A 57,671-nucleotide genomic window follows, 5' to 3' on the forward strand; every position below is an offset into this window, starting at 1 on the left:
AGACCGACTTCATGGCCAAGGACTTCGTCGGCAAGCTGGTGGTGGTGCCGGACGCCGTGGCGACCGCGAACGCATAACGGCTGATAGCGACAGCCGAGGCTCGATCGTCGCTATCAGCCCTTGCGCTCCTGCAAGATGTTGCCGCCGTCAACGACGAGGACGGCGCCGTTGACATAGCTCGCGCCGTCGGACGCCAAGAACAGCACGGCGGCGGCGACTTCTTGCGGAGTGCCGGCGCGCCCAAGCGGCGTGTTTTGCGCGGCGACGAGTTCTTCCGGCGTCGAGGCGCCGGTCGCGACCCAGCCCGGCGCCACGGCATTCACCGTGACGCCGCTGCGGCCGACCTCGAGTGCAAGCGCATGCGTCAGCCCGACCATGCCTGCCTTGGCGGCGGAGTAGGCGGCCTCTCCTTCGTTGGAGACGTAGGGTCCAGTGACCGAAGCCATATTCACCACGCGTCCATGGCCGCGCCGAACCATGCCGGCCAGAAACGCGCGTGTGGCAAGAAATGTTGTCTTCAAACTGACATCGATGCCGCGGTCCCAGTCGCTCTCGCTGAGATCGAGAAAGCGGCGCTGCAGCGCCGGCTGGGCGACCGTCCCCATGCCGGCATTGTTGACGAGGATATCGACCTCGCCGACCTCCGAGCGTAGCCGCTCGACATCCGCCGCGCGTGTCAGGTCGGCCACCACGGCGCGGACGTCGAGCCCCTCGGCCCGCAGCTCTTCGGCGCGCTGCTCGACACGCTGCGACGAGGCGGTAATGGCGACCGAAAGCCCAGCTTCGCCGAGCGCACGCGCGACCGCGACGCCGATGCCGTCGACGGCGCCCGCGCCGGTCACCAGCACCCTGCGAGATTTGCGAAACACGGTCATGAACCCTCCAGGCGATCAAGCTGACGCCGCCGCAATTCAGTATCCCGCACTGATGCCGAAATCGATCGAGAGCGCGGCCCCGGTGATCGGGGCCGCGCCGGGCTGGCAAAGATAGTGGATGAAGGAGGCGATCTCTTCCACGGCGATGAACCGTGCTCTTTCCGCCTGCGGATAGTGCCCCAGGAGCTTTCGCTTGTAACCGTCGGGGTCATCTCCGCCATAGGTCCTCGCCTGGTACTCGATCATCGGCGTCGCCGTGTCGCCGGGACAGACGGCGTTGACCCTGATGCCATGTGGGGCAAGCTCCAGGGCGAGCGCCTTGGTCAAAAGCACCAGCCCGCCCTTCGAGGCGCAATAGACCGCCGCGCCGTTGTTGCCGACGATGCCCGCGTCGGAGGCGATGTTGATGATCACGCCTTGCGTCGCCGACAGATGCGGAATGGCGGCCGAGATCAGGAAGAACGCACCTTTCAGATTGACGCCCAGCACAAGGTCCCATTGCTCTTCACGGACCTCGCCTGCCGCTCCCTCCAGCCAGACGCCTGCGGCGTTGACCAGAATGTCCAGGCCGCCGCCCCACTCGCGTGCCTTGTCCACCACTTCCCGGCAAGCGGCGACGGAGCGGATGTCGAGCGACAAGCCGATCGCGTTTGCGCCGGTCGCGGCGATCTTCGCCACGGCCTCGTCGAGTTTCGCACCTGGAAGGTCGGCGAGCGCGATCCGCTCGCCGTCAGCCGCAAGGCGAAGACCGGTCGCCAGGCCCATTCCCCCGGCGCCGCCTGCGATCAGGACCGTCCTGCCAGCCATTCGGAAATCTCCACCAAACACCGTCCCCGTCCATGCGAACCACGTCCCGCAGACATGTCGCATGCGCCACGCCGGACAAACAATGATCACAGGAGACGACGCGGCCCACGATCACCCCAGTTCCAGCGTCGTGATGCCGAAAACCTTCGACGGGGCGTTGCCGGGCTTGCCGCCCTTGTACATGCGGGTGGTCGTGAAGCCCGCAACCATGCCGGCGGCCTGAAGCATGGCGGTGAAGCCGACCTGGGTGGCCGGCACGTCGATATGCAGCGCTTCGCCCGCCGCTCTGCCCGCCAGTTCGACCGCCAACGCCACGGCGATATCCATATCGTCGGCGAACAGCGGTCCGACCTTGAAACCCTCCCGGCACCGGCGCGCCACGCCGTAGCCGGAAATACCGGCTGAACCCGCGGACATGAGCGCAATCCGGGGCGGCTGCAGCCATTCCCGCAGGAAGGCCTCGCGCGGCGCCGGAAAGCACTGGTGGTCATAAGCCAGCACGTCGCCAACAGCTGCGGCCGCCACAGGCAGGATGTCGCTGCCGCCGGCCAGGCCGAGGGCTCCGCTGAAGCGTACGGTCTCGTAGGCAGGCACGAAGCCCTTGCGCTGGTAGTTGGCCCGCTGCTCGGCCACGCCGTCGAGGCCGATGATGCGATTGCCGAGCCGGGTCATGCCGGCATCCCAGACTGCCTTGCCGTGGCCCTCGCCACGCCGATCGGGCCGGCAGATGTATAGGCCGATGAAACCGAAACCCGCGCCGTAGGCGACGGCCGAAATGCCGGCCACCATCTCGCCGCCGACAAAGGCGCCGATGAACCCTTCCGGATCGGCCGCGCGCAACGCGGCGGCATCGCCGATACCCGGATTCCAACCCTCCCCGGCCGCCCAGTCGACGAGCGTTTCCACGTTATTGGCGGTCAGCGTCCTTATCGTTCTCGGCATCGTTTCACTCGGCGGCGGCCTGAGGCGATGGTTTTCAAGCCGCCACGATAGGGCGTCGCCAACAACGTTGCAAAGGCCACGCTTCGGCGACGGGCCGCCCGCGCTGCGAAAGGCACGTGCGTGAGGTTGCGGGCCAGACTATTATCGGGACGGATTTCCAAACCAATGCAACGGGTTAACTAGGAACGCGCCGAAACATCTGCCGTTGTTCCAATAAGGCAACTGGACACAACCGGCGAAGGCTATAAATCTTCATTGCCGTTGCTTGGAATCGAATGGAGTGCCACAGGAAATGTCGCTGAGCGCCGAAGAGATCGCCAGTCATCCTGAAGCACTTCGCAGCGTGCAGGAACAGTCGCGCGCGCTCATCCATGTCTATGAAACCAGCCCGCGCCTTGCCGCCGTCTTTGCCACCCAGCAGCGCTGGCTGCTCGGCCATGTCGGGCTCGCTCTGCATTTCAGGCGCGACCCCAACGACCGCCGCACCGAGATGACGGTAGCGCGTTTCATCGAGGTCGTACGCCGGAACTCGGTCGCCAGCCGCAACACCGCCGAAGCGTTCGTCAAGGAAATGCTGCACTACAACATCGCCGAATATGTTTCGCCGAGCGGTGATGGCCGCGCCCACCCCTTGCGGGTGACCGAGGCCACCATCGAGACCTTCACCAACTGGATTTATGCCCATTTGAGGACGCTCGATCGCATCGATGGTGGAAACCGGCTGGCGACCTTCCTCGAGCGACCCGACATGCTGGCAAAGCTGCAGCCGTTGATCTGCGACGGCTTGCTGACATCCGTCCCGGTGCGGGAACCTGAACGAACCTTCTCCCTGTTTATCTGGCTGAACAACGGCGGCATCGTCATGGACTGGCTGATGTCGGGCATCGATCCGGAGGACGCCAACCTCGACAAGATTCCGACCAGCGTCGTTTCGATCAGCGAGTTCGCGCATTGGCTGAAGCTGTCGCGCACCCATCTGGCGCGCAAGCTCCACGACGCCGAAGCGCTCGGCAGCATCGGCTGGGTCGGCCAGCGCGGACATTCCGTGATGTGGGTCTCGCGGCAGTTCTTCGATGAATACATGGCCGTCCAGGCAGCCAAGCTCGCCATTATCGACGCGGCCTTCGCTGCCTGCTTTTCCGCCGCGGGCGAAGGCTGAGCGCAGCAGCGCTTGCATCTCAGCCTCAGCCAGCGATGGCACCCTCAGTCGATATCGAACGACACGCCCTGCGCCAGCGGCAGCGCCTTGGAGAAGTTCACCGTGTTGGTGGCGCGCCGCATATAGGCCTTCCAGGCGTCCGAGCCGCTCTCGCGACCGCCGCCGGTTTCCTTCTCGCCGCCGAACGCGCCGCCGATCTCGGCGCCCGACGTGCCGATGTTGACGTTGGCGATGCCGCAGTCCGAACCGTCGACGCCGAGGAAGCGTTCCGATTCCTGCAGGTCACGCGTGAAGATCGACGACGACAGGCCGGCGCCCACCGCATTGTGCGCCTCGAGCGCCTCGTCGAAGTCGGAATATTTCATCACATAGAGGATCGGCGCGAAGGTCTCTTCCGTCACCGGCGAGACTTGGGCAGGCATCTCGACCAGCGCAGGGTGGACGTAGTAGGCGTCCGGGTGGCCGTTCTCGAACCGCGTGCCGCCGGTCACCTTGCCGCCATGCGCCTGCGCCTCCTTGAGCGCCTTCTGCATGTTGTCGAAAGCCGCCTTGTCGATCAGCGGACCGACCAGCGCCGATGTCTCCAGCGGATTGCCGACCGATACGCTCTGATAGGCCTTCTTCAGGCGCGGCAGCAGCGCGTCGTAGACGCTCTCATGCACGAACAGGCGCCTGAGCGTCGTGCAGCGCTGCCCGGCCGTGCCCATGGCGCCGAACGCAATGGCGCGCAGCGCCATGTCGAGATCGGCGGTCGGGCAGACGATGCCGGCATTGTTGCCGCCGAGTTCCAGCACCGCGCGCGCAAAGCGCTTCGCCAGCCGCGGACCGACCTCGCGGCCCATGCGGGTCGAGCCGGTGGCCGAAACCAGCGGCACCTTCGGATGGTCGACCAGTACCTCGCCGACGGCGCGGTCGCCGATCAGCACCTGGAGCAGGCCCTCCGGCGCATCGGCGCCGAAACGCTTGGCGGCACGCTTGAAGATCGCCTCGCAGGCAAGCGCCGTCAGCGGCGTCTTTTCCGACGGCTTCCACACCACCGCGTCGCCGCAGACGAGCGCAAGCGCCGCGTTCCACGACCACACCGCGACCGGGAAGTTGAAGGCCGAAATCACGCCGACGATGCCGAGCGGATGCCAGGTCTCCATCATGCGGTGTCCGGGACGCTCGGTGGCGATGGTCAGGCCGTAGAGCTGGCGGGAAAGGCCGACGGCGAAATCGCAGATGTCGATCATCTCCTGCACTTCGCCGAGGCCCTCGGACGGGATCTTGCCGACCTCGATCGACACCAGCCGGCCAAGCTCCGCCTTGTGCGCGCGCAATTCCTCGCCGAGCAGGCGCACCAGCTCGCCGCGCTTCGGCCCCGGCACCAGCCGCCAGGCCTGGAAGGCCTTGTGCGCGGCATCGATGGCCTTGCCGGCATCGGCCGCCGAAATCGACTTCAGCGCCGCGATCTGCTCGCCCGTAACCGGGCTGCGCACGATGAGGTCGCCGCCGGCAAGCGCGTCCTTGGCAACACCCAGTCTCTCCAAAAGTGAGGACGTTTCCTTCGCTATCGTCATTTTTATCCCTTTCAGATCCCGCCTTGGATATGGCGAGCGTCGAAGACTTGCGCCACGTCTTGACGTGCCATGGGCACGTCCGGCGCCTTTGATGCGTGGCATTACTCGTTTCAGGGAAAAACCGCCACCCCGGCATGGTCCAAGCCCGGCGCGCAAAATTGGGCCAGGCGGCGAATCAGCGGATCAGTGCGCTTTTTTGGCGGAGGTCCGCTCGCCGCTTTCCTTGATCAGCCGGTCGATGTGCATGCGGATATGAGCGGCCTCGGCGGCGGTGTTGGCTAGCGCGATGGCGCGGTCGAAGGCGACGCGCGCCTCCTCATCACGGCCAAGCTGCATCAACAGGCCGCCCTTCAGGCCGAAGAAGTGGAAATAGCCGGACAGCCGGTCCTCCAGCGGCTCGATCATGGCGAGCGCCGCCTCCGGCCCGCGCACCTTGCTTACCGCAACGGCACGGTTGAGCGTCACCACCGGCGACGGCTGCATCTGCTCGAGCAGGCCGTAAAGCAGGTCGATCTCTGTCCAGTCCGTTTCTTCGGGCGTTGCCGCACGGGCATGCAGCGCCGCGATCGCCGCCTGCACCTGGTAGGGACCGGGCTTGCGGTGGCGGAGCGCCTTGTCGACCAAGGCCAGTCCCTCGTCGATCATCTTGCGGCTCCAGAGCGACCGGTCCTGGTCCTCGAGCAGCACGATCTCGCCATTCTCGTCGAAACGCGCCGGCGCGCGCGCATGCTGCAGCAAAAGCAGCGCGGTCAGCCCCATGATCTCCGGTTCCTGCTGAAACAGCCTGAGCAGCAGCCGGGCGAGCCTGATCGCTTCCTCGCAAAGCGGCGCGCGGGCCGGCGCCTCGCCGCCATTGGTCGAATAGCCCTCGTTGAAGATGAGATAGACCATGGCCGCAACCGCAGCGAGACGCTCGGAGCGCTCGACCGCGCCGGGCGTCTCGAACGGCACGCCGGCGCCCGCAATGCGCGCCTTGGCGCGGGTGATACGCTGCTCCATGGCGCTCTCGCTGACGAGAAAGGCGCGCGCGATCTGCTTGACGGTCAGGCCGGAGACGATGCGCAGCGCGACCGCGATCTGCTGCGTCGCCGGCAGGTCGGGATGGCAGCAGATGAACAGGAGGCGCAGGATATCGTCGCGATAATGCGCACCGTCCAGCCGCTCGGCCATATCGCCTTCGGCATCCTCGAGATCGGAAATCTGGTCCTCTTCCGGCATTGGCGCCTGCTTGGCGCGCTTGCGCACCGCGTCGATGCCGCTGTTGCGGCCGACGAAGATCAGCCAGGCCGCCGGATCGCGCGGCGGACCGTTCTTCGGCCAATTCTTCAATGCCCTCAGGCAAGCATCCTGGAAAGCTTCTTCCGCGGCGTCGAGGTCGCGGAAATAGCGCAGCAGCGCGCCCATCGCCTGCGGACGGGCGGTGCTGATCGCGTTGCTGATCCAGGTCAGGTCGGTCATGCGGGAACCTTGGTCGGGTTGAAGACGGAGATCGGCCTGATCTCGTAGGAGCCGCCGCTCGGATTGACCTCGGAGAGCTCACGGGCGAACTCGACAGCCTCATCCAAGTCTTGGCATTCGAGCGTGTAGAAGCCGAGGAACTGCTCCTTGGTCTCGGCGAAAGGCCCATCGAGCACCATCGATTCGCCCTTGACCTTGCGGAGCGTCGTCGCAGCGGTGGTCGGCAAGAGACGCGCCACCGGTCCCAGCCGGCCCGCCTTGGCGTATTTGTCCTGTACGTTGAGTAGCTTTGCCATCACCTCGTCGTCCTGTTCCTTGCTCCAGGAGCAGACGACGTCTTCGGAGGCGTAGCAGAGGATGGCATAGAGCATGTGCTGGTCCTTTCGGTATCAAAGGACGCGACAGTAGGACCCTTCCCGACACAACGTCGATAAAAAAATTTGTAGGGCGATCACGGGCTTACCATCGGCCGCCTACCGTTCGTCAGGCTCCGCGCGCCTCCAGCCATCTGAGCACCAGCGTCTCCTCCTCATCAAGGCCCGGTATGAGACGCTTTCGCTTGTTGGCCTCGGTCATTTCGCTGAGCAGCGTGCCTTGCGCCCACGCCTCGAAGACGAGCGGGTGAATGTAGCACTGGCGGCAGACGGCTCTCGTGTTGCCGAGCTGTTCGGCAACCTTGTCGACGATGCCGTTCATCACCCGCTTTCGCTGGGTCATCCTTTCTGGAAGCTCGGCTTGCGCAAACAGCGCCGCCGCATGAATGGTGCCACCCCAGGTGCGGAAATGCTTGGAGCTGAACTCGGAGCCTAATGCTTCGCGGATGTAGCGGTTGACGTCCTCCGACCGCAGCGGCCGCCGATCGCCGTCTTCGTCGAGATACTGGAACAGTTTCTGACCCGGCAGGTCCTGGGCTCCGCGCACGATCTTTGCTATGCGGCGATCGACCAGCCTCAGCTTCCATTCCTTGCCGGATTTGCCCTTGAAGGCGAAGCGCAGGCTGGAGCCGGTGATTTCGACATGGCGGTCGCGCAGAGTGGTTAGGCCGAAACTCTTGTTGTCGCGGGCATAGGCGGCATTGCCGATGCGGATCATGGTGTTGTCGAGCAGCCAAACGATCGCAGCGACCACACGTTCCAGCGGCAGCCCGTGCCGCCGCAGGTCGACATCGATCCGGCGCCGGAGGTCAGGCAACGCCTCGGCAAAAGCGACAAGACTGGAAAATTTGACGCCGTCCCGTTCCTCCGTCCATTGCGGGTGATAGCGGTACTGCTTGCGTCCGCGTTGATCCCGGCCGGTCGCCTGGATATGGCCGTTCGGATCGGGCGAGATCCACACATCGGTCCACGCCGGCGGGATGACGATCGCCTTGATGCGGTCAAGCGTCGGTGCGGTCACCGGTTTCCCGTTCGGGTCGACGTAACGAAATCCTTTGCCTTTTCTCAATCGGCGAATGCCGGGATCGGCATCGCTGACATAGCTGAGCGACGCGCGCTCGGCCGAATTTTGCGCACCGTTCCCGCGGGCTTCGTCCGCGCCCATTGAACGATCTAGGGACGAGTGTGATCGCTGCAGCATGATGGCTCCACGGAACTTGTCCGTGGATAAGCCGCGCAGCAGGCTGCTGGTTCCCCTCTCGTAAGTCCTTCGGCCTTACTGCGAAGTTCCGGCCGTCGGCCATCAGGCGCTTTGCAGCTGGATTTGATGGCCAGAGAATCGGCGCCACGCCGCGATTTTCAGCCGGTAGCGCATGCAGCGCCAGATATCGACGGAGACCTTGGGAGCGGCGTTGGCAATCGCCAGGAATTTTGCCGCCGTTTCGAGATCGCCCCGAGCGTAGTGGACACGGGCGATCTTGAGCGCGACAAGACCCTCCCGCGCCTTCAGCGATGATTTGGGGATGCCGCATTCGAGGAGTTCGCGCAGCGCCAGGCGCCATTCGAGGAAGCGTCGCTCAGGCTTGATGGTGAAGCGGTCGTCCGAGCGCCCCGACGATACGAAATAGACCATGATGGGCTGGGTCACGACCTCGAGCGATGCCTTGCTCATCACCCGCGCCCAGAACAAGGTGTCCTCATCATAGGCAAGCCCGGTCGGAAAGCGCGTATCGCCGACCGCGCGCCGCGAGACCAGCGCGCTGCCGACGGCGATCGACCGCACCCTGCCCGCCAGATAGGCGGATGCGTTGGCGAGCCCCGCGGCCGTATAGCCGCACGGCATTTTGAACTGTCGGTTCTGACCGTCGGTTCGTCGGCGGTAGGCGCCGACCACCATATCCGAACCTGGCTTTGTCCTGGTCTTGGACAGCAGCGCCCGCAATCCACCATCGAGATGCAAATCGTCCGCGTCGATCATGTAGATCCAGGGAAAGCGTGCCGCGGCCAGCGCAAGGTTGCGGGAGCCGCCCGCGTCCCGACAGCTCGATTGGATGATGCGGAGCGGCAAGGCCAGCCGCGAGGCTGCATCCGCGGCAACCGCCGCCGTGTTGTCCGTCGAGGAATCGTCGACCAGTATCACTTCGCCGATGACCTCGGCTTCCGGACGCAACGCCGTCAGCGTGTCGGCGACGGTCGCCGACGCGTTATGTGCTGGAATGATGACACTGACCGCAGTCAACAATTGAACTCCACGCCAGTGCCCGACCGGCGACACCCGGTCGGCAAGATAGCGACGGGATCGTGATTTGAGAAGCAGCCCGCGCGACCGACGGCATGCCTTCAGGCAGCGACCGGGATGACGTCGACGGCTTGCTCGCCGACTTGGCCGCCGGTGGTTTTCAGGACGCCGACGATCGGCGCGACATCGGAATAGTCGCGGCCGTAACCGACCGTGATATGGTCGTTGCTCGCCCGCATGCCGTTGGTCGGATCGAATTCCTGCCAGCCGGCATCGCGGCCGCACCAGGCCTTCACCCAGGCATGCATGGCGTCGGCGCCTTCGAGCCTCGGCTTGCCCTTGGGCGGAATGGTGCGCAGGAAGCCGCTGACATAACCGGCGGGGATGCCAAGCCCACGCAGGCCGGCGATCATGATGTGGGAAAAATCCTGGCAGACCCCGCGTTTCAACGCGAAGGCGTCGCTGGCCCGCGTCTGCACGGTCGTCGCCTTGCCGTCATAGGTGAAATCACGGTGGATGCGGTTGCAGAGACCGACGGCCGTGGCGACCGCCGAACCGGCAAGGCTCTCCCGCGCATAGGCTGTGATCGCCGTGTCGATGCCGACATGATCGCTGGCGGCAAGGAAATGATGCGGCGCGTTTGGCGACAGCGAACGCACCGCGTCGAGTTCCGCCCTCAAGCCATGGATGTCAGGCGAGACATCGAGGCCGGGTTCCGGCCGCGAGACCGACACCCTTGCGCTCATCCTGACGTCGAGCTCCTCATGCGCGTCGCGAAAGGCAATCGCGGTGACGCTGTTGCCGAAGAAATCGGAAAAATCCGCCCGTTCGGCCGGATTGGGCTGAAAGGACAACGAGGCGGCGATCACTCGCTGCACGCCGGCGATCGTCTGCGGCAGCACCCGCACCTGATGCCGGCCGCCACCAGCTGCTGCCGCGTAGTCGTAGTGCAGATGGAGTCTGATGTCATAAAGCATTGCCGCCTACCCGAAATAGGCCTTGGCGAGGCTGCTGTAGAGATCGCCGATCTGGTTGGCGAGTTCGTCGAGCACCTTCGCGGTCATGTCCTGGGGCTCCATCACGGCGATCGCCGTGTTGAGCTGCAAGATCTCTTTCGCTGCGGCCGACATGTGCCCCTCGCCGCCGACCGACGGCAGCATGCCGATTTCGGCCTTCAACCGCTCGAGCTGGAACAGGATGGAGCGCGGGTTGAGCGGATCGAGCGCCAGAAGGTCGATCACCGTTCGCCGCCCGGCCTGCACCGGATATTGCCGGCGGTGGGTCATAACGCTGTCGCCGATCTCCAGCATCATGTCGAGCGAGCCTTCCGGCGCACCGTTTCTGGTCAGCCGCGCCAGCGTGCGTGCGATCTGGATGCCGCGCTCCAGCCGCCGGCCGATCTCCAGGAAGCGCCAGCCGGTGAAGCGGTACATGTTCTCGTGCAGCAGGCCCGAGAACCCGGCAAGCTTGCGCAGCATCACCGTCATCGCCCGCGTCGCGTCGTCGCCGGGCGCCACCCTGTCGGCAAATTTGTGGATCGTCTTCGACAGGTCCTTCAGCGCCAGCCAGCCGTCCGGCGAGAAGCGGTCGCGGATCTGGCCGGCGCTGTAGACGGCGCTGTCCAAGGTGCTGATCAACCCAGGCGGGATCGCCGTTTCGACCTCGATGCCGAACGGTTCGAGATAGTCCCTGATGTCGGCGAGCAGCGGCATCTCGGGGTCGGATGTCTCGGCAAGTCGCACGTGATAGGCGCGAAGCACGCGCACCGTGTCTTCGGAGCGCTCTATGTAGCGGCCGAGCCAGGTCAGGTTCTCCGCCGCGCGGCTTGGCAGGCTGCCGGGCATGGTGCGGGTGAAGCCGTCAGTCTCCTGCGGCAGCAGCGTCTCGCGCTCGACCGGCCTGTCGCTGACCACCCAGACATCTGCCGCCTGGCCGCCGCGCTGCATGGCGATCGCCGTCGGGTCGAGCGAGAAGCCGATGCGGGCAAAACCGCCGGGCATCACCGTCCAGCCTTCCGGCGTCCGCGCCAGATAGACGCGCAGGCTGGCGGGCCGTGGCTCCAACCGGCCGCCGACGAAGACCGGCGTCGTCGAAAGCGTCACGGCTTCCTGGCCGACAAAGCCGGCGCCATCGGCTTCGATCCGCGCGATCAGCCCCGCCCGCTCTCCCGCCGTCAGCGCCGAGCCTAGACGCGTCGCGCCGTCGTCCTCGAAGGCGAGTCGCGTCGACAGCGCAGGACCGATCACCATGCGGTCGACATTGGCCAGCACATGGTCGCGTTCGGTCTGCTGCCCACACCACCAGGTGGCGATGCTCGGCAGCTTGAGCTCCTCGCCATGCAATTCCCGCGCAATTCGCGGCAGGAAGGAAAGCAGCGCCCGCGTTTCCACCAGGCCTGAGCCCAGCGCGTTGACGGCCGAGACGGTGCCGCGCCGAACCGCCTCGACCAGCCCGGGCGTGCCGATCTGCGAGTCCGGCTTGAGCTCGAGCGGATCGGCAAACGCTGCATCGAGCCGCCGCCATAGCACGCCGACCGGCATCAGGCCGGAAACGGTACGCACCATCAACCGGCCGCCGGACACCGTCACGTCCTCGCCTTCGAGCAGCATGATGCCGAGATAGCGCGCGATATAGGCGTGCTCGTAATAGGTTTCGTTGAGTGGCCCCGGCGTCATGATGGCGACGCGGCCGCCGGAGTCCTTCGCCATGCCGTTCAGCGCGTCGCGGAAGCGGCGGAAGAAGCTGGCGAGCCTGTGCACATGCAGCTCGCCATAGATGTCCGACAGCGCGCGCGTGGTGGCGACGCGGTTCTCCAGCGCGAAGCCGGCGCCCGACGGCGCCTGCGTGCGATCGCCCAGCACCCACCAGCGGCCGTCTGGTCCGCGGCCGAGCTCGAAGGCGACCATATGCAGGAAATGGCCGCTGGCCGGCCGGATTCCGACGACAGGCCGCAGATATTCGGGGCTCGCCGCGATCAGCCCGGCCGGCAGGATGCCGGTCTCGATCAAACGGTTCGGCCCGTAGATATCGGCCAGGATCGCTTCGAACAGGTCGGCGCGCTGGACAAGCCCGGCGCTGATCTCGGCCCATTCCTTTTCATCGATCAGCAGAGGGACATGCGCCAGCGGCCATTCGCGCTCGTTGGCGCCTGCCTTGTCGTAGACGCGATAATAGACCCCGGCATCGCGCAGATACTGGTCGGCGCGGGTAAAACGCTGTCCGAGCGTTTCAGCCCCCAGACCATCCAGCGCCTCGATGAAGGACCGCCAGGCCGGGCGCGGATTGCCAGCCGCGTCGACCATCTCGTCGACGACGCCGTCGATCGGCCGATAGTGCTCCAGCAGGTTCCGCGCCCGCGGCCTTCCGCCCGCCCGTTTCTGATTCCCCTTGGCCATGGTCGATCAGAATCTCGCCGGCCGCCTCAGGTCAAGGGTCATCGGGAAGTCTTCAGAGCCTTCTTCGTCGCGCAGCACATAGCCGCCCGGCGTATGGCCGCGCGGCTCGAAGCGGGCGAGCCGTCGCGCCTCGGCCTCGTTGCCGTTGACGGGAAAGGTGTCGTAGTTGCGGCCGCCCGGATGCGCGACATGATAGACGCAGCCGCCGACCGAGCGGTCCGACCAGCGGTCGTAGACGTCGAAGACCAGCGGCGTGTTGACCGGCAGGGCGGGATGCAGGCCGGATGCCGGCTGCCAGGCCTTGAAGCGAACGCCCGCCACCGCGATTTCTCTGCTGTCGGTCACCTTCATCGGCACGGTGCGGCCGTTGCAGACGATGGCGTGACGCTCCGGATTGAGGCCTTCGGTCCTCACCTGCAGCCGCTCGACCGAGGAATCGACGAAGCGAACCGTGCCGCCGATGGCGCCCTGCTCGCCCATCACGTGCCAGGGCTCCAGCGCCTGCCTGAGCTCCAGCTTGACGCCGGCATGCTGCACTTCGCCGCAGAACGGGAAGCGGAATTCGAGTTGGGCAGCGAACCATTCCGGGCGGAAGTCGAAGCCGTTGAGCTTCAGATCCTCGAGCACGTCCAGAAAATCCGCCCAGACATAATGCGGCAGCATGAAGCGGTCGTGCAGCGAAGTGCCCCAGCGCGCGAAGCGGCCGTCGAGCGGGTTCTTCCACGCGCGGGTGATGATTGCTCTAACCAGCAATTGCTGCGCCAGGCTCATGCGCGCATTGGGCGGCATCTCGAAACCGCGGAACTCGACCAGGCCGAGCCGGCCGGTCGGACCGTCGGGCGAGAACAATTTGTCGATGCAGATTTCCGAGCGATGCGTGTTGCCGGTCACGTCGGTGAGCAGATTGCGGAACAGCCGGTCGACCAGCCACGGCAAAGGCGCCTCGCCCTTGTCCGGGTGTGGCACCTGCGCCAGCGCGATCTCGAGCTCGTAGAGCGAATCGTGCCGCGCCTCGTCGATGCGCGGCGCCTGGCTGGTCGGGCCGATGAACAGACCCGAAAAAAGGTAAGACAGAGACGGATGACGCTGCCATTGCAGCACCAGGCTCTTCAACAGGTCCGGCCGGCGCAGGAACGGGCTGTCATTGGGCGTCGCGCCGCCGACCACGACGTGATTGCCGCCACCGGTGCCGGTATGGCGGCCGTCGATCATGAACTTGTCGGTGCCGAGCCGCGACTGCCTGGCTTCCTCGTAGATAGCGGTCGTCGTGGCGACGCATTCCTGCCAGTTGGCGGCCGGATGAATGTTCACCTCGATGACGCCGGGATCGGGCGCGACGCGGATGACGTTGAGGCGCGGGTCGTGCGGCGGAGCATAGCCCTCGATATGCACCGGCAGGCCGATCGCCTTGGCCGCGTTCTCGGCCGCCGCCACCAATTCGAGATAGTCTTCCAGCGCCTCGACCGGCGGCATGAACACGCTGAGGCGCCCGTCGCGCGGCTCGACGGTGAGCGCGGTGCGCACCGCGCCGCCGATTTCGGTCAGCTGCTGCTCGACGCGGTCCTGTTGCGCGGTAGCCGCCGTGAACGAGGCCTCCGCCTGCTGCCGAGCGATGTCGTCCGCGCCGCCGGTCGGCGATTCCGGCAGGATCGCATCCCGCGCCGGCAAGGCGCCGCGCGGCACCGACGGATCGACCGGGACGATGTAAGGAAATTGCGCCGGCGGCACGTATGGCAGCGCCCCGAGCGGCAGCCGGTAGCCGACCGGGGAATCGCCCGGCACGAGGAACAGGCGGCCGCGGCGCGTCTTCCATTTCTCCGAACGCCAGCGTTGCCCGGCAGCCTGGCTGTTCCAGCGCTGCACGGGCAGCACGTAGCCCGATGGCTTGGTCAGCCCGCGCTCGAAGACGCGCGCCATGCGGCTGCGTTCTTCCGGATCCTCCAGTTTGGAATTGGATGGATCGACATTGTCCGGCAGCTTGCCTTCCTTGAGCAGCCATTCGGCCGGATCTTCATAAGCCTCGCTGACCATCGACTTGTCGATGCCGAGTTCGCCGGCGATCGCCGTGAGAAGCCTTTCGGCCTGCTCCGGCCCGACCTTCACGTTGCCCGTCTCCCGCGCGATCAGCGACGGATCGCGCCAGACCGGCTCGCCGTCGGTGCGCCAGTAGAGCGAAAAGGTCCAGCGCGGCAGGCTCTCGCCCGGATACCACTTGCCTTGGCCGTAGTGAAGAAAACCGCCCGGCGCGAAGCGTTCGCGCAGCCGGCGGATCAGCTGGTCCGCCTTGTCACGCTTGGTCGGACCGACGGCGGCCGTGTTCCATTCGGCGGACTCGAAATCGTCGATCGACACGAAGGTCGGCTCGCCGCCCATGGTGAGCCGCACGTCCTGCTCTTGCAGAACCGCATCGACCTTGTTGCCCAACGCGTCGAGCGCCTCCCAGCTCTCGTCCGAGAACGGTTTGGTGATACGTGGATGCTCGGCGATGCGATTCACCCGTATGTCGAAGCTGAAATCGACGTTGGCGAAGCTTGCCATGCCGGAGATCGGCGCGGCATTGCGGAAATGCGGCGTCGCCGCCAGCGGCACATGGCTCTCACCGGTGAGCAGGCCCGAGGTTGCGTCGAAGCCGATCCAGCCGGCGCCCGGAATATAGACCTCGCACCAGGCGTGCAGATCGGTGAAATCGACCGAGGTTCCCGGCGGCCCGTCGAGCGAGACGAGGTCCGGCTTCAACTGGATCAGGTAACCGGAGACGAAGCGGGCGGCGATGCCGAGGTTGCGCAGGATCTGGACCAGAAGCCAACTCGAATCCCGGCACGAGCCCTTGCCGGCCGCAAGCGTCTCTTCGGGCGAGTAGACGCCCGTCTCCATGCGCACGATATAGGCGATTTCGCGCTGCAGCCGCGCGTTGAGGCCGACGAGGAAATTGATGGTGTTCGTCGGACTGCGGTCGACGCTTTCCAGGAATTTCGACAGCAGCGGCCCGGCCGGCTCAGGCGCCCGATAGATGGCGAGGTCTTGCCTGATCTCTTCCGGATACTCGAAGGGAAAATTTTCGGCCGATTCCTCGACGAAGAAATCGAACGGATTGTAGACCGTCATGTCGGCGACGAGGTCGACCTCGATCTTCAGTTCCGTTACCGGCTCCGGGAAAACGAAGCGAGCGAGGAAGTTGCCGTAGGGGTCCTGCTGCAGGTTGACGAAGTGGTTCTTCGGCTCGACCTTCAACGAGTGGCTGAGCACCTTGGTACGCGAATGCGGCGCCGGCTGCAGCCTGATCACCTGGGGACCGAGCACCACAGGCCGGTCATATTTGTAGTGGGTCAGATGATGGACGGCTGCCAGTATCGCCATGGTGCCCCGGAGTTCGGCGTTTCAATTCGCCGAACCTGACACAAGTCCTGGCCATTCTCCAAGCAGAGATGTTGCGCTGCACCTAATTTAAGCAGCTAACAGACGCACGATGGCCCCAGGGAACAGGCCAAACGTCCGCGATTGGCGATACCCTACGCCTTCGTCATCCTATGGCGAAGCAAGGAGCGAAGCGACGCGCGCAGACCATAGGATCCATTCCGTTACGTCAGCCGAAGAACACAGCGGTGCAAACAAACCCCATCGCGCTTCCGCGCCGAAATTTCCGCACCGCAGAGACGCCTCCACGTCACGGCATGGATACTCGGGTCAAGGCCGAGTATGACGAAAGTGCTGGCTTAGAAAAACGCTTGAATGCCCGTCTGCGCCCTTCCCAGGATCAGCGCGTGCACGTCATGCGTGCCCTCATAGGTGTTCACCGTCTCCAGGTTCTGGGCGTGGCGCATGACGTGGTAGCCGATCTGGATGCCGTTGCCGCCATGCATGTCGCGGGCCTGGCGGGCGATGTCGAGCGCCTTGCCGCAATTGTTGCGCTTGACGATGGAGATCATCTCCGGCGCCATCTTGCCCTCGTCCATCAACCGCCCGACCCTGAGTGAGCCCTGCAGCCCGAGCGTGATCTCCGTCTGCATGTCGGCGAGCTTCTTCTGGAACAGCTGCGTGCCGGCGAGCGGCTTGCCGAACTGTTTTCTGTCGAGGCCGTATTGCCGCGCCCGGTGCCAGCAATCCTCGGCCGCGCCCATCGCGCCCCAGGAAATGCCGTAGCGCGCCCGATTGAGGCAGCCGAACGGTCCCTTCAGGCCCGAGACGTTGGGCAGCAATGCCTCTTCGCCCACTTCGACGCCCTCCATCACCACCTCGCCGGTGATCGACGCGCGGAGGCTGAGTTTTCCGCCGATCTTCGGCGCCGAGAGCCCCTTCATGCCCTTTTCCAGCACGAAGCCGCGGATCTGGTTGTCATGCGCAGCCGACTTTGCCCAGACGACGAAGACGTCGGCGATCGGCGCATTGGAAATCCACATTTTTGAGCCCGAAAGCCTGTAGCCGTTCGCCGTCTTCTCGGCGCGCGTCTTCATGCCGCCCGGATCGGAGCCGGCATCCGGTTCGGTCAAGCCGAAGCAGCCGATCCATTCGCCGGAGGCCAGCTTCGGCAGGTATTTTTTGCGCTGCTCTTCCGAGCCGTAGGCATGGATCGGATACATGACCAGCGACGACTGCACGCTCATCATCGAACGATATCCGGAATCGATCCGCTCGACTTCACGCGCGACCAGCCCGTAGGTCACGTAGTTGGCGCCAAGCCCGCCATATTCCTCCGGAATGGTGATGCCGAGCAGGCCGGCTTCGCCCATCTCGCGAAAAATCGACGGATCGGTCTTCTCGTCGGCATAGGCTTCCTCGATCCGCGGCGCGAGCTTGTCGGCGGCGAACGCGGCCGCGCCGTCGCGCACCATGCGCTCGTCCTCGGAAAGCTGGTCCTCGATCAGGAAAGGATCGTTCCACACGAAGGCATTCTTCTCGGCGGCCATGACCTTGGACTCCCGGCATATTCTTGAGATGCCCGGCTTATCCGCCTCCACATCGAAAAAATCAAACAAAATTGCATCATAGATCAATGAGCGTTAGTAATAGATCATGAACCTCCAACGCCGTCTCCTGCCAAACACCGCCGCACTTGCCGCCTTCGAGGCGGTGGCGCGCCTCGGCTCCTTCACCGCAGCCGCCCGCGAGCTCGATCTGACCCAAGGTGCCGTCAGCCGGCAGATCGCTCTTCTGGAGGAACAGTTCGGCCGCCGGCTGTTCGAGCGCGACAGCCGTAACGTCCGACTGTCGACGGCAGGAGAGATCTACGCCGAGGCGGTTCGCTCGGCGCTCGGTCTGTTACGCGATGCAGCGCTTGGATTGATGAGCAATCGGCATAGCGGCGTCCTCAACCTTGCCATCCTGCCGACCTTCGGCACGCGCTGGCTGATGCCGCTGATCCCGGATTTCGTCGCCCGCCACCCGGATATCACCATCAACTTCGCCACGCGCATCAGCCGCTTCGACTTCGCCCGCGAGCGGCTCGACGCTGCGATCCACCACGGCATGCCCGACTGGCCGGACGCCGATTGCACGCTTTTGATGCGCGAGACGGTGATGCCCGTCGTTTCGCCCGAATTCCTGGCCAGCCGCAAGATCGCCACGCCGGCCGATATCAGCCGCTTGCCGCTGCTGCACATGGCGACGCGCCCGGGCGCCTGGAGCGAATGGTTCGAAGCGCAGAGCCTCAGCGCACCGACCGGACCAGGCATGCAGTTCGAGCAGTTCGGCACTGTCGCTCAAGCCTGCATGGCCGGGCTCGGCGTGGCGCTGCTGCCGGAAATCCTGATTGCCGGAGAATTGCAGCGCGGCCAGCTCGTGCCGGCGCCCGGCCTGCCGATGCAGAGCCGCAGCGCCTATTATCTCGTCGTGCCGCACGACAAACGCGGTCATCCGCCGGTCGCAAGCTTTCGCAACTGGCTGCTAGGTCAAGTCGAGAAGGAACCGGCTGTTCTGGCGTGGTAGCTATTTGCGCTTTATCGCCTCCGCCAAAGCAGCACCGAAGGCGCCCTGCTGCGCCGGTCGTTCCTGTTGCCAACGCGGTGCCGACGAGCGCGGCGCCGGTTTGCCGCCCTGATCGCGCTGACCGCCGCGTGACGCGCCCTCGCCGCCATCCTTGCGCATCGACAGCCCGATGCGCTTGCGCTTGATGTCGACATCGACGACCCGCACCTTGACGACGTCGCCCGCCTTCACCACCTCGTGCGCGTCTTTCACGAAGCGGTCGGCCAGTTGCGAGACATGCACCAGCCCGTCCTGGTGCACGCCGATGTCGACGAAGGCGCCGAAGGCCGCGACATTGGTGACCGTGCCTTCGAGCTGCATGCCGGGTTTCAAATCCTCGATGTCGTCGACGCCTTCGGCAAAGGTCGCCGTCTTGAAGCCGGGGCGTGGATCGCGTCCAGGCTTTTCCAATTCCGCAATGATGTCGCGCACCGTCGGCAGGCCGAAGCGCTCGTCGACGAAGACGCGCGGGTCGAGCGCCTTGAGCGCGGCACTGTCACCCATCAACGAACGCACGTCGCGGCCGCAGGCGGCGACGATCTTCTTCGCCACGCCATAGGCTTCCGGGTGAACCGAGGAAGCGTCGAGCGGTTCGGTGCCGTTTGGAATGCGCAGGAAGCCGGCGCATTGCTCGAACGCGCGTGGCCCGAGGCGGGCCACGTTCAACAGATCGCGGCGCGTCGCGAAGGGACCGCCGGCGTCACGATGCGCAACGATCGCTTCGGCAAGCGACGGTCCCAATCCCGAAACGCGCGCCAGCAACGGCGCCGACGCCGTGTTGAGGTCGACGCCGACGGCATTGACCGCATCCTCCACAACCGCTTCCAGCGAGCGGCCGAGCCGGTACTGGTCGACATCGTGCTGGTACTGGCCGACGCCGATCGACTTCGGTTCGATCTTGACCAGCTCGGCCAGCGGATCCTGCAGGCGTCTCGCGATCGACACCGCGCCGCGCAGCGACACGTCGAGACCGGGGAATTCGGCTGCCGCCGTGGCCGAAGCGGAATAGACCGAGGCGCCCGCCTCGCTGACGATCACCTTGAGCGGCTTCGGTCCGGAAGCGGCGGGCAGGTCCGACAGCATGTCGGCCACCAGCTTCTCGGTCTCGCGGCTGCCGGTGCCGTTGCCGATCGAGATCAGTTCCACCTTGTGCTGGCGGATGAGCGCGGCGAGTTCGGCTTGCGTGCCGCGCACATCGTTCCTCGGCGGAAACGGATAGACCGTCATCGTCGCCACCAGCTTGCCGGTGCCGTCGACCACCGCCACCTTGACGCCGGTGCGGATGCCCGGATCGAGACCCATGGTTGGCCGCGAGCCGGCGGGAGCGGCAAGCAGCAGGTCCTTCAGATTGCGGGCGAAGACATGGATCGCCTCTTCCTCGGCCCGTTCGCGCAAGTCGCGCATCAAATCGAGCGTCAGGTGCAGCGACAGCTTTATCCGCCAGGTCCAGCCGGCCACCTCCATCAGCCATTTGTCGCCCGGCAGGCTGGCGCCGATCGCATAGGCGTTGGCGATCATACGCTCGACGGGCTTCACCGGCGAGGCGTCGTCGGCATCGACCTCGATGTCGAGCGACAGCACCTCTTCGTTGCGGCCACGCAGCATTGCCAAGGCGCGGTGGCTGGGAACGCCCGCCCAACGCTCGACATGGTCGAAATAGTCCGAGAATTTGGCGCCGGCTTCCCGCTTGCCGTCGACGACCTTGGCACGCAGGAAGGCGCGTTCCTTCATATAGCCTCGCAGCTTGCCGACCAGGTCGGCATTCTCGGCGAACTGCTCCGACAGGATGTCGCGCGCCCCTTCGAGCGCCGCCTTGGCGTCCGGCACCTCCTCCGTGAGGTAGGCGAGCGCGAGTTCTGCCGGCACCGCCGAACGGTCGGCAAGGATCGCCTCGGCGAGCGGCCCGAGCCCACGTTCCTTGGCGATCTCCGCCTTGGTGCGGCGCTTGGGTTTATAGGGCAGGTAGATGTCCTCCAGCTCGGCCTTGGTCGCCGCCGCCGCGATCTTTGCCTCGAGTTCCTCGGTCAGCTTGCCCTGCTCGCGGATCGAGCCGAGGATCGTCTCGCGGCGCGCATCGAGCTCGCGCAGATAGGCAAGCCGCTCGGAAAGATCGCGCAACTGCGTGTCGTCGAGCCCGCCGGTGACCTCCTTGCGGTAACGCGCCACGAACGGCACTGTGGCGCCTTCGTCGAGCAGCCCGATCGCCGCTGCCGCCTGCTCCGGCCGCGAGCCGATCTCGGCCGCGATGATTGCTGCGATGCGCTTGATATCCGATGCCATGCTGGTCCCTGTCGAAAAAGAGCGGTGACCATAGGCCGGGACACTCCGCCCGCCAACCGCGCTGTTCTCAGCCGGCGGAAAGGTCCACAAGAAACAGCCGTGAGCACGAACCGTCGGAGCGGCTCAAACCATGCCGCTCAGCGCCTCGAAAAACGCGACGATATCGAGGTCGAGCTTGTCGTCCACCGGCTCCGGCTGCGACGACATCTTGGCGACCACCACCTCGTCCCGGGGGTTGACGTAGATCCATTGGCCGTGGATGCCGATGCCGCAGAAGGCGCCGCTTGCCGTGCCCATCTGGTACCACTTGTTGCGATAGCGGCCTTCGGGGAAGAGGAACGCCATCGTGCCACGCCGCCACGCCTCATAGCTGCCGCCGGCGGCAACCGTATCGCGCACCCAGGCCTCCGGCACGATGCGGCGGCCATTGGCCACCCCGCCCTGCCGCATCATCTCGCCGATCCGGGCAAGGTCGCGCGGCGTCATCGACATGCCGCCGGCGGTGCGCGCCGTGCCTTCCATGTCGACCGTCACCGACATTTCGCTCGCGGCCCCCAGCGGCAGCCACAGTTTCTCGCCGAGCAGGTCGCTGACGCGCTTGTCGGATGCCCGCTCCACCAGGATGCCGAGCATATCCGAATTGGGCGAGCGGTAGCGGTAGGTCTGGCCATGCGGCTCGGCCAGACGCTGGAGCGTCAACAGGAAGGTCGTGAGACTTTCAGCTCCACCGCCGGGATTCCACAGCGTCGCGCGACGGTAGCGGGCAAAGGCGCTTTCCGGATCGAGATAGGCCTCCTCGAAATCCAGGCTGACCGTCATGTCGAGCACGTTGCGCACGCTGGCATCGCCATAGGCCGACCCCTTGGCCTCCGGGATGTACCGCGTTACCGGCGCTTCAGGATCGAATACCCCCTCGCCTTCCAGAATGCCGGCAAGAATGGCGGTCACCGACTTGCTGATCGAGAAGATGATGTGCCGCGCTCCGAACGCCATCTGCGGTGCCGACCAGTCGCCGACCAGCTTGCCGCCTTTCATGATCGCCAGCCCGTCGGTGTCGGAGCGTTTGAGGAAAGCCTCGACGGTTTCGGGCCCGCCGGCAAGCGAGACCTTTTCTTCGAGCAGCGCACCGAGAGGCTTCGCCTGCGCCTCTCCGCCGGGCGCCGCGGCAACATGCACCGACGGGACAAGCTCGCCGACGTTCTGGAACGACCATTGGCTGAACGGCCTCAGCCGCCAGTTGTCGAGCCGCACATCCTTGCGGGCAAAGCCGTATTTGGTCTCGAACGCAGTCTTGCCGGTCACGATTGTCTCCGGGTGTTTTGTCGCAGATTTTCAGGCGAGCGCCGCCGCGATGGCGTGCACGGCCTTCAGCGTCGCCACCGAATAGGCGATGTTGGTGAAATCCGGATAGGTCGAGAGCTTGACCACGACCATCCGTTTGTCCCAGTCGATGTGGATCAGCTGCCCGAATACGCCGCAGCACATCAGCGAGCGCGAGTGCGGATCCTCGACCCAGAACTGGTTGCGGTAGCTGCCTTGCGGCAGGCTGGGGCTGAAATCCGGCCCGTGCCTGCCGGTGCGCGTCGTCTCGATCCAGTCGGCTGGGATCACCCCGCCGCCATTGTCGAGGATCAGCTGGCCGAAACGGCCGTAGTCGCGCAGCGTCGCGTTGAAGCCGCCCTCGGCCAGCGCATAGCCGGCGCTGTCGACGGTGAAGCAGGCGCTCTCGTCGGCGCCCAGCTTCTGCCACAGCTCTTCCGAGACCAGCTGCGCCAACCGCTTGCCGGTCACCCGCTCCATGATGAAGGCAAGCACATCGGTTTCGATCGAGCGGTATTCGAAGGCCGCGCCATGTTCACGCACCTTGTCCTTCAGCCGCAGGATCAGCTCGAACATATGCGTCGGCCATTGAAAATCGGGGGCGCTGCCCGGCGGCACCGGTTTCCAGCCGCTGGCGACATCGACCTGGCCGATCTCGGAATAGCGATCGCTATACTCCTCGGAGAAACGAACGCCTGTCGTCATGTCGAGCACTTGCTGCACGGTGGCGCCGGCCCAGGCGGTCGCGCCGAGCTCCGGAAGATAATCGGTCACCAGTTTGGCCGGGTCGATCAGGCCGCGCCCGACCAGGATGCCGAACACCGATCCGGTGACCGACTTCGCCATCGACTGCGACAGATGCAGCGTGCGCTCGTCCATGCCGTTGAAGTAACGCTCATAGGCTATCCTGCCGTCCTTGAGCACCAGGAAGCCGTCCGTATAGGTCTCGTCGAGCAGGCTGGCGAGCGTCGTCGTAGCACCTGCGCTGTCCTTCACCGGCAGATCGTCGAGATCGACCTCGGCACGGTCGAGGCGATGGCGGTGGCCGTGGCCGCGCCAGACCTCGACGGTCGGCAGGACCTCGCGGATGTTCTGAAAGGCCCAGCGATTCCAAGGGCCTCTGTCCCAATCGAGCTTCGGAGGGATCAGCTTCGGCGGCGAGCCCTGCATGATCGGCGGCCGCGGATCGGAGTTGCGATAAGAGGTCATCAAATCCTCCCGATGCATGTCGCTCAAAAGGGCAGCGGTTTTGCGGAAACTACATGCGCAGAAACAGTCAAAAGAAAGGGAGGCCGGAGCCTCCCCTCCTTCATGCTTCATGCCGGAGCTATTTGCGCAGGTTGGTCCAGATCTTGTTGTAGATCTCCACCACGTCCGGCGGGCATGGCGGCACGAATTCCGGCGTCGGCGAACCGGCCGGCGGACTGATCTCCGGCGAGTTGGCGAACTCCGCCGGCAGGAATTTGTGGCTGCCGGCGATGCCGTTGTCATAGCCGGCGAACTCCGAGATGAGCGCTGCGTTCTCAGGCGCCATGACGAAATCCTGGAAGAGCTTGGCGTTCTCGAGATTCTTGGCGCCTTTCAGCACCGCGACATTGTCCATCCAGCCTTCGACGCCTTCCTTCGGATAGGCATATTTGATCGCCGGGATCTTCTGGCGCGAGCGGTAGGCTGCACCGTTCCACTGTTCGGTCACGATCACGTCGCCGGAGGTGATCTTGGTGATGGTGTCGTAGCTGAAGGTCTTCCATGACAGTTTGGCGGCCATCAGTAAGTCGTTGACCTTCTTCAGATTGGTCTTATCGGCGCCGCAGCGCGGCACGCCGGCATAGCGCTCGGCCGCGTGCATGACGCTGTTGACATCATCGAGCACGTTGATCTGGCCTTTCAACTCATTCGGCGGATCGAACAGGATGGCCAGCGTATTGATGTCGCCCTTGAACTTGTCCATGTTCACGGAGAAGGTCGTCGTGCCGAACTGCCACGGCGCGGTGTAGTGGCGACCCTTGTCCCAATAGACATCGACGAAGCGCGGATCGATGTTCTTGCCGTTCGGCATCGCGTTGGGCTCGGTCTTTTCCAGCAGGCCCTCTTCGATCATGATCTTCACGGTGTAGTCGGACGGCACCACGATGTCGTAGCCGGAATTGCCGGCGCGCACCTTGGACAACATGGTTTCGTTGGAATCATAGTCGTCCAACGTCACCTTGATGTTGTACTGCTTCTCGAACTTCTCGACCAGCTTCGGGTTGGTGTAGTCGCCCCAGTTGTAGATGTGCAGTTCGCCGTCGGCGAGCGCCGGCACGGCCCATAGCAGCACGGCCGCGGAAACGGCCGCCATCAGTTTTCCAGACATTTTATGTTCTCCTTGCCTTCCCATTGTTGTGTTGGAGCTCATGGTCATTTTGCACGTCGGCGCGCGATCAGGAACGAGACGGAGACGAACAGGATCGACACCAAAAGCAGGATGGTGGAGATGGCGTTGATCTCCGGCGTCATCGGCCGCCGAATCTGGTTCCAGATGTAGAGGGGTAGCGTCGTCTGGCCGGGGCCGGCGACAAGTTGCGTGATGGTGAAATCGTCGAAGGAGACGATGAAGGCGAGTGCCGCGCCCGACATGATACCGGGAACCAGGAGCGGCAACGTGATGCGCTTGAAGGCATTCCAAGGTGTCGCGTAGAGGTCGGCCGCGGCATATTCCAGTGTCAGGTCCATGTCCTCCAACCGCGCCCGGATCGGCATATAGGCGAAGGGAATGCAGAACACGGTGTGGGCGAGGATCAGATTGCCGATACCGAAATTCAGCCCGAACGTGCCTGCGATCAACGCGAAGAAGGAGAGCGTCGCCACCGCAGTGATGATTTCCGGCACCATCAGCGGCAGGTTGATCACCATGAAGGCCGCGGCGAGCCCACGCCATGGCTTCACCCTTGTCATGCCGATTGCCGCGAGCGTCGCGCAGATGGTCGAGACGATCGTCGCGGTAATCGAGATGATCAGCGTATTGCGAGCCGCTCTGTGGAATTCCTCGTTGAGCAGCGCGCTGCCGTACCAGCCGAGGGTGACGCCTTCCCAATGCGTGACCAGCGAGCCGCTGTTCAGCGAGAAGACCATCAGGATCAGCACCGGCACGTAAAGCACCAGCAGACAGATGAGGGCGATGGAGCGGAAGCCGGGCTGGTCCTTGATGTCGATGGTGCGGGGCTCAGCCATGCTGCACCTTCCCCGACGTGTTGCGGACGTAGAAGTAGAGCGCCACCAGGACCGCGGCCATCAGGATCAGCGCCTGCGCGCAGCCGAGCGGCCAGTTGCGCCCCGATCCGAATTGCTGGGCAATCAGGTCGCCGATCATCAGGTGCACGCCGCCGCCCAGGATCAGCGGCGTCACATAGGCGCCGAGGGCGGGAATGAAGACGAGCAGGCAGCCGGCGATGATGCCGGGCTTGGACAACGGGATGATCACCCGCCACAGCACCTGCCGGCGCGTCGCGTAGAGATCGTAGGCCGCCTCGATCAGCCGGAAGTCGAGCTTCTCCAGGCTCGAGTAGAGCGGCAGCACCATGAACGGCAGGAAGGCATAGAGCAGGCCGAGCTGGATGGCGAAATTGGTGTAGAGCATGGTGATCGGCTTATCGATCACGCCCAAGGCCAGCAGTGCGTTGTTGATCAGTCCTTCGTCGCGGATGATGAACATGATCGCCAACGTGCGCACCAGGAGGTTCGACCAGAACGGGATGGTGATCAGAAGCACCCACCAGTTGCGCTGCGCCGGCGGCCGCGTCGCCATGAAATAAGCCGTCGGAAAGCCGAGCAGCAGGCAGATGACCGTCGTCACCACGGCGAACAGGAACGAGCGCAGATAGATGATCAGGAAGTCCGGCGTGAACTGCAGCGTGTCGTCGAATATGTCGCGCTGGAACAAGAAGTTCAGATAGGCGTCCGTCGAGAGCTGCCACTGCACGCCGCCATAGGGCGCGGCGACCAGGAACGAATAGACGCAGATGATGAGAAGCGGCAGCACGCCGAAAATGCCGATGATGATCAGCGCCGGCAGGGACAGCAGCCGATTGCGCCGCGCGCCGGCTTTCACCGCCTGGGCTTCGAACAATGCGGCCCTGGAGAGTGTGGTTGTGGAGAGTGTGGCTGTCGTCATCAGTCTTTTAGGACGCGGGCCGCGTCCTCCTCGAACTGGATGCCGACTTTCGCGCCGGTCTCGTAGGTGACCGGGCTCGAACGGCTGTTCTGGTGACGCACGATGAAGTTTTCGCCGCCGTCGAGCTTCACGTGATAATGCGTGTCGGTGCCGAAATAGACGATGTTGAAGAGCGTGCCGGCGATCGTGCCCTTGGCCGGATCGGCTACCAAGTCGGCATGCTCGGGACGCACCACCAGCGTGACTTCGCCAGACGGCTCGAAGCCTTCCGGATAGCCAGCGGCGATCGTGGCACTATTCGCGAATTTGACCGTCGCCACGCCGGGCTTCTTCGACACCACCGTGCCAGCCAAGAAATTCGTCTCGCCGATGAAGTCGGCGACAAAACGCTCGGCCGGCCGGTCGTAGATGTCGCGAGGCATGCCGACCTGCAGGATCTTGCCTGCCGACATCACCGCGATGCGGTCGGACATGGTCAGCGCTTCTTCCTGGTCGTGCGTGACGAAGATGAAGGTGATGCCGGTCTCGTGCTGCAAGCGCTTCAATTCGATCTGCATTTCCTTGCGCAGCTTGTAGTCGAGCGCTGACAGTGGCTCGTCGAGCAAAAGCACTTTCGGCTGCGGCGCCAGCGCCCGGGCGAGCGCCACACGCTGCTGCTGGCCGCCGGAAATCTGGCTGGTGCGGCGTGCCTTCAGCGCCTCCATCTTGACCAGCTTCAGCATCTGGGTGACGCGCGCCTCGATCTCGGCCTTCGGCTTGCCCAGCATCTCCAGCCCGAAGCCGATATTCTGCGCCACCGTCATATGCGGGAACAGCGCATAGCTCTGGAAGACCGTGTTGACCGGGCGCTTGAAGGGCGGCAGCGGCGCGATGTCCTGGCCGTGCAGCAGAATTTCGCCGGCGCTTGGAAAATCGAAGCCCGCAATCAGTCTCAGCAGCGTCGTCTTTCCACAGCCGGACGGGCCGAGCAGGGTGAAAAACTCGTTCTCGCGGATCGACACCGAGACCGTGTCGAGAGCGGCTACCTGATTTTCACCGGTTCCAAATACTTTGCGTACACCGCGAACTTCGATCGCGTTCTTACCCGGCTGTTCCGGCACGATTACCCCATTGAGAGAGCCTACTCTTGGCGGCAGGTGTGTTCCTGTTTGATTGTCACCATAAGCCAGCCGGCTTGGCAACTGCGGAGCTGCTACTCGACTTTTTGACGCAATTCCCATGCCACAACCTCGGGTTCGGCCATGCTTAGACTTGGTAAGTGACCTTTCCGCCGCAGATCGTGGTGACTGGCTGCACCGCGTGCAGCGCTTCCGGCGCTGTCGCCTCGATGTCGGCCGACAAAACCACGATGTCGGCGAGATATCCGGTCTTCAGCCGACCCTTGCGATGTTCCATGAACTCGGCATAGGCGCCCTCGACCGTGTAGCCTGCAATCGATTCATGCAGGGAGAAGCTCTGGTCCGGCAGGCCTTCTGCCCAAGGTTTGCGCATCACCGCCGCCTGGATGCCCAGCATCGGGTCAACCGGCGATACCGGCCAGTCGGATGCGAAGACGACCCGCGCGCCGGCGTTCTTCAACGTGCGCCAGGCATAGCTCAGCGGCCACTTGTAGCGACCGATGCGCGAGACCGTCGGCTCCAGCGGGAAATTCATCGCACCAGGAGGATGCGGCGGCTGCATTGACGCCAGCACGCCGAGCTCGGCAAACCTTGGCACGTCCGACGGCGTGATCACCTCGATATGCTCGATGCGGTGCCGGCTGTCGCGCCTGCCGTTCTTCTTCTGCGCCGCCTGATAGCCGTCAAGCACCGCGCGCACGGCGCCGTCGCCGATCGAGTGCACGGCGATCTGCAGGCCGCGCCTGTCGGCCTCCACAGCCACCTCGGCGAAATGCCCGGGCGAAAAAAGCGGCTCGCCGCGCCAGCCCGGCCGGTCGGCATAATCGTCGACCATCACCGCGGTCCAGGAGTCCAGCACGCCGTCATAGAAGACCTTGACCATACCGGACGACAGCCATTCGGAATTGTAGGCCGACGCCATGCGCGAGGCTTTTTCGAGCATGTCCAGCGGCATGAAATTCTTGAAGTGGAACGGGATTTTCGTGCGGCAAAGCAACCGGCCCTCTTCCTGCAGCCCGGCCAGCAGCTCGAGCTGGTAGAGATTGCCGTCCATGTTCTGGATCGAAGTGATCCCGTGCCTGGCGCACCACTCGAGCCCGCGATGCATGAGGTCGCGGTCGGCGGCCAGTTCGTCGGCCGACGGATAGGGGTCCGGCTCCCCGCCGGTCAGGCCGAGCCGTGTGCGGTTTGCCCCGAAATGCTCGAGGATCGGTCCGAATGCTTCGCCCTCGCGCAGCTCGCCGGCGGCAAGCCCGTCCGCGCCCATGACGACCTCGTTGCCGGGCCCCACCTGCTTGCCGTTGAGCAGGCCGGCCTCTTCGAGCGCCTTGGTATTGGCCCACATCGTGTGGTGATCGGAAGCCGACATCGCGAAGGGGCGGTCGGAAATGATGCGGTCGAGATGATGGCGTGTCACCGGCTCGGGCAGGATCGCGTAATGGACGCCGGCGCCGATCAACAGCCTGGCGTTTGGACGTTTCGCTGCGAAACCCTGGATCGCGTCGCGCAGCGCGTCGAATCCATGGACACCCGCCAGGTGCAGATTGTCGAGCTCGGCCGCGCCGCCGAACAGGTGCATGTGCGCTTCGATGAAGCCCGGCAGGACGGAGCCGCCCTGGGCATCGATGACCTTGGTGGCGGATCGCTTGAGTTCCTCGATGGAGGCGCGGCTGCCGATGGCAATGATGGCGCCGTCCTTGACGGCAACAGCCTCGGCGGCGGGATTGTCATCGTCCATGGTCAGCACTCGGCCGTTGACGACCACCAGATCCGCGCCACCATCTGCAACCGACATCGCGACTCCACACTTTGCTGGGGGATCGACAGCGCCAAGTCCAGCGGGCTGCCGCTCCACCAAGGGCGGCGCCGTGGGACAAAAGTCGATGCCGATGCGCCGTCTTCGAAATTCCCCTTGTTATCGTGGAAGACAGCGTGGATAAAGAATGCGACTGTTTATTCGCGTTTGTCAACAGCCGGAATTTGGAATGTATAGTGGACAGCACCCCACGTCTGTGTTGAGGCCTGGCGGGGAACAAGGGCACCGAAAAGTGAAGCGCAGTCTCGACCGCAAGACCAGGATAGCGCTCGAACCGCGCAAGCAGCCGCGGCAGCAACGGTCGAGCAAGGTGGTCGACAGGATTCTCGACGCGGCGCTGATCCTGACGCGGGAACAGGGAACCAGGACACCGACGACGCTTGCCATCGCGCAGCGCGCGGGGCTGTCGGTCGGTTCGGTCTATCAATACTTTCCCAACAAGGAAGCCATTCTTCTGGACTTGGCCCGGCGCTGGCTGTCGTCTTTTCCTGAGGTCATCCGGAAGCGCATCAACGTCCCCCGGCCAACTAACCGTGACGAGTTTCGGCGCGAAGTGCGCAAGCTCTTCATCGACACGTCGAGGCTGTATCTGGACAACGTCACGCTGATGCCGGTGATCGAGGCCATATCCGGCAACGCCGACCTCAGGCCGATCCAGGACGAATATGACAAAGAGATCATCGCGCTCTACGCAGCCTGGTTGCAGCATGTGAACCCGGCCCTTGAAGAAAAGACCGCCAAACGGTTAGGCCTTGTGATGATGGAGGTCGGGCACGCCTGCAGGCTTGTCGGACTGAAGAGAGATCGCAAGACATTCGACCTCATCGAGGACGATGTGGAAGCCATGTGGCTGGCTCTCGTGACCCCCTATCTCAATCTCGACTGATTTTCACACGTCCAACTGATTTCGCGCTCCAGGGGAATTCCTATGAAGACTGTCTATTCGCCGCTTCATGCCGGTCACGCTGACCAGATGGAACTGGTCACCTCGGCCATCGTGCCGGGTTTCGAGAAGCCGTCGCGGGCCGAATTCATCAAGGCGCGGGTGGAAAGCGAGAAGCTTGGGCCGATCATCGGGCCGGTCGAGCACGACCTCGCCGCAGCCAAGCGGGTCCATGACGCGCGATACATCGATTTCCTGCCTACCGTGTGGCCGGAATGGGTCGCCGCCGGTTTCACCGGCTCGGCCATGGGCTTCACCTGGCCGACGCGCGGCTTGCGCGGCGACGTGCCGCCTAAGCGCATCGACGCCCTGCTCGGCTACTATTCCTTCGATGCCGGCGCCACCTTCGTAGAAGGCACCTGGGCGGCGATAAAGTCGTCCTACGACGTCGCGCTGACGGCGGCGGCACTGGTCAAGGGCGGCGAGCGGACGGCCTTCGCGCTCTGCCGTCCGCCCGGCCACCACGCCGGCGCCGCCTTCATGGGCGGCTACTGCTTCATCAACAACGCCGCCGTCGTCGCGCAATGGTTCCGCGACCAGGGCGCAAGCCGTGTCTCCATCCTCGATGTCGACTACCATCACGGCAACGGCACGCAGGAGATCTTCTATCGGCGCGGCGACGTCCAGGTGCTCAACCTCCATGGCGACCCGATGGTCGAATACCCCTTCTTCCTCGGCCATGCCGACGAGCGCGGCGAGGGCGAGGGCGAAGGTTTCAACGTCAACTATCCGATGCCCTTCGGCACCGACTGGAACGGCTGGAGCGCCTCACTGGCAGACGCCTGCGCCAGGCTTGCCGCCTATGCCCCGGACGTCGTCGTGGTGTCGCTCGGCGTCGACACCTTCGAGAAGGACCCGATCAGCCAGTTCAAGCTGAAGAGCGTCGATTACCCCAAGATCGGCCGCCGCATCGCCAAGCTCGGCCTGCCGACGCTGTTCGTCATGGAAGGCGGCTACGCGGTGGAAGAGATCGGCATCAATGCCGTGGGCGTGCTGACCGGCTTCGAGGGTCGCTGAGCCGCATCCAGCCGAACGGACGTACCCCCCGGAGGCGACCGGGGGCGTATTTTTGCGACCTTACCGGGAAATCATCGGCTCAATTCAACTCACAAAGTAACGCGAAGAGCGGCCACTGAGTCGCAACACGAGTCCACCAGATTCGATTTTGTCAAATCGCGTTTGATGTCGGATTCATCTGCGGGTAGATTAGACCCGAATCAGCCGGTCCACGGGGGGCGCGGCGATCACCCAAAGTCTCGAGTTCCGGCATCCGGCCGGTACCTGACGCGGATGGCTGCGCGTTCCCTGAAAGGATTCGGCTCGATTGGGTGCTGTGCGCGCCATCGAGTGTGTCTTCGTAAACGTGACGCGTTTCGGGTCCGGCCGTTGGCTTTGCCAGCACCGGGCAGAGGGATCGATTCCGGCCAGAATATCAAGATGAGCAATCCCGCCGCGCTTCTTCAATCCGACGCATCAGGCTCGCGCCCGGCGTCCCGCGGCGATCTCACCAGCTTCTTCATGCAGCTTGCCGCCGACATCGGCGCCGACAGCTACATGCTGGTCGCCATCGTGCACGACCAGGACCGCAACGACGCGCGCATCGTATCGTCGAACTGGATCTTCGACGCCATCGAGTTGATCGGCAAGAGGCTGATCGCCAATCTTGCGCTGGGACCGCTGACGGCGCCACCGGGCGTGCGCCCCAGGCCATTGGTCGCCGCCCACGCGCCCGATGCCGGCGCGCTGCTGACCGGCGAGGAAGCCAAGCTGCTCGATGTGCTCGGTCATGCCGAAATCTACTCGCTGAGGTTGAATGTCGGCCGTCAGCGCCTGTTCGTGCTGTTTTCCGCCGCCGAGCCCGGCAAGATCGACTTGACCGCCCTGATGAAGGCGCAGCTCAAATGCTGCTACGCGCTGTCCGGCATCCCGCAATTGATCGCTGCGGCATCGATGCAGGATCCGCTCTCGGATCGTGAGCGCGAATGCCTGTTCTGGGTGTCGGAAGGCAAGACCACCGACGAGGTGGCCCTGATCCTTGGCGTCTCGTCGAACACCGTCAACAGCTACATCACGCATGCCATCCAGAAGTTCGCGGCCAGCAACCGCGCGATGGCGATTGCGACCGCGATCAGGAGCGGCATCATTTGAAACACGCACAAGCCAGAGAGGCCGCTGCGGCCCTTTTCAACGATCAGCGCAATCCGTTCGGCGCCTTCTCGCTCGGATCGGAGACGCATCACGCGGCGACCATTCCGGACGCCGTGCGGCGCTGCCGCTGGATCGCCGTCGACATCAACGCTTCCGGCTTCGGGCTGTTCTTGGTCAGCCCCTCGCTGGAGCGCGCGCGCCTGGTCGCCTGCTTCGATTCCGACTATCCGTCGACCTCCGTCGCGACCAAATTCATCTCGGGCGCCAGCGGCGAGGAGATGGTGCGCCACAGTCGCATCTCGACGACGCCGCGCTGGTGGACCGATGACGACATCGCCGGCTCGCGGCAGACGCTGGAGAGCCTGGCATGGGCCGAGCCGGCCGCGCCGCTCGCGCCCGGCACCAACGGCATCGCCTTTCCGGTGCATGCCGATCGCGGCCAATGCGGGCTGGTGGTCTTCCTGGGTCCGGATATCGCGCTGTCGGACGATACGCTTTGTGAAATCCACGCGCGCTGCTTTGCGCTGTTCGCGGCGGTCGCCCGCATTCGTCCGGGCGAGACCGGCAGGACCCGCGCGATCTCCAAGCGCGAGCTCGAATGCCTGAAGCTGACCGCCAATGGCAACACCAGCGAAGAGATCGCGAAACTCCTGAAACTGTCGGTGCACACGGCCAACCAGTATCTCACCCAATCGACGCAGAAGCTCAATGCGGTCAACCGCAACCAGGCGGTCGCCAAGGCGCTGCGTCTCGGCCTGATCGAGTAGCCCGCCGGGGCCAGGCGTCCACGCTCTTCGATCTATTCTCAAGGATAAGCGAGCGGCTCGGTCCGGCGGATGCGCGCCTGGTCGATCGCGTCCTCGAGCAGGGCGGTGTTGTGCTCCGGCGTCTCGCCCGGCTTCTCGAAGGACACGTAGTTGACGACCACGGACGCCCCGTGCCCGGTCAGCGTCAGCTGGAAATAGACGGTGACGCCGCGTGGCCGGAGCTCGAGATCCAGCACGATACGCGGGCTGCCGCTCCAGTCGACATGCGCTTCGCCGCCATGGCCAAGCCGCAGCGTGCCCGCCTGGAAGTAGAGCTCAGCGGCCGAGTCCACCAGGTCCGACAGGCAGGCGAAATGCTCCAGCCGGATGAAGGCGATGTAGTCGGCGACCTCGATCAGACGCAACTCGCCGACCACGTCCTGGATGGCGCTGGCGACGATCTGCTCGCGTGAATTGGCGTGTGGTTGCCGGTTCATGGATTACAGGCAGCGTCCGTTCATTGGGTTGCTTTTCGCTCGGCCTTCTTCGAGTAGACGATCCGCACCAGCTCGGCGACGGCCTGGTAGAATTGCGATGGGATCACGCTATCAACCGAAACTTGCTTGTACATGGAGCGGGCAAGCGCAACGTCCTCGAAGATCGGGATGTTGTGTTCCCTGGCGATCTCGCGAATCTTCAGCGCCACCAGATCCTGACCCTTGGCGAGCACGACCGGGGCGGAATCCTCCTCGCGGACATATTTCAGCGCGATGGAATAGTGCGTCGGATTGGCGATGACGAGCGTCGCGCGCGGCACCGCCGTCATCATGCGCCGCCGCGCCCGGTCGCGCGCCAGCGAGCGCAGGCGCGACTTCACGATCGGATCGCCCTCCGACTGCTTCAGCTCGTCCTTCACTTCCTGCTTGGTCATGCGCAGATCGCGCCGCCAATGAAAGCGCGACCAGACGATGTCGGCGACCGCGATCAGTCCCATGACGAAGACGATCGCCACCAGTATGTCGACGAAGATGCCGCGGATGACCATGCCGAACGACACCGGGTTGGTGATCATGCCGGCGAGCAGCCTGCGGTGATCCTCCGACAGCGTGAAGGTGAGCACGGCGATGGCGAAGGCGAGCTTGGCCAGCGACTTGGCGAATTCGACGAAGCCCTGCGCGCCGAACAGGCGGCTCCAGCCCTTGGCGATCGAAATGCGCGACAGTTGCGGCCTGATCCGCTCGCCGACGAATTGCGGTATGTTCTGGAACACCGAAGCGCCGACGCCGGCGACCACCAGGAGCACCAGCAGGCTGACGACGGCGCGGCCGATCTCGACCAGGACCTGTCGGTAGAGCGTGATGACATCGGTCTCGGTATCCATCGGCCACGCCTCCGGCTTTTCCAGGAACATCGCGAGGAACATGCCGAGGTTTACGATGGCGTCCTTGGCGTAGAACACGGTGAACACCAGTATCGCAAGAAAGGAAGCAAAGATCGCCGTCTCGCGCGAGTGGGGCAGCTTGCCTTGCTCGATCGTGTCGCGGATCTTCTTTTCTGTGGCTTCCTCGGTTTTGGAATCCTTGTCGACCGCTTCAGCCATGGTGCCCTGACCGGATTGTTATCGTCAGGCGGCTTCGGCGGCGGTCTGCGTGGCAGGTAGTTCGAACGCTCCCTGCCGCGACAGCCGGATCGTCGCCACTGCGATCGTCTTGCGCGCGCCCATGATGTCGGTGAGCGCGATGCCTTCCGATCCCTGTCCGAGCTCGGATTCGATCATGCGGCGCGAGCGCGCGCCGATCGCCGACAACACGGATTCGGTAAGCTCCGCCGACGCGCCGCGCAGCGCGAGCGTGACCAGCTCGGTCGAGAGCCCGTCGAACAGAAGCACGCGCGCCTTCTGGGTGAGCAGCGGCAGGTCGTCGAAGGCGAACAGCCGCGACTTGACGCCGGCGAGGTCGGGCGTGCCGGCCTCTTCCAGATCCAGCATCAGCTCGTCGAGCTCTGGCTTGGCCATTTCGTTGAGCACGCTGGCGACGCGCTCCTGGCCGACCGACGTGTCCCTGCTCGCCTTTTGCGAAAGCACGCTGACGCGCAGCTGGTTCTCGACGATCCTGGTTGCCGCGTCGGGAATGTTGGCCATCGTCACCATGCGCTTGATGATCTGGCTGCGTATCGGCTTTTCCATCGTCAGCAGCACATTGGCCGCGGTCTGCGGCGCAAGCTTCGACAGCACCATGGCGGACGTCTGCGGATGCTCGCCGGTGAGGAAGGTGCCGAGGCGCGCGGGCTCGAGCTTTTCGAGATCCGGCCAGATCGGCGGCGGCCCTTCCGGCGTCGGCTCGAATTTCTTGTCGCCCATGATGGCGCTCATTTCCTCGGGGGAGAGCGACTCGTTGAGGATCGTGTCCATCCTGTCAGCGGAGTCGAGCAGGCCGGCGCCCTCGGTGAACTCGGCCTCGAACTCTGCGACGATGCGCTCTAGGTCGCTCTGCGGAATGGTGCGCAGCAGCCGGGCGCCCTCGATCAGCGCCTTCAGCTCCTCCTGCTTGAAGAATTTGAGCAGCCGGCTGGCCGAAGGCTTGCCCATCGCCACCAGTATGGCGGCGGCCTTTTGCGGGCGCGTCAGCGTCAACGACGTCATTGTGCCTGGCTCCGTTGCCGATGAATGCTCTCGCTGTCCATCCTCAAGCGCTCTGCGTCGCGGCTATGATCTCGGTAAGTCTGATGCCAAAGCGCGACGGGTCGTTTTCCAGCACGGTAATTTCGCCGCGCGCGATTCTGCGGCCATTGACCACCACGTCGACCGGCTCGCCGATGCGACGGTTGAGCGCCACCGTCGAGCCTTTCTGCAGCGCCATCAGCTCCGACACCGGCATTTCGGTGCTGCCGAGAATGATCTGCACGTCGACCGGGATCGTCATGATGATCGAGGAATTGGCGCCGGCCTGGAGAGCGGCGTCCGGACGCTTCTCCTCTTCCCGGAGCACGCCACGCAATTCCTCGATGGCGCGGTCGAGCTGCTCGTCCGGCTGGTCGGCTTCTGGTTCAGCTTCCACCTTGGTCTTTGCCATGCCTCGTCTCCAATAATCCCAAGCCCGGCCTTAGCCCGGCATGAGCCCGTCGATGAAATCCTGCCCGGCATCGTGGGGATGCCGGATGCGGACCGTGTAATTCTGCCCGAGCTTGCCGAACTCGCAGACAAACAGCGTCTTGTCGCGCGCGCTGAGCTTGGCCTGGATCTGCGCGTTCTCCTCGAACTCGATCACCTGGCCGGGCTGGAAGGCGGCGAGTTCGCCGAGCGTCAGCCGGGCCAACGGCATGGTGGCTTCGAGCCGCACGGCCGAACGCATAACCTCTTCCGAGAAGCGCGCCCGCCAGTCGAACTCCGTCGTTCCGTCCTCGTCCGTATTGGCGGTGGCGCCGCGCGCCGCCAGAAGGAGGCGCTGCGGGATCATGACCGTCACGGTGCCGGTGTCGGTCGGCGTCGAGATGCCGTAGACGATGCGAACCGCCGCGCCATCGCGCAGCACACGCCGTCTTGCCTCGTTGCCGGACATCGCCCGGGGGACCGGCAGGCGCAAGTTTAGAGAGCGCCTGTCCGATCCGTTCAGCGCCACCGCGACCTCCTGGAAGACGCTGGTCGCGACGTCGGTCTCGATCTGCGACAGGTCGCGCTCGATCGGCGCCACCGGCTGGTCCGGGTCGCCGCCGAACAGGGCGCTGACCATGACGGCGATCGCCGGCGCGTCCATGACCAGCGTCATGGCGTCGGCCGAGGTCGGCGAGGAGACGATGGTCATCGCGAAGGTTTCGCCGGCGCGTATGCGCGCATCGGGCACCCGACCCACTTCCACCGCTTGCAGGTCGACCGTAACTGGCGCGCCGAGGTCGCCGGAAAGGGCCTTCTGCAGCAGCGGCAGCGAGCGTTCGGCCATGCCGCGGCCGACACCGATCACCTGCGCGGCCTCGCCGCTGTCGCCGACGAGACGCTCGATGATCAAGGCCCGGGTTTGCGACGGACTGCCCGGACTGGTCATGACGGCAGGCGGCCCTGGCTGAAATTCTGCATGCTCAGGCCGCCTTCTTCTCGGCGCTGCCCGTGTTCATCGTGCTCTGCTCGACGGCATCGATCGTCGGGCGCTCATAGGACGAGATGGTCTTGCGGCCGAACTCGATGGCGACCTGCGGCAAGGCGCCGTTCATATAGGCGAGCAGCGTCTGCTTGACGATGATGTAGAGGCGATTCTTCTTCTCGCGCACCGTCTTGATCTTGGTGGCGACCGGACCGACCACTGCATAGGAGAGGAAGATGCCGAGGAAGGTTCCGACGAGCGCCGCGCCGATCAGGCCGCCGAGGATTTCAGGCGACTGGTCGAGCGCGCCCATCGCCTTCACCACGCCGAGCACTGCGGCGACGATGCCGAGCGCCGGCAGGCCGTCGCCGACCGCGACCATCGCGTGATAGGCCTTCAGCTTGTCGGTGCGGATCGTCTGGATCTCCTCGTCCATCAGCGCCTCGATCTCGTGCGAGCGCGCGTTGCCGATAATGATGATGCGGCAATAGTCGCAGATGAAATTCGTCAGCTCGTGGTTCTTGAGCACGGTCGGGAAAGCCTGGAAGATGGCGGACTCTTCCGGATTGTCGATATGCGCCTCGACCTCGCTGCGCGACTTCGAGCGCAGCTCGCGCATCAGGCTGTGCAGGACGCCCAGCGTCTCGAGATAATCGCGTTCCTTCGGCACGGCCTGCTTGAAGGCTTCGAGAATGCCCTTGCCTGTGTCCTTGACCGTCTTCATCGGATTGGCGACGAGGAAGGTGCCGAGCGCCGCGCCGCAAATGACGACGGCTTCCCATGGCTGCAGCAGCACATGCAGATGACCGCCCATGGCCATGAAGCCGCCGAGAACGCAGCCGAGCGTCACTACAAGTCCGATCAGAATACCCACGACAGGTCCTTCCGCATGTCACGTCGTGGATCAGGGATAGTCCTCGTGCCTTGTGTGAGGCTTGAATCGAAGCTCGTGGACGCGATTCAGTTTCGCGCAAGGAAGTGAGCTTATCGTGCCGGGATAGCTTCGGCCGGAGGCGTGTCCTTTGCTCAATACCTACATCAGCTACCAGTTGATCGTCAAAGACATCAACAAGTCGATCGACCGTATCGAGCAACAGCCCACGGTCGATCGCGATACCAAATATTATCTGGCCAATATCACCAAGGTGAAATCGATCGACGATTTCGTCAACAATGACCGCTTGTTCAAATACGCCATGAAGGCCTACGGGCTGGAGGACATGGACTATGCCAAGGCCTTCATGGTCAAGGCGCTGAAGGAAGGCGTTTCCGATCCCAACAGTTTCGCCAACAAGCTGACAGACAAGCGCTACGCCGAGTTCGTCGCCGCCTTCAATTTCGCCGCCAATGGCGCCGATGCGACCGTCTACAACAAGGCGCAGCAGCTGGTGACGAAGAACTACGCCATCCAGGCGCAGATCGCCGGCCTCGATCCGAATTCGGACTATGTGAAGGGCGAGACGACCTATTATCTCGCCAACATCACCAAGGTGAAGTCCATCGCCGATCTGATGGGCAACAGCCGGCTCTACACCTACGCGCTGGCGGCCTTCGGCCTCGATTCGGCGACCGAAGACAAGGATCTCATCAAGCAGGTCCTGCAAGGCGGTGTGCGTGACCCCGACAGCGTCGCCAACAAGCAGACGGATCCGGCCTATGCGGCCCTCGCCTCGGCCTTCAACTTCGAGCAGTACGGCGAGAACGCCACCACCTATGTTCCAGCACAGCAGCCGACCGTCGACAAATACATGCGCCAGACGCTGGAGGAAGATGCCGGCAAGACCAATGAAGGTGTCCGGCTGGCGCTTTATTTCGAGCGCAAGGCCCCGGACATCACCAGTTGGTACGACGTGCTCGCCGACACCGCGCTTGCCAGCGTGGTGCGCACCGCGCTCGGCCTGCCCGATTCCTTTGCCACGGCCGACATCGACAAGCAGGCGCAGCTGTTCGAACAGAAGCTCGACATCTCGGATTTCACCGATCCCGAGAAGCTCGGCAAGTTCCTGACCCGCTTCACCAGCCTGTATGAGATCAACCACCCGACCTCGACGGCCGTGACATCGGTCAGCGTGCTCTTCGCGCAGCCGCTCACGGTGGGCATCTCCACCGACCTGATGATGGCCATGCAGAAGCTGAAGTTCTGAAACACCATGCAGGACAGTCTCTATGTCGCCCTCTCCTCTCAGATCGCGCTCGAGCGCCGTCTGGACACCATCGCCGACAATGTCGCCAACGCCTCGACCATCGGCTTTCGCGCCACCGGCGTGAAATTCGAGGACGTCGTCTCCGGCACCGGGCCGAAGTCGGTCTCCTTCGCCTCCTCGGGCAAGACCTATCTTTCCACCGCGCACGGCTCGCTGACCGAAACCGGCAATCCTTTCGACTTCGCCATCCAGGGCGACGCATGGTTCGCCATCGAGACGCCGGCCGGAACGGTGATGACCCGCGACGGCCGCTTCTCCATGAACGAGAACGGCGAGCTGATGTCGATCGAAGGCTATCCGGTGCTGGACGGCGGCGGCGCGCCGATCCAGCTCGACCCGCGCAACGGCCCTCCAAAGGCCGGCGCCGACGGTTCGCTCAGGCAGAACGACCAGCTTGTCGGCGCCATCGGTGTCTATCAGTTCGATCCCGGCGACAATTTTGTCCGTTACGGCAATTCGGGCATCGTGCCCGCGCGTGCCCCCGAACCCGTCACGGATCGTTCCGATGTCGGCGTCGCGCAAGGCTTCCTGGAAGAATCCAACGTCAATCCGGTGCTGGAGATGACCCGGCTTATCCAGGTGCAGCGCGCCTTCGAGAACACCGCGGCGCTGATCCGGCAGAGCGCTTCCTCCACCGACGACGCGATCAAGACACTCGGCTCGAAGTAGCGAGATGGCGACCGGCTCGTCCCTGCTCCGCGCGCCAGAGAGGTTTGCTGAGGCCGGTCAGACCGATCGGCTGTCGGCGCTCGAACGCGTCTGGCGGCGGTTCGACAATCCGCAGACATTGCTCAGCCGCGGCGGCCGCGTCGTCGAGATTTCGCCCACCCATTACAAGGTGCGCGGCCTCTCCGACATCGCAAGACTCGGCGACATCGTCGAGCAGCGCGGCAAGGCCGGCACGCGCCGCGGCGAGATCGTCAGAATAGGCCGCGACGAGGTCGTCGTGGCGCCGTTCGAGCGCAATGCCGATGCCGGCATCGGCGATGCCGTGTTCCGGCGCGGCCCGCTTGCCGTCACGCCGCATCTTTCCTGGCGCGGGCGCGCCATCGACGCGCTGACCCGCGTCATCGACGGCGGTCCGCCGCTGATCAGGCCCAATGCCGCCGATTGCACCGACACACAGACGCCCGGCGCCATGGCCCGCCAGCGCGTCGGCACGGGCTTTCTCACCGGCGTGCGGGTGATCGATATCTTCACCCCGCTCTGCTTCGGTCAGCGGCTCGGCATCTTCGCCGGTTCCGGCGTCGGCAAGTCGACGCTGCTAGCCATGCTCGCCGGCGCCGACGCTTTCGACACCGTCGTCGTTGCGCTGATCGGCGAGCGCGGCCGCGAGGTGCGCGAATTCCTGGAGGACACGATCGGCGCCGACAGCATGGCAAAGACCGTTGCCGTCGTCGCCACCAGCGACGAGAGCGCCATGATGCGCCGGCGCGCGCCCGACACCGCCATGTGCGTGGCCGAGCATTTCCGCGACCAGGGCCATCGCGTTCTGCTGGTGCTGGATTCGATCACCCGCTTTGCCCACGCGCTGCGCGAGGTGGCGACCGGAACCGGCGAGCCGCCGGTAGCGCGCGGCTACCCGGCCTCGGTCTTCACCGATTTGCCCAAGCTGCTCGAGCGCGCTGGCCCAGGTGCCGAGGGCAAGGGCTCGATCACCGCCATCATCTCGGTGCTGGTCGACGGCGACGACCACAACGATCCCGTGGCCGATTCGGTGCGCGGCATCCTCGACGGCCATGTCGTGCTCGACCGTGCGATCGCCGAGCAGGGGCGCTACCCGCCGGTCAATCCGCTGTCGTCGATCTCGCGTCTCGCCGACAAGGCCTGGAGCGCGGAGCAGCGCCTGCTGGTGACCAGGCTGAAGTCGATGATCGCGCGCTTCGAGGACACGCGCGATATCCGCCTGCTCGGCGCCTATCAGGGCGGCGCCGACGCCGAGCTCGACATCGCCGTGCGCCAAGTGCCGCTGATCTACGAGGCGCTCAACCAATCGCCGAGGGATCGCGCATCGGCCGACCCGTTCGCCGACCTCGCCCGCCATCTCAAGGGGAAGCCTAATGGCGATCAAGGAGACTGAGCTGCAGCAGACCGAGCGCCTGCTGCGCGAGATGATCGCCGAGGCCAAGGCCGCCGAGGAGGTCGAAGCCAGCCGCGACTTGGCTATCAACGGCCTGTTCCCCAAGGTGGAATGGCCGAAGCCGCCGCCGGCCCAGTTCCCGCGCCTGGCCGACAGGAAAGCGGACCGGCGCAGCGACTTCGTCGTCGCCGCGCTCGGCATCACGCTCGGCCTGATCTGCGCGCTGTTTCCGTGGTACATCTTCTTCAACCAGGAGCAGTTCGGCGTGCAGGCCATCAAGTTTGGCGGCAGCGGCAGCAATTCCGGTCGCGAGGGCGGCGGCATCGCGGCCGAACCCAGCGCACCGCTGACGGCCAAGGACGTTCCCAACGCCGATATCGACCTGCTCGCCACCGGAACGGTGCAGGACGAACCCGCCCCGGTGCCCGGCGACCAGCCCTTCCCGGCCGCGGCGGCGGGATTCAAGATGGTGCATGTCGCCAACGGCCGCGCCATGATCGAGGACGATACCGGCCTGTGGATCGTCCAGCGCGGCTCTGTCCTGCCCGATTCCAGCCGCGTCGCCTCGATCGAGCAGCGCGGCGGCAAATGGGTGATCGTCACCGACGCCGACAAGGTGATCCAGCTTTCCAGGTGACGGGCCGCCAGCTCGTCCCGCGCAAGGTCCGCGCAAGACTGGCGGCCTAGTCTTGTGCGTACTCGCCCGGAGAGTCCCATGGAACCCGTCAACCTCTTTGACCTCGCCACCCGGCAGTCGCAATGGCTGGCCGTGCGCCAGTCGGCGATCGCTTCCAACATCGCCAATGCCAACACGCCGGGCTACACGGCAAACGATGTCGAGCCGTTCGAAAAGGTTCTCGACCGCACTGCGGTGACGCTGGCCGCTACCCAGGCCGGTCATCTCGGCGCCGCGACGACCAATGCGGGCTTCAACGTCAAGCCGGAGGAACCCACCGGCTCGATCATGCCGTCGAAGAACACGGTGGTGGTCGAGGACGAGTTGATGAAGGCCGGCGAAGTGCGCCGCTCCTTCGAGCTCAACACGGCGATCGTCAAAGCCTTCCATTCGATGATGACGATGGTGGTGAAGAGCTGACCATGGATGCGCTGACCGCAGCCCTCAAAGTCGCGGCATCCGGCCTTGGCGCCCAGTCGGAGCGCCTGCGCGTGGTGTCGGAGAACCTCGCCAACGCGCAGTCGACGGGCAACACGCCGGGCGCCGATCCCTATCGGCGCAAGACGATCACTTTCCAGTCCGAACTCGACCGCGCCAGCGGCGGCTCGCTGGTCGAGGTGAGCTCGATCGCGCGCGACCCGTCGGACTTCCCGATCGAGTTCCAGCCCGGCAACGAAGCCGCCGACGAAAAGGGCTACGTGAAGATGCCCAACGTCAACGTGCTGGTCGAAATGGCGGACATGAGCGAGGCGAACCGCTCCTATGAGGCCAACCTGCAGGTCATCAAGCAGGCTCGCGATCTGATTTCCATGACCATCGACCTGATGAGGAACCAGTAATGATCGGCGGTATCGGGGCACTCCAGTTCAAGCCGGCAATCGACGGCGCGGAGGCCGCTTCGCCCGGCCTGCTTCAGGGCGGTGTCGGGACACAGGCGAACGAGAGCGTCGGCAGCAGCTTCGCCGAAGTCCTCAGCCACGCCGCGACGAAGACCGTCAACACGCTGCAGAATGCCGAGCAGATGTCGATCCAGGCGCTCAAGGGCGATGCCGACACCCGCCAGGTGGTCGATGCGGTGCTGAGCGCCCAGCAGGCCCTGCAGACGACCATCGCCATCCGCGACAAAGTCGTCTCGGCCTATCTCGAAATCAGCCGCATGAATATCTAGGACCGCGTCATGAAAGCCCTTGCCATCGCCGCGACCGGCATGAACGCCCAGCAGACCAATCTGGAAGTCATCGCCAACAACATCGCCAACATCAACACCACCGGCTACAAGCGGGCGCGCGCCGAATTCTCGGACCTGCTCTACCAGGTCGACCGCACGCAGGGTGTGCCCAATCGCTCCAACACCTCGCTGGTGCCCGAGGGCGTCTCGATCGGCCTTGGCGTCAAGACGACCGCCGTGCGCAACGTCCACACGCAGGGCGAGCTGACCAGCACCGGCAACAGCTTCGATCTGGCGCTGACCGGCAGGGGCTGGTTCCAGATCGAGGGCGCCGACGGCGGCACGCTCTACTCCCGCGCCGGCGCCTTCAACACCAACGCCACCGGGCAGCTCGTCACCGTCGACGGCGCCAGCGTCATCCCGGCGATCACCGTGCCGACCGACGCGGTCGAGGTGATCGTCAACAAGACCGGCCAGGTCTTTGCCCGCATCGACGGCCAGACCAACCTCCAGCTTCTCGGCCAGCTCCAGATCGCGAACTTCGCCAATGAGGCGGGCCTGGCGCCGCTCGGCGACAACCTGTTCCAGGAAACGGCCGCTTCCGGTCCGGCCAATGTCGGCGTTCCCGGCGATCCCGGCTTCGCCACGATCGAGCAAGGTTATCTGGAGTCCTCCAACGTCGATCCGGTCAAGGAAATCACCGAGCTGATTTCGGCGCAGCGCGCCTATGAAATGAACTCCAAGGTCATCCAGGCCGCCGACGACATGGCCTCGGTGGTCTCCAAGAACATCAGGTAACGATGATGGCGATGCCGATCCGCTGGCCCGCATTCCGCCGCGGCGTGCTGGCCATCGCGCTGGTGGCCGGCGGCACGCCGGCGCTTGCGCAGGAATCGGCCAGTCAGATGCAGTCGGCCAATCAGATCGCCGCCGGTCAGGCGGTCGGCGAGGCCGTACTGATCCCCAACCGCGTCATCTACCCCGGCGAAACCATCGAGCTTGCGGCACTGAAGCAGGTGACGCTGGTGCCGGGCAAGCACAAGCCCGACGGCATGGCGACGCACTCGGAGGAACTGGAGGGCAAGGTCGCCAAGCGCACGCTGCTGCCCGGCCGCTACATCCCGATAGCCGCCATTCGCGATGCCTGGCTGGTCGAACAGGGCGCCTCCGTGCAGGTCTATTTTACCGCCGGCGCGCTGACCATTTCGGCCGCCTGCGTCACCCTGCAGCCAGGCGCCGCCGGCGATCTCATCAAGGTCCGCAACATCGACAGCGGCAAGATCATTTCCGGCATCGTCATGGCCGACGGCACCATCAAGGTCGGCGCATCGTGATGCGCGCTTTCGCCCTTTTGCTGAGCGCGGCCATCGGCCTTCAGCCTGCCCTGGCCGACGGGCTGACGCCAAAGGCCAAGCGCGAACTTGCGCAGAAAAATGGCGGCGTCTACGACGATCCCGAATACGATCCGGCCACCACCACGCGCATGTTCCGCGTCTCGACGGGGCCGAGCACATTGCCGCCCGGCCAGGTCGCGGCCCGCATCAAGGACATAGCCCAGCTGCAGAGCGCGCGCGACAACCAGCTCGTCGGCTACGGCCTGGTCATCGGCCTGGCCGGAACCGGCGACAGCCTGCGCAACTCGCCGTTCACAGAACAGTCGATCCGCGCCATGTTGGAAAATCTCGGCATCGCCACCGAAGGCGGCAGCGCGCGTGCCAAGAACGTCGCCGCCGTCATCGTCACCGCCAACATGCCGCCCTTCGTCCAGTCGGGTGCCCGCATCGACATCGACGTCTCATCGATGGGTGACGCCACCTCGCTCGCCGGCGGCACGCTGGTGATGACACCGCTGAAGGCCGCCGACGGCGAAATCTATGCCGTAGGACAAGGCTCGGTGATCGTGGGCGGCTTCGTCGCCAAGGGTCAGGCCGAGCAGTTGACGCAAGGCGTGCCCACAGCGGGTCGCGTACCGAACGGCGCCATAGTCGAGCGCGCGGTGCCTGCCGAGTTCGACGACCAGGGCGTGCTCACGCTGCAATTGCGCAATCCGGATTTCTCGACCGCCATTCGCATCGCCGACGCCATCAACGACTACACCTCGCAGCGCTTCCGCATGCGCGTCGCCGCCGAGCGCGACGCCCGCACCGTGCAGATCAGGCGGCCGAAGAACGTCTCCGCCGCGCGCTTTTATGCCGAGATCGAGAACCTGGTCGTCGAGTCGGATGCCCCTGCCCGTGTCGTCATCGACGAGCGCACCGGCACCATCGTCATCGGCAACAACGTCAAGATATCGCGCGTGGCGATCAGCCACGGCACGCTCACGGTGCGCATCACCGAGGCGCCGAAGGTGGTCCAGCCGGAGCCCTTCTCCAAGGGCGAGACCGCGGTCGAACCCTTCACCGCCATCGAGGCTACACGCCCCGACGCGCGCGTTGCCGTCCTCGACGGCCCCGATCTCGAAACGCTCGTTTCCGGCCTCAACCATCTGGGCGTGAAGCCCGACGGCATCATCGCCATCCTGCAAGGTATCAAGTCGGCCGGCGCCCTGCAGGCCGACCTGGTTCTCCAATAGGCGCGCCGATGATCGAGCTGATCTTCTCAAGACCGCATCGTCGCCCGAGACTTCATCCTGGCCGGAGACTTCATCCTGGAATGGGCCTCCTCGCCGCTGCCGCAATCCTTACGCTGGCGGGCGGTACCCGCGCGGAAGAAGTGCGCCAGGTGCTGCCCGGCGGACAGGCGCCGGCTCAGCCGGCCCAGCTCACGCGCGAGAAGGCGCCGGACGAAAGCGAGATCCAGCGCTTCTGTTCCAACATTGCCGACGCCGCGCGCGACCGCCGCTATGCCTTGCAGGCCGAGGAGCTGAAGCAGCTGCAGGCCGGTATCGACGAGCGCATGAAGGCGCTGGAGGCAAAGCGCGCGGAATACGAGGAATGGCTGAAGCGCCGCGAGGTGTTCCTGGCGCGCGCCGAGGACAGCGTCGTCAAGATCTATGCCGGCATGAAACCCGACGCCGCGGCGGAACGCCTGGCGATGGTCAATGCCGAACTCGCGGCGGCCATCCTGATGAAGCTCGATTCGCGCAAGGCCGGCGTCATCCTCAACGAAATGGACCAGAAGGCGGCGGCGACGCTCACCGGCATCATGGCCAGCGCGGCGCGAAGGGTTGATCCGTCATGAAGCTGAAATTGCTCGTCCTTGTCGCGGCGGCGGCGCTGTCCGGCTGCGGCACCGATCTCAAGGAGGTCGGCCGGGAGCCTGCGCTGTCGCCGGTCGGCTCCGGCATCGGCAATGGCGGAGGCGCGCCCTACAGCTATCCGGAGCCGCCGGCCGCGCCGGTGAAGAAATTCTCGCTGTGGGACGACCGCCAGAGCAGGCTCTTCACCGATCCGCGCGCGCTGCGCGAGGGCGACATCCTGACCGTCAACATCAAGCTCAACGACAAGGCCAATTTCAAGAACCAGAACGACCGCAGCCGCACCGCCGCGCGCAAGCTCGGTTACGACGTCACCCTCGGATGGGACGGCAAGAGCACCAGCGGCAAGGGCGATGCCGGCTTGAGCTCCAGCACCGAGACCAACGCCGACGGCGAGATCAAGCGCTCGGAAAACCTCGAGCTCAATGTCGCCGCGGTCGTCACCGAGGTGCTGCCCAACGGCAACCTGATGATCAGGGGCTCTCAGGAAGTGCGCGTCAACTACGAGCTTCGGGTGCTCACCATCGCCGGCATGGTGCGTCCTTCCGACATCGGCGCCGAGAATACGATCCCCTACGAGCGCATCGCCGAGGCACGCATCTCCTATGGCGGCCGCGGCCGTGTGATGGAGGTCCAGCAGCCGGCCTACGGTCAGCAGATCCTCGACCAGGTTCTTCCGTTCTAGGCGCTGGGGAGATCGCTGTCCGTGGCAAATGTCGAGCAGGCACCACCCAAGAAGGGCCCCTCCCTGGTGATCCAGCTCGCCATGCTGCTGGTCATGACGGGCGCGGCCATCGGCATGGGCTGGGTCTCGGGCGGCTATCTCAAGCAGGGAGAGGCGCCGGCGCCTGTACCTGCCGCGCCGGAAAATGCGGGCACCGCGGAAAAACCCGCCGAAGGCGGCAAACCGGCTGCCGGGCCTGCGGTGGTCCAGTTGGCCCCGATCACCACCAATATCGCGTCGCCGAGTGAGGTCTGGATAAGGCTCGAGGCGTCGGTGCTCTACGATGCGCCGCAGCCGCCGGAGATGACCGAGCAGATTCACCAGGACCTGCTCGCCTTCGTGCGCACGCTGAAGATGCATCAGATCGAAGGCGCCAGCGGCTACCAGCATCTCAAGGCCGATCTCGACGAGCGGGCGGCGCTGCGCAGCGGCGGCCATGTCAAACAGGTACTCATCAGGACGATGCTGCTCGAATGAGAAAGCTCCTCACCGCCACGGCGCTCATCGTCGTCACCACCTCCGTCGCCGCGGCCCAGCAGCTCGATCTCGGCGGCATCGGCAAGGCGGACGGCACGACCGTCGGCTACCTCATCCAGATATTCGGCCTGCTCACCGTGCTCTCGGTGGCGCCGGGTCTGCTGATCATGGTGACCAGCTTCACCCGCTTCGTCATCGCCTTCTCGATCCTGCGCGCCGGCATCGGCCTGCAGTCGACGCCCGCCAACTTGATCCTGATCTCGCTGTCGCTGTTCATGACCTTCTATGTCATGGCGCCGACCTTCGACCAGGCCTGGAACACCGGCGTCAAGCCACTGATGGACAATCAGATCACCCAGGCGGAAGCCTTCGAGAAAATCTCGGATCCGTTCCGCAGCTTCATGCTCCACAATGTGCGCGACAAGGATTTCGACCTCTTTGCCGATCTCGCCCGCGAGCGCGGCCAGACCGTCTCGCGCGATACCGTCGACCTGCGCATCCTGGTCCCGGCCTTCATGATCTCGGAGATCCGGCGCGGCTTCGAGATCGGCTTTCTGATCGTGCTGCCGTTCCTCGTCATCGACCTCATCGTCGCGACCGTCACCATGGCCATGGGCATGATGATGCTGCCGCCGACGGTGGTTTCGTTGCCGTTCAAGATCCTGTTTTTCGTGCTGATCGACGGCTGGAACCTTCTGGTCGGCAGCCTGGTGCGGTCCTTTACCTGATCGCCCGGCGCCCAACGGCCGGCAAGAGAGCTCACCCAAGTCCTGAGGACTTCGGCTGACGAACAACGGCGTGAATTTCCAAATATTATTTTCGATTAACCGTCCAGTTTAGTCCTTTGGTAGGGACTTGCCGCCATAGTCGCTCGCAGATGGCGGGTGACCGGTCGCAACGGTCATTGGCATGATGCCGCACCGTCATACCGGACATGCCGGTATGTCAAAAAAATCCGTGTAAAATCAAGGTACGAGTATCATGGCCAGTATCATGACCAATGCCTCGGCGCTCACCGCGCTGCAGAGCTTGAACGCCACCCAGAAGAACCTCGACACTACCCAGGCCCGCATCTCGACGGGTTATCGCGTCTCGCAGGCTTCGGACAACGCCGCCTACTGGTCGATCGCCACCACGATGCGCTCCGACAACCAGGCGATGTCCACCGTTTCGGATGCTCTCGGACTCGGCGCCTCGAAGGTCGACACCGCTTATACCGGCATGAGCAGCGCGATCGACACCATCAACCAGATCCAGCAGAAGCTGACCGCATCCTACGGCCAGACGGACGCTTCCAAGGAAAAGACCCAGACCGAAATCAAGGCGCTTCAGGACCAGTTGAAGGCTTACGCCGACGGCGCCACCTTCTCCGGCACCAACATGCTGTCCGTGGACAGCGGCACGGCCACCTCCGTAGCCGACGTCAAGATCGTCTCGGCCTTCAACCGCGACGCTTCGGGTTCGGTTTCGATCTCCACGATCGACGTCAACGTGGAAAGCATCAAGCTGTATGAAGCCGGCACCACGGCGGGAACGCAGAAGGGTATCCTCGACGCCAACCGTCTCGGTACCGATGGCAGCATCCAAGCCACGGCCTCAAACCCGACCCTGGGCGCTGCTGCAGCGGCCACCGACACCTATTCGGTCGCCAGCCTGAAGATCTTCGACTCGGCAACGGGCAAGGGTGCCAGCGACAGCCAGATCGCGCAGATGATGAACGTCGTCGACACCGCTCTCAAGGCGATGACGACGGCCGCCACCAAGCTCGGCGCCGCCAAGAGCTCCATCGACCTGCAGAAGACCTTCACGCAGAGCCTGATGGACTCCATCGATCGCGGCGTCGGCCAGCTCGTCGATGCCGACATGAACAAGGAATCGACCCGCCTCCAGGCCCTGCAGGTTCAGCAGCAGCTCGGTGTCCAGGCGCTGTCGATCGCCAACAGCTCCTCGCAGTCGATCCTGTCGCTCTTCCGCGGCTGATCGCTCCCGACCGTCCAGGCAACACGATCGGGCCGCGCCAAAAGCGCGGCCCGATTTGCGTTTGCCAATGCGTTTCGCCCAAAAGCGCGCAGCGGTTTTGGGCCAACGACATGCATCAAACGGAACTTCAAGCGTCCCGCCAGAATCCGCGCGGACACGGCGCGCACAAGGGCTCGCGCAACCCTCGCTCCCTAACCTCTCGAAGCTGATTTTTAACAGGCCATTAACCATATCGCGGTAGCTATGGTTAACCATTGGACTACGACAGGTTGTCGAATCGGCCCGACCGGCACGATCGCGACCGATGGGCGGGCCGATCCGGCCTGCATGGCATGCCGGCTTTGGAGAAGGAGCGAGTTTCTTGGCGAGCATCATGACGAACGCTGCGGCGTTGACTGCACTTCAAAGCCTCAACGCCACCAACAAATCGCTCGAGCAGACGCAGGCCCGGATCTCGACGGGCTACAGGGTCTCCGAGGCCTCCGACAACGCCGCCTACTGGTCGATAGCCACCACGATGCGATCCGACAACTCGGCGCTGTCGACGGTGCAGGATGCGCTCGGCCTCGGCGCCTCGAAGGTCGACACCGCCTACACCGGCATGAACAACGTCCTTTCGACCATCGGCCAGATCAAGACCAAGCTTTTGTCGGCTGTCGGCCAGTCGGATGCCAACAAGGCCAAGACGCAGACCGAAATCACGGCGCTGCAGGCGCAGATGAAATCCTTCGCCGATGCCGCAACCTTCTCCGGCTCGAATTTCCTCTCGGTGACGTCCAAGCAGGTCGCCGCCGCCAATGACGGCGTCCAGCCCGACGCCAAGATCGTTTCCTCGTTCAATCGTTCCTCGTCCGGCGCCATCTCGCTCGGCACCATCGACATCGATGTCGAGAGCACCAAGCTGTTCGATTCCGGCCTTGCCACGGACGTCAAGAATTACGGCATTCTCGACCGTCAGACCTCGATCTACTCCACGGCCGCGGACCAGTCCGCGTACGATGCGGCGTATGCGGCCGCGATCGCCGGCGGCGCCACCGACATCGCCGCCAACACCGCCGGCCAGGCCGCTGTATCCGGCACGCCCACCAAGATCGACAACGTCTCCGCCTACAATCTCGACATCACGGCGGCAGGCGTGACCGACGACATCATCACGCAGATGGTCACCAAGATCGACAACGTCATGAGTCAGCTCACCGACGCCGCCACCGTGCTCGGCGCCGCCAAGAGCTCGATCGACCTGCAGAAGACCTTCACGCAGAGCCTGATGGATTCCATCGACCGCGGCGTCGGCCAGCTCGTCGATGCCGACATGAACAAGGAATCGACCCGCCTCCAGGCCCTGCAGGTGCAGCAGCAGCTCGGCATCCAGTCCCTGTCGATCGCCAACAGCTCCTCGCAGTCGATCCTGTCGCTGTTCAAGAACGGCTAAGCCGCTCGATCACCTCGATCAACGAAAGAAGGCCGCGCCCGAAGCGCGGTCTTTTTCGTCGGCCGGGAAAATCGCCGCTTCGATTCTTTGCAGGCTCCTCGGCGGCACGCCTATCATCCTCGCACAAGCTTCGCGGTCTAGTCTTCCGGCGGACAGTCATGCTGGGAGCGGTTGAATCGTGCCGGAACAGATCCAGGGCCTCATCGCGAATCTGCGGGGATTCGGCGTCAGGCGTCTCGCTCTCATGAGCGGCATCGCCGCGCTGGTCATGACCGTCATCGGCGTCGCCTCGGTCTACCTCAACCGTCCGGCCTACGAGACGCTCTACGTCGGGCTCGACCGCAACGACGTGAACCAGATCGGCCTGGTGCTGGGCGAGGCCGGCATCGGCTTCGATGTCGGCGCCGACGGAACGTCCGTGCTGGTGCCGGCCGGCACCACCGCGCAGGCGCGCATGCTGCTCGCCGAAAAAGGCCTGCCGACCAGCGCCAACGCCGGCTACGAGCTGTTCGACAATGTCGGCTCGCTCGGTCTGACGTCCTTCATGCAGCAGATCACCCGCGTGCGGGCGCTGGAAGGCGAGATCGCGCGCACCATCCAGTCGATCGCCGGCGTCAAGGCGGCGCGCGTCCACATCGTCATGTCCGAGCGCGCCAATTTCCGCCGCGACGAGCAGCAGCCCTCGGCTTCGGTCGTCATCCGCTACGCCGGCGCCGATGCCGAAAAAAGCGCGCAGTCGATCCGCCACCTGGTCGCCGCTGCGGTTCCCGGCCTGTCGGCCGACAAGGTCACCGTGCTCGATTCCAACGGCAACCTGCTCGCCGCCGGCGACGACACCTCCAACACCAGCGCCGCCCGCACGCTCGGCGTCGAGCAGACGGTCGAGGCGCAGATCGGCGACAACATCCGCCGGGCGCTGACCCCCTATCTCGGCCCCGACAATTTCCGCGCCAGCGTCAAGGCCGACGTCAACACCGACACCCGCCAGACCGAAGAGACGATCTTCGATCCCGAATCCCGCGTCGAGCGGTCGGTGCAGTCGGTGCGCACCAACGAGGCCAGCAACCAGAAGCAGGCCTCGACCCCGACCAGCGTCGAGCAGAACCTGCCCGAGACGCAGACGACCACCACCGAGGGGCCGCAGTCCTCCTCGCAGAACGACCGCAAGGAAGAAATCACCAACTACGAGATCAATTCCAAGAAGATCGCCACCGTCTCCAACGGCTATTCGGTGACCAAGATGTCGATCGCCGTCGTCGTCAACCAGGATCGGCTCAAGACCATTCTCGGCAAGGACGCCACGCCCGAACAGATCGCCAAGCGCGTCGCAGACATCCAGAAGATGGTCGCCTCCGCCACCGGTTTCGACGAGAAGCGCGGCGACATCATCGACGTCTCGGCGGTCGAGTTCATCGACGGTCTGGATGGCGAGCCGATCGACCAGCCTGGCATGCTCGCCTCTATCGGCACGTACACCGGCACGCTGATCAACGCCGGCGCCTTCATCGTCGTGGTGTTCCTGGTCGCCTTCTTCGGGCTGCGGCCGATGGCGGCCGCGCTGACGGCATCGGCCAAGCCCGCGGCAATCGCCGGCCCGAGCTTCGACGATGTCCAGCGCTCGTTGCCGACGCCCGACGCGCCGGTCGCCGCGATCGCTTCCGAGGCGCCGGTCGGCGCCCTGCCAGGCACCCGTCCCGGCGCCACCCCGCTCGATGATCTGCGCCAGAAGATCAGGCCGGCGCCGCAGGAACGGCTGGCACGCATGGTCGACCTCAACGAGGAACGCACCGCCCAGATCCTGCGCAAATGGGCCGCCGCGCCGGAAGCCGCGGGTTAAGCCATGGCTTCGCGAGCCCTTTTCGATCTCCTGCCTGATTTCGGTTCGCGCGCCCCGCGTGCCGGCCGGGCGCCGGCGGCGCCTGACATCGAGCGCAAGCCGGAGGCATCCCCGCCGCAGGCCGATATTGGCGCCTTGATCGCCGAGGCGGTGGCCGATGCCGAAGCTGCGCTCGAGGCTCGCCTCGCGGCCGCCCATGAGGCGGCGCTCGAGGCCGAGCGCCGGGCCAATGACGATGCGGCGAACGCGTTCCTGGAAAGCTTCGGCAACGATCTCGGCGCGGCGGTCGCGACACGCATCGATGCCATGGAGGCACGCGTTGCCGAACTTACCGCCGCCACTATCGCCCGCATCCTGGGCGGCATCGTCGGCGATGACCTGCAGAAGCGTTCGCTCGATGCCCTTGCCCGCACCATCGGCGCCGCGGTCGCCGACGGCGAGGCCGTGCGCATCGGCGTGCGCGGGCCGCTGTCGCTGTTCGAGCCGCTGAAGGCGGCGCTTGGCGGGCGCGCGGCCAATCTAGATTTCACCGAAGCCCCGGGCCTCGACCTGACCGTGACTATCGATGATGCCGTGTTCGAGACGCGCATCGCCGAATGGTCGGCTTCCCTGTCGGAGGTCCTGACATGAGCGCCATCGACCACGGCGAAGCTAGGCATGAGATTATCATCGTCAAGCGCAATCACGACGGTCATGACGATGGCCATCACGGCGGCGTCTGGAAGATCGCCTTCGCCGACTTCATGACCGCGATGATGTGCTTCTTCCTCGTCATGTGGCTGATCAACGCCGCCAACGAGCAGACCAAGGCAGCCGTCGCCAGCTACTTCAATCCGGTCGAGCTGATCGACCGCAACTCCAGCCGCAAGGGTTTGGAGGACCTTGGCGACGGCCCGAGCAAGGTTGGCCTTACCGCCGACAACCCGCAGGATGGCGCCAGTAAGGCCGGCGAGAACGGCAAGGGCGGCGCCGGCTCGTCCGACCGCAGGCAGACCAAGGAAGCCTCGCAGAAATCCGACCTTTCCGACGAGCATCTGTTTGCCGATCCCTACGCCGTGCTGTCCGAGATCGCCACCGATACCGGCGTGATGCAGAATGTCAGCGCCAAGGGCGAAGGCGGCGCCCAGAACGCCGGTCCGGCGACCGGTGCTTCCGGCGGCGAATCTTATCGCGATCCCTTCGCGCCGGATTTCTGGTCGCAGCAGGTGGCGACCCCTGGCGCCGAAGCCAGCGCCGAACGCAGGAAGATCGAAGGCGATCCGGCCAAGCCCGGCGAAAAGGTCGCCGAAACCGAAGTGCCGAAGGTCAAGGCCATTCCGCCTGCGCCGCCGCGGTTGGATGCGCCGCTCGAGCCGCTGGCGACGCCGGAAAAACCCGGTGCCAAGACCGGACCGGCCGGCCCCGAAATCGCGAAGGCCGAAGGCAAGAAGACCAAGGGCGAAAAAGCCCGGGATGAGAAGGCGGAAGCCGAAAAGGCCGAGGCCGCAGCGACCGATGCTGCGAAGCCGGGGACCGCGAAGACCGAAGCGGCAAAGACGGAGACGGCGAAGGCCGAGGCGACGCAGGAAGGCGAGAAGGCTCCGAGCAGCGCCGCCCTCAAGGCCGCGGCCGAAATCAAGCAGGAACTGGCCAAGGCCTTCGCGCCGGGTGAAAAGCTGGCGCAGGGCGTCTCCGTCGAGGCCACCGACAAGGGCGTGGTCATCTCGATCACCGATCAGCTCGACTTCGGCATGTTCGAGATCGGTTCGGCCGTGCCGCGCCGCGAATTGGTGCTGGCGATGGAGAAGATCGGCCGCATCGTCAACGAGAAGAAGGGCACCATCACCATCGGCGGCCATACCGACGCGCGGCCGTTCCGCAGCGACACCTATGACAACTGGCGGCTGTCCACCGCCCGCGCCCACTCCGCCTACTACATGCTGGTGCGCGGCGGCGTCGACGAAAGCCGCATCACCGAGGTCGCCGGTTTCGCCGACCGCCAGCCGAAGATCCCGTCCGATCCGCTGGCCGCCGCGAACCGTCGCATCGAAATCCTGATGGCGACCGGCGGATGAGGAGCAGGACCGTCATCGGCCAAGCCGTCGGGCTGCTGCTCGCCGCAGGATTACCGGCGGCGGCTTTCGCCCAGGACGACGGCTTGCAGCCTTACCAGCTGGTGCGTTCGCTGCAGCTGATCCAGGACCGCATCGCCAGCGGCGACCATGCGGCGATGCCGATGCAAGCCAAGCTCCTCGAAATGACCGATGCCAGGCTTCGCGCCGCCGATGCCGAGGATTTCAGGGATCCGAAGAATTTCCGCGCTCTGCTCGTCTACGGCATGAGCGGTGGCAATCCCGTCACCGTCGAGGCGGCGACTTCGCGCGCGACGATCGATCCACGTAGCCTTGCGATCGCCAAAGGGATCGTCGCCTACCTGAACGGACGGCCGGCCGCCGCAATCGAAATCCTGAAGCCCATCGATCCGATGAGCGTGCCCCCAGACCTCGGCGCTTTCCTGGCGCTGGTCCAAGGTTCGCTGCTTGCTACCGATGAACCAGCCGCGGCGCTGACCTTGCTGGACGAGGCCCGCCTGCTCAGCCCCGGCACCCTGGTCGAGGAAGCGGCACTACGCCGCTCGGTCGGCCTCGCCGTGGCGCAGGGCGACGCCGCGCGCTTCGCGCTCGCCTCGACGCAGTATGTCGCTGGCTATCTCTACTCCCCCTATGCCAGCCAGTTCGCCGATTCCTTCGTCTCCGGCGTCATTCAACTGCATATGTCGATCAGCCAGGACAAGCTCGCCGACATCACGTCGATGATGGATCCCGAGCGCGAGAAGGTGATCTATCTGCGCATCGCCCGCCGCGCCGCGATCGACGGGCTGAGCGACCTCTCCGCCTTCGCCTCGGCCCGGGCTGAGCAAGGCCGCAGCGGCAAAGGCAACCAGGACGACCCGCGCGCCGTGCTCTATTCGAGCCTCTCCACGGTGACGTCGGCCACGATCGACGACGTGCGGACTAGGCTCGGCAAGATCGATCGCGGCAAGCTCTCGGAGAGCGACCGCGCCTTGCTCGATGCGGCGCAGGCCGTCGCCGGCGAGGTCGTCGCTCCCGTGCCTGCTGCCGGCAAGGACGAGACCGAGGCCGCGGAGCCAGCGAAGATCGATACGGCGAAATCCGCCGCTGAAGCCGAGCCTGTGAGCCAGGCCGACGCCGAAGCCTTGCCGCCGGTGGACGGTGCTGCGTCCGAGCAGCCGGCTGTCGCGGCCGCTGCCAAGCCGGCCGCGAAGACGCCTGCCGCCGCTTCCGCGCCGCCGGCCCCGCCGGCGAAGGCTGAGGCCACCATCCAGGCGGCGGCTTCCGCTCCGGCGCAGCCCGAAACGCCGCCTGCGCTGCCTGCGTCGGCGCCAGCCACGACAGGCCTTGATCCGCACGATCCCACCGACGCGGCGATGCTCAACGCCCGCCGTCAGCTTGACCAGATTGACCAATTGCTCGGAGCCGCTCCCAAATGACCAGCGCCCAGATGACCAATGTCAGTCAGGCCTTGCCGGGACTCGGCACCGCCCACATCAAGCAGCATCGGCAGGCCGCCGACAGCAAGGAAAAAGGCTCGAACTTCGGCGAGATGGTGCATGGCGCCGAAAAGTCGGCCCAGCGCGGCAAGCCGTCGGCAGAACCTGCGTCCTCCGACCCGCATCCGGCGCGTCGCACTATCGCCGGCTCGCCCCAGGCACAGCCCGATCAGGGCGGGCAGAGCAAGACAGTCGCGACAAAGCCGGTGGCCGGCAAAACCGCCAAGAACAATGCGGACACCGGTCACAAGAACGCAGCGGACGATGCCAGTGCCGCGGCGCAACCGCCCGACGCCGCTCAGCCCCAGGATGGCTTGCCCTTGCTGATGGCGCTGGGCGACATCCGCCATTTCGCAACGTCGACAAATGCCGATCGCGGCGGATCCGCCGCCGAGGCAGAGGCAGGGACCCAGCCCTCCATCGGCCAGTCGGCCTCTTCGCAAATGGCGATCCGTCAGGGCAGACGCACATTGGCCGACGCTTCCGACACCTCCGAACCATTGCCGCAATCCGGTCGGGCAACGATGGTGGACAAACCCGGACCGGACTTCGGACAAAAGCCGGCCGGCGCCGGCCCGGCCGCGATGGTTCCCAGGGACGATACCCTGCCCGGAACACCCGAAACCGACGCCGCGACGTCGCAAGGCTGGCGACCGACGGTCGCCCAGAGGACAGCGCAGACGACGCAGTCCATAGCATCGATCAATCAAGCCAAGCCGTCCTCCGCCGCCGGGCGCATGGATGTCGTCAGCCAGCAGAGTTTCCCGGCGCCGCCGCAAAATCCCGTCAGCCAGACGGCATCGGCGCTGGTTGAGGCGATCGCTTCGGACAATGGCGTTCAGCAAGTCTTTTCGAGCGCCTCGATCGCCGCTCAAACGGCCAATTCTGTTGCCGTTCCGACACATGTCCTCAAGATCGAGCTCCACCCTTCGGAGCTCGGCATGGTGACTGCGAGCTTGCGGCTTTCCGGGGAGCAACTTT

General features: G+C 64.8%; 54 protein-coding genes (2 of these 54 cut by a window edge). 28 read left to right on the top strand and 26 right to left on the bottom strand.

Features of this window, described 5'->3' with window-relative positions:
- Positions 1 to 77, top strand: partial view of an alcohol dehydrogenase family protein gene (locus P9236_RS09955; RefSeq protein ID WP_278074443.1) — the final stretch only. Its footprint begins 1,024 nt before the window's first position; the window shows 77 of its 1,101 coding nt (coding positions 1,025-1,101); its start codon lies off the left edge, out of view; the stop codon is at positions 75 to 77.
- 36 nt (positions 78 to 113) lie between these two features.
- Here the strand turns inward: P9236_RS09955 and P9236_RS09960 are convergent, their stop codons facing one another.
- The 3 genes from P9236_RS09960 to P9236_RS09970 form a co-directional block, all read right to left on the bottom strand.
- On the bottom strand, positions 114 to 875 hold the full coding sequence (locus tag P9236_RS09960) for an SDR family NAD(P)-dependent oxidoreductase (protein WP_278074444.1): 762 nt from the start codon (positions 873 to 875) through the stop codon (positions 114 to 116).
- A gap of 36 nt (positions 876 to 911) precedes the next feature.
- Entirely contained in the window at positions 912 to 1,682 is a 771-nt protein-coding gene (locus tag P9236_RS09965; protein WP_278074445.1) for an SDR family oxidoreductase, read from the bottom strand.
- Positions 1,683 to 1,793: 111 nt separating this feature from the next.
- Positions 1,794 to 2,624 (bottom strand): GNAT family N-acetyltransferase, encoded by an 831-nt coding sequence (locus P9236_RS09970; protein WP_278074446.1) that lies wholly within the window; start codon positions 2,622 to 2,624, stop codon positions 1,794 to 1,796.
- 292 nt (positions 2,625 to 2,916) lie between these two features.
- On the opposite strand from P9236_RS09970, the gene P9236_RS09975 reads away from it, so the two are divergent.
- Positions 2,917 to 3,783, top strand: a complete 867-nt coding sequence (locus P9236_RS09975; RefSeq protein WP_278074447.1) for a hypothetical protein — start codon at positions 2,917 to 2,919, stop codon at positions 3,781 to 3,783.
- 44 nt (positions 3,784 to 3,827) lie between these two features.
- Here the strand turns inward: P9236_RS09975 and P9236_RS09980 are convergent, their stop codons facing one another.
- From P9236_RS09980 to P9236_RS10020, 9 genes are all read right to left on the bottom strand, one after another.
- Positions 3,828 to 5,342: an aldehyde dehydrogenase family protein gene (locus P9236_RS09980; RefSeq protein ID WP_278074448.1), complete on the bottom strand. Its 1,515-nt coding sequence runs from the start codon at positions 5,340 to 5,342 to the stop codon at positions 3,828 to 3,830.
- A 183-nt stretch (positions 5,343 to 5,525) separates the two neighbouring features.
- Positions 5,526 to 6,800 (bottom strand): RNA polymerase sigma factor, encoded by a 1,275-nt coding sequence (locus P9236_RS09985; protein ID WP_278074449.1) that lies wholly within the window; start codon positions 6,798 to 6,800, stop codon positions 5,526 to 5,528.
- Entirely contained in the window at positions 6,797 to 7,171 is a 375-nt protein-coding gene (locus P9236_RS09990; protein ID WP_059184386.1) for a YciI family protein, read from the bottom strand. The genes P9236_RS09985 and P9236_RS09990 overlap by 4 nt, the downstream gene beginning before the upstream one ends.
- A 112-nt stretch (positions 7,172 to 7,283) precedes the next feature.
- On the bottom strand, positions 7,284 to 8,339 hold the full coding sequence (locus tag P9236_RS09995; RefSeq protein WP_278074450.1) for a DNA topoisomerase IB: 1,056 nt from the start codon (positions 8,337 to 8,339) through the stop codon (positions 7,284 to 7,286).
- Between the two features lie 138 nt (positions 8,340 to 8,477).
- The gene (locus tag P9236_RS10000; RefSeq protein WP_278074451.1) at positions 8,478 to 9,413 is read right to left on the bottom strand and encodes a glycosyltransferase family 2 protein; all 936 of its coding nucleotides are present in this window, start codon (positions 9,411 to 9,413) and stop codon (positions 8,478 to 8,480) included.
- Positions 9,414 to 9,514: 101 nt separating this feature from the next.
- Positions 9,515 to 10,390 carry a transglutaminase family protein gene (locus tag P9236_RS10005; RefSeq protein ID WP_278074452.1) on the bottom strand — a complete coding sequence of 292 codons (876 nt, stop codon included), beginning with the start codon at positions 10,388 to 10,390 and terminating at the stop codon, positions 9,515 to 9,517.
- Between the two features lie 6 nt (positions 10,391 to 10,396).
- Positions 10,397 to 12,808, bottom strand: a complete 2,412-nt coding sequence (locus P9236_RS10010; RefSeq protein WP_278074453.1) for a circularly permuted type 2 ATP-grasp protein — start codon at positions 12,806 to 12,808, stop codon at positions 10,397 to 10,399.
- A gap of 6 nt (positions 12,809 to 12,814) precedes the next feature.
- Positions 12,815 to 16,165 carry a transglutaminase family protein gene (locus P9236_RS10015; protein ID WP_278074454.1) on the bottom strand — a complete coding sequence of 1,117 codons (3,351 nt, stop codon included), beginning with the start codon at positions 16,163 to 16,165 and terminating at the stop codon, positions 12,815 to 12,817.
- Between the two features lie 356 nt (positions 16,166 to 16,521).
- Positions 16,522 to 17,712, bottom strand: coding sequence for an acyl-CoA dehydrogenase (locus P9236_RS10020; RefSeq protein WP_278074455.1), 1,191 nt, complete (start codon positions 17,710 to 17,712; stop codon positions 16,522 to 16,524).
- Positions 17,713 to 17,818: 106 nt separating this feature from the next.
- Between P9236_RS10020 and P9236_RS10025 the strand changes: the two genes are divergently transcribed.
- Complete coding sequence (locus P9236_RS10025; protein ID WP_278074456.1) at positions 17,819 to 18,730, top strand: LysR family transcriptional regulator; 912 nt, start codon at positions 17,819 to 17,821, stop codon at positions 18,728 to 18,730.
- On the opposite strand, the gene P9236_RS10030 is transcribed toward P9236_RS10025, so the two are convergent.
- The 8 genes from P9236_RS10030 to P9236_RS10065 all read right to left on the bottom strand — a co-directional run bounded on the left by P9236_RS10030 (position 18,731) and on the right by P9236_RS10065 (position 29,435).
- A complete protein-coding gene (locus P9236_RS10030) occupies positions 18,731 to 21,049 on the bottom strand; it encodes a Tex family protein (RefSeq protein WP_278074457.1) in 2,319 nt (772 codons plus the stop codon).
- Positions 21,050 to 21,172: 123 nt separating this feature from the next.
- Positions 21,173 to 22,351, bottom strand: a complete 1,179-nt coding sequence (locus P9236_RS10035; RefSeq protein WP_278074458.1) for a serine hydrolase — start codon at positions 22,349 to 22,351, stop codon at positions 21,173 to 21,175.
- A gap of 30 nt (positions 22,352 to 22,381) precedes the next feature.
- A complete protein-coding gene (locus P9236_RS10040) occupies positions 22,382 to 23,578 on the bottom strand; it encodes a serine hydrolase (RefSeq protein WP_278074459.1) in 1,197 nt (398 codons plus the stop codon).
- Between the two features lie 118 nt (positions 23,579 to 23,696).
- Complete coding sequence (locus tag P9236_RS10045) at positions 23,697 to 24,725, bottom strand: extracellular solute-binding protein (protein WP_278074460.1); 1,029 nt, start codon at positions 24,723 to 24,725, stop codon at positions 23,697 to 23,699.
- 44 nt (positions 24,726 to 24,769) lie between these two features.
- Entirely contained in the window at positions 24,770 to 25,582 is an 813-nt protein-coding gene (locus P9236_RS10050; protein ID WP_278074461.1) for an ABC transporter permease, read from the bottom strand.
- Positions 25,575 to 26,522: an ABC transporter permease gene (locus P9236_RS10055; RefSeq protein ID WP_278074462.1), complete on the bottom strand. Its 948-nt coding sequence runs from the start codon at positions 26,520 to 26,522 to the stop codon at positions 25,575 to 25,577. The genes P9236_RS10050 and P9236_RS10055 overlap by 8 nt, the downstream gene beginning before the upstream one ends.
- Positions 26,522 to 27,622 (bottom strand): ABC transporter ATP-binding protein, encoded by a 1,101-nt coding sequence (locus tag P9236_RS10060; RefSeq protein ID WP_278074463.1) that lies wholly within the window; start codon positions 27,620 to 27,622, stop codon positions 26,522 to 26,524. The genes P9236_RS10055 and P9236_RS10060 overlap by 1 nt, the downstream gene beginning before the upstream one ends.
- A 145-nt stretch (positions 27,623 to 27,767) precedes the next feature.
- Positions 27,768 to 29,435, bottom strand: a complete 1,668-nt coding sequence (locus P9236_RS10065) for an amidohydrolase (protein ID WP_278074464.1) — start codon at positions 29,433 to 29,435, stop codon at positions 27,768 to 27,770.
- Positions 29,436 to 29,688: 253 nt separating this feature from the next.
- Between P9236_RS10065 and P9236_RS10070 the strand changes: the two genes are divergently transcribed.
- From P9236_RS10070 to P9236_RS10085, 4 genes are all read left to right on the top strand, one after another.
- Positions 29,689 to 30,342: a TetR/AcrR family transcriptional regulator gene (locus P9236_RS10070; protein WP_278074465.1), complete on the top strand. Its 654-nt coding sequence runs from the start codon at positions 29,689 to 29,691 to the stop codon at positions 30,340 to 30,342.
- Positions 30,343 to 30,384: 42 nt separating this feature from the next.
- Positions 30,385 to 31,416, top strand: coding sequence for a histone deacetylase family protein (locus P9236_RS10075; protein WP_278074466.1), 1,032 nt, complete (start codon positions 30,385 to 30,387; stop codon positions 31,414 to 31,416).
- A gap of 420 nt (positions 31,417 to 31,836) precedes the next feature.
- On the top strand, positions 31,837 to 32,547 hold the full coding sequence (locus tag P9236_RS10080) for a LuxR family transcriptional regulator (RefSeq protein WP_278074467.1): 711 nt from the start codon (positions 31,837 to 31,839) through the stop codon (positions 32,545 to 32,547).
- The gene (locus P9236_RS10085) at positions 32,544 to 33,314 is read left to right on the top strand and encodes a LuxR C-terminal-related transcriptional regulator (protein WP_278074468.1); all 771 of its coding nucleotides are present in this window, start codon (positions 32,544 to 32,546) and stop codon (positions 33,312 to 33,314) included. Before P9236_RS10080 ends, P9236_RS10085 begins: the two co-directional genes overlap by 4 nt.
- A gap of 38 nt (positions 33,315 to 33,352) precedes the next feature.
- Here P9236_RS10085 and P9236_RS10090 read toward each other — a convergent pair whose 3' ends face one another.
- The 6 genes from P9236_RS10090 to motA are packed head-to-tail and all read right to left on the bottom strand — an operon-like array spanning position 33,353 to position 38,240.
- Positions 33,353 to 33,790, bottom strand: coding sequence for a hypothetical protein (locus P9236_RS10090; protein WP_278074469.1), 438 nt, complete (start codon positions 33,788 to 33,790; stop codon positions 33,353 to 33,355).
- 20 nt (positions 33,791 to 33,810) lie between these two features.
- Positions 33,811 to 34,893, bottom strand: coding sequence for a flagellar biosynthesis protein FlhB (gene flhB, locus P9236_RS10095; protein ID WP_278074470.1), 1,083 nt, complete (start codon positions 34,891 to 34,893; stop codon positions 33,811 to 33,813).
- A gap of 24 nt (positions 34,894 to 34,917) precedes the next feature.
- Entirely contained in the window at positions 34,918 to 35,934 is a 1,017-nt protein-coding gene (locus P9236_RS10100) for a flagellar motor switch protein FliG (protein WP_278074471.1), read from the bottom strand.
- Between the two features lie 43 nt (positions 35,935 to 35,977).
- A complete protein-coding gene (fliN, locus tag P9236_RS10105; protein WP_278074472.1) occupies positions 35,978 to 36,364 on the bottom strand; it encodes a flagellar motor switch protein FliN in 387 nt (128 codons plus the stop codon).
- Between the two features lie 30 nt (positions 36,365 to 36,394).
- Positions 36,395 to 37,330, bottom strand: coding sequence for a FliM/FliN family flagellar motor switch protein (locus tag P9236_RS10110; RefSeq protein ID WP_347405179.1), 936 nt, complete (start codon positions 37,328 to 37,330; stop codon positions 36,395 to 36,397).
- Positions 37,331 to 37,364: 34 nt separating this feature from the next.
- A complete protein-coding gene (motA, locus tag P9236_RS10115) occupies positions 37,365 to 38,240 on the bottom strand; it encodes a flagellar motor stator protein MotA (RefSeq protein ID WP_278074474.1) in 876 nt (291 codons plus the stop codon).
- A gap of 148 nt (positions 38,241 to 38,388) precedes the next feature.
- Between motA and P9236_RS10120 the strand changes: the two genes are divergently transcribed.
- The 21 genes from P9236_RS10120 to P9236_RS10220 all read left to right on the top strand — a co-directional run.
- Positions 38,389 to 39,510, top strand: coding sequence for a DUF1217 domain-containing protein (locus P9236_RS10120; RefSeq protein ID WP_278074475.1), 1,122 nt, complete (start codon positions 38,389 to 38,391; stop codon positions 39,508 to 39,510).
- Between the two features lie 6 nt (positions 39,511 to 39,516).
- Positions 39,517 to 40,239, top strand: a complete 723-nt coding sequence (gene flgF, locus P9236_RS10125) for a flagellar basal-body rod protein FlgF (protein ID WP_278074476.1) — start codon at positions 39,517 to 39,519, stop codon at positions 40,237 to 40,239.
- 4 nt (positions 40,240 to 40,243) lie between these two features.
- Complete coding sequence (gene fliI / locus P9236_RS10130; protein ID WP_278074477.1) at positions 40,244 to 41,650, top strand: flagellar protein export ATPase FliI; 1,407 nt, start codon at positions 40,244 to 40,246, stop codon at positions 41,648 to 41,650.
- Complete coding sequence (locus P9236_RS10135) at positions 41,631 to 42,287, top strand: hypothetical protein (RefSeq protein WP_278074478.1); 657 nt, start codon at positions 41,631 to 41,633, stop codon at positions 42,285 to 42,287. Before fliI ends, P9236_RS10135 begins: the two co-directional genes overlap by 20 nt.
- 78 nt (positions 42,288 to 42,365) lie before the next feature.
- On the top strand, positions 42,366 to 42,746 hold the full coding sequence (gene flgB, locus P9236_RS10140) for a flagellar basal body rod protein FlgB (RefSeq protein ID WP_278074479.1): 381 nt from the start codon (positions 42,366 to 42,368) through the stop codon (positions 42,744 to 42,746).
- Between the two features lie 2 nt (positions 42,747 to 42,748).
- Complete coding sequence (flgC, locus tag P9236_RS10145) at positions 42,749 to 43,165, top strand: flagellar basal body rod protein FlgC (protein WP_278074480.1); 417 nt, start codon at positions 42,749 to 42,751, stop codon at positions 43,163 to 43,165.
- Entirely contained in the window at positions 43,165 to 43,494 is a 330-nt protein-coding gene (locus P9236_RS10150; protein WP_278074481.1) for a flagellar hook-basal body complex protein FliE, read from the top strand. Before flgC ends, P9236_RS10150 begins: the two co-directional genes overlap by 1 nt.
- 9 nt (positions 43,495 to 43,503) lie before the next feature.
- A complete protein-coding gene (gene flgG / locus P9236_RS10155) occupies positions 43,504 to 44,292 on the top strand; it encodes a flagellar basal-body rod protein FlgG (protein ID WP_278074482.1) in 789 nt (262 codons plus the stop codon).
- A gap of 5 nt (positions 44,293 to 44,297) precedes the next feature.
- On the top strand, positions 44,298 to 44,828 hold the full coding sequence (gene flgA, locus P9236_RS10160; RefSeq protein ID WP_278074483.1) for a flagellar basal body P-ring formation chaperone FlgA: 531 nt from the start codon (positions 44,298 to 44,300) through the stop codon (positions 44,826 to 44,828).
- A complete protein-coding gene (locus tag P9236_RS10165) occupies positions 44,825 to 46,066 on the top strand; it encodes a flagellar basal body P-ring protein FlgI (RefSeq protein WP_278074484.1) in 1,242 nt (413 codons plus the stop codon). Before flgA ends, P9236_RS10165 begins: the two co-directional genes overlap by 4 nt.
- 80 nt (positions 46,067 to 46,146) lie before the next feature.
- A complete protein-coding gene (locus P9236_RS10170) occupies positions 46,147 to 46,674 on the top strand; it encodes a MotE family protein (protein WP_278074485.1) in 528 nt (175 codons plus the stop codon).
- Positions 46,671 to 47,375 (top strand): flagellar basal body L-ring protein FlgH, encoded by a 705-nt coding sequence (gene flgH, locus P9236_RS10175; protein WP_278074486.1) that lies wholly within the window; start codon positions 46,671 to 46,673, stop codon positions 47,373 to 47,375. The genes P9236_RS10170 and flgH overlap by 4 nt, the downstream gene beginning before the upstream one ends.
- 21 nt (positions 47,376 to 47,396) lie before the next feature.
- Positions 47,397 to 47,891 (top strand): flagellar basal body-associated FliL family protein, encoded by a 495-nt coding sequence (locus tag P9236_RS10180; protein ID WP_278074487.1) that lies wholly within the window; start codon positions 47,397 to 47,399, stop codon positions 47,889 to 47,891.
- Positions 47,888 to 48,619, top strand: coding sequence for a flagellar type III secretion system pore protein FliP (gene fliP / locus P9236_RS10185; protein WP_278074488.1), 732 nt, complete (start codon positions 47,888 to 47,890; stop codon positions 48,617 to 48,619). Before P9236_RS10180 ends, fliP begins: the two co-directional genes overlap by 4 nt.
- Before the next feature lie 253 nt (positions 48,620 to 48,872).
- Entirely contained in the window at positions 48,873 to 49,871 is a 999-nt protein-coding gene (locus P9236_RS10190) for a flagellin (RefSeq protein ID WP_278074489.1), read from the top strand.
- A gap of 361 nt (positions 49,872 to 50,232) precedes the next feature.
- A complete protein-coding gene (locus tag P9236_RS10195; protein WP_278074490.1) occupies positions 50,233 to 51,303 on the top strand; it encodes a flagellin in 1,071 nt (356 codons plus the stop codon).
- A 178-nt stretch (positions 51,304 to 51,481) separates the two neighbouring features.
- A complete protein-coding gene (gene fliF, locus P9236_RS10200; RefSeq protein ID WP_278074491.1) occupies positions 51,482 to 53,140 on the top strand; it encodes a flagellar basal-body MS-ring/collar protein FliF in 1,659 nt (552 codons plus the stop codon).
- Positions 53,141 to 53,143: 3 nt separating this feature from the next.
- Positions 53,144 to 53,770 carry a hypothetical protein gene (locus tag P9236_RS10205; protein ID WP_278074492.1) on the top strand — a complete coding sequence of 209 codons (627 nt, stop codon included), beginning with the start codon at positions 53,144 to 53,146 and terminating at the stop codon, positions 53,768 to 53,770.
- Positions 53,767 to 55,194: a MotB family protein gene (locus P9236_RS10210; protein WP_278074493.1), complete on the top strand. Its 1,428-nt coding sequence runs from the start codon at positions 53,767 to 53,769 to the stop codon at positions 55,192 to 55,194. Before P9236_RS10205 ends, P9236_RS10210 begins: the two co-directional genes overlap by 4 nt.
- Positions 55,191 to 56,630, top strand: a complete 1,440-nt coding sequence (locus tag P9236_RS10215; RefSeq protein WP_278074494.1) for a chemotaxis protein MotC — start codon at positions 55,191 to 55,193, stop codon at positions 56,628 to 56,630. Before P9236_RS10210 ends, P9236_RS10215 begins: the two co-directional genes overlap by 4 nt.
- Positions 56,627 to 57,671 carry the 5' portion of a flagellar hook-length control protein FliK gene (locus P9236_RS10220; RefSeq protein WP_278074495.1) on the top strand. The gene runs 338 nt beyond the window's last position, so the window shows 1,045 of its 1,383 coding nt (coding positions 1-1,045); it begins with the start codon at positions 56,627 to 56,629; its stop codon lies beyond the right edge, outside the window. The genes P9236_RS10215 and P9236_RS10220 overlap by 4 nt, the downstream gene beginning before the upstream one ends.

Origin of the sequence: Mesorhizobium sp. WSM4884 (assembly GCF_029625675.1) — a bacterium.
Classification (GTDB): domain Bacteria; phylum Pseudomonadota; class Alphaproteobacteria; order Rhizobiales; family Rhizobiaceae; genus Mesorhizobium.

Excerpts from the sequence above, each read along its gene's own strand:
- P9236_RS09960 (WP_278074444.1), bottom strand. The coding sequence starts at position 875 with ATGACCGTGTTTCGCAAATCTCGCAGGGTGCTGGTGACCGGCGCGGGC.
- P9236_RS09965 (WP_278074445.1), bottom strand. The coding sequence starts at position 1,682 with ATGGCTGGCAGGACGGTCCTGATCGCAGGCGGCGCCGGGGGAATGGGC.
- P9236_RS09970 (WP_278074446.1), bottom strand. The coding sequence starts at position 2,624 with ATGCCGAGAACGATAAGGACGCTGACCGCCAATAACGTGGAAACGCTC.
- P9236_RS09975 (WP_278074447.1), top strand. The coding sequence starts at position 2,917 with ATGTCGCTGAGCGCCGAAGAGATCGCCAGTCATCCTGAAGCACTTCGC.
- P9236_RS09980 (WP_278074448.1), bottom strand. The coding sequence starts at position 5,342 with ATGACGATAGCGAAGGAAACGTCCTCACTTTTGGAGAGACTGGGTGTT.
- P9236_RS09985 (WP_278074449.1), bottom strand. The coding sequence starts at position 6,800 with ATGACCGACCTGACCTGGATCAGCAACGCGATCAGCACCGCCCGTCCG.
- P9236_RS09990 (WP_059184386.1), bottom strand. The coding sequence starts at position 7,171 with ATGCTCTATGCCATCCTCTGCTACGCCTCCGAAGACGTCGTCTGCTCC.
- P9236_RS09995 (WP_278074450.1), bottom strand. The coding sequence starts at position 8,339 with ATGGGCGCGGACGAAGCCCGCGGGAACGGTGCGCAAAATTCGGCCGAG.
- P9236_RS10005 (WP_278074452.1), bottom strand. The coding sequence starts at position 10,390 with ATGCTTTATGACATCAGACTCCATCTGCACTACGACTACGCGGCAGCA.
- P9236_RS10010 (WP_278074453.1), bottom strand. The coding sequence starts at position 12,808 with ATGGCCAAGGGGAATCAGAAACGGGCGGGCGGAAGGCCGCGGGCGCGG.
- P9236_RS10015 (WP_278074454.1), bottom strand. The coding sequence starts at position 16,165 with ATGGCGATACTGGCAGCCGTCCATCATCTGACCCACTACAAATATGAC.
- P9236_RS10020 (WP_278074455.1), bottom strand. The coding sequence starts at position 17,712 with ATGGCCGCCGAGAAGAATGCCTTCGTGTGGAACGATCCTTTCCTGATC.
- P9236_RS10025 (WP_278074456.1), top strand. The coding sequence starts at position 17,819 with ATGAACCTCCAACGCCGTCTCCTGCCAAACACCGCCGCACTTGCCGCC.
- P9236_RS10030 (WP_278074457.1), bottom strand. The coding sequence starts at position 21,049 with ATGGCATCGGATATCAAGCGCATCGCAGCAATCATCGCGGCCGAGATC.
- P9236_RS10040 (WP_278074459.1), bottom strand. The coding sequence starts at position 23,578 with ATGACCTCTTATCGCAACTCCGATCCGCGGCCGCCGATCATGCAGGGC.
- P9236_RS10045 (WP_278074460.1), bottom strand. The coding sequence starts at position 24,725 with ATGTCTGGAAAACTGATGGCGGCCGTTTCCGCGGCCGTGCTGCTATGG.
- P9236_RS10050 (WP_278074461.1), bottom strand. The coding sequence starts at position 25,582 with ATGGCTGAGCCCCGCACCATCGACATCAAGGACCAGCCCGGCTTCCGC.
- P9236_RS10055 (WP_278074462.1), bottom strand. The coding sequence starts at position 26,522 with ATGACGACAGCCACACTCTCCACAACCACACTCTCCAGGGCCGCATTG.
- P9236_RS10065 (WP_278074464.1), bottom strand. The coding sequence starts at position 29,435 with ATGTCGGTTGCAGATGGTGGCGCGGATCTGGTGGTCGTCAACGGCCGA.
- P9236_RS10075 (WP_278074466.1), top strand. The coding sequence starts at position 30,385 with ATGAAGACTGTCTATTCGCCGCTTCATGCCGGTCACGCTGACCAGATG.
- P9236_RS10080 (WP_278074467.1), top strand. The coding sequence starts at position 31,837 with ATGAGCAATCCCGCCGCGCTTCTTCAATCCGACGCATCAGGCTCGCGC.
- P9236_RS10090 (WP_278074469.1), bottom strand. The coding sequence starts at position 33,790 with ATGAACCGGCAACCACACGCCAATTCACGCGAGCAGATCGTCGCCAGC.
- flhB (WP_278074470.1), bottom strand. The coding sequence starts at position 34,893 with ATGGCTGAAGCGGTCGACAAGGATTCCAAAACCGAGGAAGCCACAGAA.
- P9236_RS10100 (WP_278074471.1), bottom strand. The coding sequence starts at position 35,934 with ATGACGTCGTTGACGCTGACGCGCCCGCAAAAGGCCGCCGCCATACTG.
- fliN (WP_278074472.1), bottom strand. The coding sequence starts at position 36,364 with ATGGCAAAGACCAAGGTGGAAGCTGAACCAGAAGCCGACCAGCCGGAC.
- P9236_RS10110 (WP_347405179.1), bottom strand. The coding sequence starts at position 37,330 with ATGACCAGTCCGGGCAGTCCGTCGCAAACCCGGGCCTTGATCATCGAG.
- flgF (WP_278074476.1), top strand. The coding sequence starts at position 39,517 with ATGCAGGACAGTCTCTATGTCGCCCTCTCCTCTCAGATCGCGCTCGAG.
- fliI (WP_278074477.1), top strand. The coding sequence starts at position 40,244 with ATGGCGACCGGCTCGTCCCTGCTCCGCGCGCCAGAGAGGTTTGCTGAG.
- P9236_RS10135 (WP_278074478.1), top strand. The coding sequence starts at position 41,631 with ATGGCGATCAAGGAGACTGAGCTGCAGCAGACCGAGCGCCTGCTGCGC.
- flgB (WP_278074479.1), top strand. The coding sequence starts at position 42,366 with ATGGAACCCGTCAACCTCTTTGACCTCGCCACCCGGCAGTCGCAATGG.
- flgC (WP_278074480.1), top strand. The coding sequence starts at position 42,749 with ATGGATGCGCTGACCGCAGCCCTCAAAGTCGCGGCATCCGGCCTTGGC.
- P9236_RS10150 (WP_278074481.1), top strand. The coding sequence starts at position 43,165 with ATGATCGGCGGTATCGGGGCACTCCAGTTCAAGCCGGCAATCGACGGC.
- flgG (WP_278074482.1), top strand. The coding sequence starts at position 43,504 with ATGAAAGCCCTTGCCATCGCCGCGACCGGCATGAACGCCCAGCAGACC.
- flgA (WP_278074483.1), top strand. The coding sequence starts at position 44,298 with ATGGCGATGCCGATCCGCTGGCCCGCATTCCGCCGCGGCGTGCTGGCC.
- P9236_RS10170 (WP_278074485.1), top strand. The coding sequence starts at position 46,147 with ATGGGCCTCCTCGCCGCTGCCGCAATCCTTACGCTGGCGGGCGGTACC.
- flgH (WP_278074486.1), top strand. The coding sequence starts at position 46,671 with ATGAAGCTGAAATTGCTCGTCCTTGTCGCGGCGGCGGCGCTGTCCGGC.
- fliP (WP_278074488.1), top strand. The coding sequence starts at position 47,888 with ATGAGAAAGCTCCTCACCGCCACGGCGCTCATCGTCGTCACCACCTCC.
- P9236_RS10190 (WP_278074489.1), top strand. The coding sequence starts at position 48,873 with ATGGCCAGTATCATGACCAATGCCTCGGCGCTCACCGCGCTGCAGAGC.
- P9236_RS10205 (WP_278074492.1), top strand. The coding sequence starts at position 53,144 with ATGGCTTCGCGAGCCCTTTTCGATCTCCTGCCTGATTTCGGTTCGCGC.
- P9236_RS10210 (WP_278074493.1), top strand. The coding sequence starts at position 53,767 with ATGAGCGCCATCGACCACGGCGAAGCTAGGCATGAGATTATCATCGTC.
- P9236_RS10215 (WP_278074494.1), top strand. The coding sequence starts at position 55,191 with ATGAGGAGCAGGACCGTCATCGGCCAAGCCGTCGGGCTGCTGCTCGCC.